Consider the following 46445-nt stretch of genomic DNA (forward strand, 5'->3'; position numbering starts at 1 on the left):
TCGCAGCCTGGCAGCAGCGTCGCGGCGGACAGCGCGGCGGCCAGCGCGGCCGCGCTCACGGCGGTGCGTGGCCTGGCGAACGGCGCAGGCTGGAACATAGTCAAACTCCTGGTGATTGTAGGGTGATGCCGAAAATCAAGCAGCGGGGGCAGTGTACGGCGGCAGTCCAGCGCGTGTAATTGATGTAGATCAAAAATCAATAAACAGACGGCGCCGGGAGCCAGCCGTCGCTCCCGCGAAAGCGGGAGTCCATGCGCCGCATGACTGGATTCCCGCCTGCGCGGGAATGACGAATCTACGGCATTGCGCGCTTGTCTTACGGGTGCTGCTGGCGGTAGCGGTGGGCCAGCATCAGCGCCAGCGCGGCCGAGGCGGTGCGGGCGGCGGCGTCGTCGGCGCGGCTGGTCAGGGCGATCGGCACGGCCGCGCCCAGCACCACGCCGCACACGGCGGCGCCGGCCAGGTATTCGAGCTGCTTGGCCAGCAGGTTGCCGGCCTCCAGGTCGGGCGCGATCAGGATGTCGGCATGGCCGGCCACCTCGGAGACGATGCCCTTGACCCGCGCGGCCATCGGCGAGATGGCGTTGTCGAAGGCCAGCGGGCCGTCCAGCAGCGCGCCGCTGATCTGGCCGCGCTCGGCCATCTTGCACAGGGCCGCCGCGTCCAGCGTGGACGGGATCTTCGGCGTGACCGTCTCCACCGCCGACAGGATGGCGACCCTGGGCTGCGCCGTGCCCAGCGCGTGCGCCAGCTCGACGGCGTTCTGCACGATGTCGACCTTGTCGTCCAGCGTGGGCTGGATGTTGAGCGCGCCGTCCGAGATCAGCAGCACCTTGTCGTACAGCGGCACTTCGATGCGGAACACGTGCGACAGGCGGCGCGCCGTGCGCAGCCCCGGCGCGGCCAGCACGGCGGAGATCATCTCGTCGGTGTGCAGGCTGCCTTTCATCAGCATTTCCACTTCGCCGGCGGCGGCCATGGCGGCGGCGCGCGCGGCTGCCGCGTGGCTGTGCGGCACGTCCACCAGCTCCACGCCTTCCAGCGACAGGCCGGCGCTCTCGGCCAGGGCCCGCAGCCGCGCCGCCGGCGCGATCAGCACCGGCACGATCAATTGCTGAGTGGCGGCGTCAAGCGCGCCGCGCAGCGATGCCTCGTCGCAGGGATGGACCACGCCGCAGCGCACCGGCGTCAGCGGCGCCGCGGCCTCCATCAGGCTGGCATAATTGGCGTGCACCTGGGACAGGCTCAGCGGCGGCAGGTGGACGCGCGGACGGCGCACCTTCTCGCTTGGCGCGATCACCGTGGCGACGCCGTTCAGCACCACCGCGCCGGTCTGGTTCTTGATCTCGCAGTCAAGCAACACATGTTTCTTGGCCGGCTCCATCGACGTCACCGTGGCGGTGATGCGCAGCTCGTCGCCGACGCGCACCGGCTTGAGGAACTGCAGCGTCTGCCCGAGGTAGATCGTGCCGGGGCCGGGCAGCACCGTGCCCAGCAGGCGCGAGATCAGCGCCGCGCCCCACATGCCGTGCGCGATCACGCCATGGAACAGCGTGTGGCCGGCGTATTCGGGATCGACGTGGGCGGGGTTCACATCGCCGGAGACGGCCGCGAAGGCGGCGATGTCTTCCTTGGTCAGCGTGCGGCACAGGCGCGCGGTCTGGCCGACATGCAGTTCGTCGTAGGTGATATTCTCGATAATGTCGTCGGAAGCGTCCATGATTGTGGGAGTTGGTTAACAATGCAGGGCAGTCTAGAGAGCGCCCTCCTGGAAGTATTTGATCCAGATCAAATACTTCGGGGACGCGCCCCAACCATAATCTGTGCATCTTACATCCAGGAGGACAAGTGAAAACCGCACAGCTGAAAGTAGTACCGGCCACGGCGCCGCCGCGCAAGCGGGCCGCCGAGGAGCAAAGCAACGCGCTCGACCTGTACCTGCAAAGCCAGATGGCGCGCCTGACGGGCGGCGTGTCGCCGATCGCCATGTCGCTGGCGTTCCAGGACTGGCTGCAGCACCTGGCCGTGGCGCCGGGCAAGTGCACCGAGCTGGCCGCCAGCTATCTGGGCGGGCTGGCCGGGGCCGGCAAGTCCGATGTCGGCGGCGACAGCCGTTTCGATAGCGACGCCTGGCGCCAATGGCCGTATGCGCAGTATGCACAGAATTTCAAACAGGCGGAGCAGTTCTGGAACCAGGCCACCACCGGCGTGCGCGGCGTGGCGCCGCACCATGCGGAAGTGGTGGCCTTCACCGCCCGCCAGCTGCTGGACATGTACTCGCCGTCGAACTTCCTGTGGACCAATCCCGAAGTGCTGCGGGCGGCCGCCGCCAGCGGCGGGCGCAGCCTGATGGAGGGCGCGCTGAACTGGCGGCGCGACCTGTGCCGCCGCCTGGCGCCGCCGGACATGGCGGTGCCCGAGCCGACCGGTCCGAGCTACGTGCCGGGCCAGGACGTGGCGGTGACGCCGGGCGAGGTCATCTTCAGCAACGAGCTGATCGAGCTGATCCAGTATTCGCCGCAGACCGAGCACGTCTACCGCGAGCCGGTGCTGATCGTGCCGTCGTGGATCATGAAGTACTACATCCTCGACCTGTCGCCGCACAATTCGCTGGTGCGCTACCTGGTGCAGCAGGGCCACACCGTGTTGATGCTGTCCTGGCGCAATCCCGACCAGCACGACCGCGACATGGGCATGGACGACTATCTGCGGCTGGGCGTGTTTGCCGCGCTGGAGCAGGCCGACCGGCTGGGCGGCGGCGTGCCGGTGCACGCGGTCGGCTACTGCCTGGGCGGTACGCTGCTGGCGATCGCCGCGGCCGCCATCGATTCGGGCGAGCACGGCAAGCATGCCAAGCTGGCCTCGGTGACCTTGCTGGCGGCGCAGACCGATTTCAGCGAGCCGGGCGAACTGGGTCTGTTCATCGACGACAGCGAGCTGGCCTTCCTGGATGCGCTGATGTGGGACCAGGGCTACCTGGACGGCGACCAGATGGCGGCGTCGTTCCAGTTGCTGCACGCGCGCGACCTGGTGTGGTCGCGCATGATGCGCGAGTACCTGATGGGCGAGCGCACCGCGCCCAACGACCTGATGACCTGGAACGCCGACAGCACCCGCCTGCCGTTCCGCATGCACAGCGAGTATCTGCACGGGCTGTTCCTGCGCAACGACCTGGCCGAGGGGCGCTATCTGGCGCAGGGCAAGCCGATCGCGCTGTCCGACATCCGCACGCCGATGTTCGTGGTCGGCACCGAGCGCGACCACGTGTCGCCGTGGCGCTCGGTGTACAAGATCCATTTGCTGAGCGGCGCGGTGATCGACTTTGTGCTGGCGTCCGGCGGCCACAACGCGGGCATCGTCTCCGAGCCCGGCCATGCCAACCGCAGCTATCGCTGCCATCCCGACAACGTCGCCGGGGCCAGCTACAACAGCCCGCAGGAATGGCTGGACAGCGCGGACCGCAAAGAGGGTTCATGGTGGCCGCACTGGCAGCAATGGCTGGTGCGCCATGGCGACCGGCATCGCGTGGTTCCGCCGGCGATGGGCCTGGGCCGGGTGTTGGGTCCGGCGCCAGGACGGTTTGTGTTGCAGCACTAAATGAGGGGGCTGGTCTCAGTGCGAGATCAGCACCGGCAGCGTCATCCCGCGCAGCACGCTGCGGGTGGCGCCGCCCAGCAGCGTTTCATGCAGGCGGCGGTGGCCGTAGCCGCCCATCACCAGCAAGTCGCAACCGCGTTCGGCCGCCGCGCCCAGCAGGGCGGCGCCGGTCTCCAGCGTCGTGAACTCGCGCATCACATCCACCCGCGCGCCGTGGCGGGCCAGGAACAGCGCCATGTCGGCGCCCGGCTCGCTGCCGTGGCGGGCCTTGTCGTGGTCGGCGTTCAGCACCAGCAGCGTGATGCGTTCGGCCAGCTTCAGCAAGGGCAGCGCGTCGGTGAAGGCCCGCGCGGCCTGATTGCTGCCGTCCCAGGCCAGCAGCGGATGGCGGAAGGCGCCCGATGCCGGGGCATTGCCGATGTTTGGCGCCAGCAGCAGCGGCCGGCCGCCTTGCAGCAGCAGTTCCGGCGGCAGCGGACGGCTGATGCCGAACTGGATGTCGTCGGGATCGGTCTGGCCCAGCACCAGCAGGTCGGCGTAGCGCGCGTGCTGCAGCAGGCCGCTTTCCGCGTCGTCCTCGTACAGGCTGCTGGACCACTGTGCCACGCCGGCCGCCGCCACGTCGCGTTCGAACGTGGCGAGCGCGGCGCCGGCCTGGTGGCGCAGATGGTCGAGCACGTGCGGCGGCAGCGGCCAGGCGCCCAGGCTGTCGTTCCATTCCGCGTAACGCGAAATGCCGGTGAGCGCGACACCCGTCAGGTGCGCGCCGGCGGCCAGGGCGACCCTGGCGGCCAGCGCGTAACGGGCCGCGGCGTGCTGCGACTGGTCGCAGTGCACGACGATGGTCTTGTAGCTCATCGCCGTTCCTTAGTGCGACATCAGCACCGGCAAGGTCATCGATGCCAGGATGGTGCGCGTGACGCCGCCCAGCACCGTTTCGCGCCAGCGTTGGTGGCCGTAGGCGCCCATCACCAGCAGGTCGTTGCCGAGGTCGGCCGACAGCGACAGCAAGGCCTCGCCGATGTTCATGCCTTCCGGCTTGGGCTGCTGCAGGACTTCGACCTTGACGCCATGGCGCGCCAGGAACAGCGCGATGTCGGCGCCCGGCTCGGCGCCGTGCACGCCGTATTGACGGGTTGGATCGAACACCACCAGCGTCACGCGGGCGCTGCGGCGCAGCAGCGGCAGCGCGTCGGTCACGGCGCGGGTGGCGGCGCGGCTGCCGTCCCAGGCGACCAGCGCGTGGCGGTCGATGTGCGGGTAGGTGCCGGCGTACGGCACGACCAGTACCGGACGGCCGCCGTTCAACGCCTGGTAGGCCGCCAGGCCTGGGCCCATCAGCAGGCCTTCCTCGCCCGGTTCGCACTGGCTGAGCACCACCAGGTCGGCGTAGCGGGCCTGGAACACCAGGCCGTTCTGGGCTTCGTCGTCGCTGATGCGGCGCTCATAGCGCACGTCGGCCTTGCGGGCCTGGTCTTCGAAACGTTCCAGCGAGCTTTCGGCGTTCCGGACCAGGTCGTCGAGCTGGTCCTGCGGCACCACGCCACCATACATCATGGCGCTGTTGCGGTAGAACTCACCCGAGATACCGGTGGTGGCCGCGCCGATCAGGTGTGCGTCCTGATCGCGGGCCACACGCGCCGCCACATCGATACGCCCCGGCGCATGTTCCGAGTTGTCAACGTGGACGAGTATGGTTTTGTAGGACATGGCGTTCTCCAGGTCAATTGAAAAAGTCAGGCTAACAAACGCCTTCGCTAAAATATATGATCTGGATCAAACGCCCCACAAACGGGCGCTACTCGGTGCGCAGGCCGCCGCCCAGCGCCTTGTACAGCGCCACGGCGTTGCCAAACTCGTTGCGGCGCAGTTCCAGCTGGGTTTGCTGGGCGGCGTACAGCAGGCGCTGGGCGTCCAGCAGTTCCAGGCGGCTGTCCTGGCCGGCGTCGTAGCGCAGGCGGGACAGTTCCAGGCGCCGCGCGGCGCTGCTGACCACCCGCGACTGGGCCTCGAGCTGGCGGCCGTAGGTGGCGCGGCCCGCGAGGCCGTCCGCCACCTCGCGGAAAGCGGTCTGCACGGCTTTTTCGTACTCGACCACGGCGGCGGATGTACGTACTTCGGCCAGCCGCAGTTCGGCGCGCAGCCTGCCGTGGTTGAACAGCGGCTGCGTGATCTGCGGCGCGAACGACCAGACGCGGTTGCCGCTGTCGAACATGCCGGACAGCGAGGGGCTGGCGTAGCCAAGGCTGGCCGTCAGCGATATCTGCGGGAAGAACGCCGCCCGCGCCGCGCCGATGTCGGCGTTGGCGGCCACCAGCGCCTGCTCGGCCTGGCGGATGTCGGGACGGCGGGTCAGCAGATCGGAGGGCAGGCCGGCCGGCAATTGCACCAGCACCGGCTGCTGGTCCAGCGCCATGCCGGGCGGCAGGCCATCCGGTCCGTGCACGCCGGTCAGCAGGTCCAGCGCGTTGCCGGCCAGTGCCACGGCGCGCAGGCGCGCTTCGCGGTCGGCTTGAGCGGTGGCGACCTGGCCTTCCGCCTCGGCGACGTCCAGGCCGCTGCGCTGGCGGGCGGATTTCAGCTGCCGGGCCAGTTCCAGCGAACGCTGCCAGTCGGCCAGCGTGCGGTCGGTCAGCTGCAGCTGTTCCTCGGCCAGGCGCTGGGCGAAGTAGGCATCGGCCACCGCGCCGACCAGCGAGATCTGCACCGCGCGGCGGTTTTCATCGCTGGCCAGGTAGCGCGCGAAGGCCGACTCGGACAGCGCGGCCACGCGGCCGAACACGTCGAGCTCGAAGGCGCTGATGCCCAGGCCGGCGGACTTCTGGCTGTCCACCACGCCGGCGGCGCGTTGCTTCACCAGTCCGGCGTTGGCCGTCAGCGTGGGCAGGCGGTTGCTGTCCTGGATGTCGAACTGCGCGCGCACCGACTGTACGTTCAACAGCGCCAGCCGCAGGTCGCGGTTGTTCTTCAGCGCCAGGTCGATCAGCGCGCGCAGGCGCGGGTCGCCGAACATGGCCTGCCAGCCCAGGTCGGCCGCGTTGGCGGCGGGAGAGGCCGGGGCGGCGGCCTCGCCATAGCTGGCCGGCAGCGGCGCCAGCGGCTTCTCCAGCACCGGCGTCAGCGAACAGGCGTCCAGCAGCAGGACCACGGCCAATACAGCGGGGATACGGATATTGCTCATCATGCTTGCTCCACAACGAGGTCCGCGGCCGGCCGGCGCTTGGCGCCGAACCGTTCAACGAGACCCAACACAACCACATAAAACACCGGCACGAAGAAGATCGCCAGCAAGGTGGCGCTGACCATGCCGCCGAACACGCCGGTGCCGATGGCGTGCTGGGTCTCTGAGCTGGCGCCGCCGGCCAGCATCAGCGGCAGCACGCCCAGCGCGAAGGCCAGCGACGTCATCAGGATCGGCCGCAACCGAAGGCGCGCCGCCTCGATGGCCGATTCCACCAGGCCCTTGCCATCCTGGTGCATCTGCTTGGCGAACTCGATGATCAGGATCGCGTTCTTGGACGACAGGCCGATCACGGTGATCATGCCGACCTTGAAGAACACGTCGTTCGGCATGCCGCGTATCATCACGGCGGCCACGCAGCCGATCAGGCCCAGCGGCACCACCAGCATCACCGACAGCGGAATCGCCCAGCTCTCGTACAGCGCCGCCAGCACCAGGAACACTACCAGCATCGACAGCGCCATCAGCATCGGCGCCTGCGCCGACGATTGCTTCTCCTGCAGCGAGATGCCGCTCCACTCGACCGCGAAGCCGGGCGGCAGCTGGCGCGCCAGGCGTTCCATCTCCGCCATGGCCTCGCCGCTGGACGTGCCGGGCGCCGCGCTGCCGCTGATGCGCGCGGCCGGATAGCCCTGGTAGCGCACCATCTGCAGCGGCATGTCGCGCCACACCGGCGTGACCACCGCGCTCAGGCGCACCATGCCGCCGGCGGCGTTGCGCACGTGCAGGCGCAGCACGTCGTCCAGTTGCATGCGGGCGCCGGCGTCGGCCTGGATGATCACCTGCTGCATGCGCCCGCGGTTGGGGAAGTCGTTCACATACTGCGAGCCCATCGCGGCCGATAGCGTCTCGCTGATGCTGGTGAAGGCCACGCCCAGCGCCTCCGCCTTCTGGCGGTCGATATCGAGCTGGATGCTGGTGCCGTCGGGCAGGCCCTCGGGATAGGCGCCCATGATCAGCGGGCTCTTGGCGGCCAGCTCCAGCAGCTTGCCCTGCGCGGCCTTGAGCGCGGCGTCGCCCTGGTTGGCGCGGTCCTGCAGGCGCAGCGAGAAGCCCGACGAGTTGCCGAGATCGTCGATGGCGGGAGGCATCACGCTCATCACCATGCCTTCGGTGGTCTGCGACATGACCGCCTGCGCCAGCGCCACTTCCTGCTGCACGGTAGCGCCGTCGCGTTTGTCCCAGTCCTTCAGCATGGTGAAGGCCATGGCGGCGTTCGGGCCGCTGCCGGTGAAGCTCCAGCCGAGGATGGACTGGTTGTTGGCGATGCCGTTGCGCGTCACCAGGTGGTCCTCGTACTTCTTGACGATGTCGAGCGTGCGCTCGGTGCTGGCGTCGGACGGCAGCTGGATCGAGGTGATGAAGTAGCCCTGGTCCTCCTCCGGCAGGAAGGAAGCCGGCAGCACGCGGAAGGCGAACGCCAGCAGGCCGACCAGCACGGCGAACACCAGCATCACGCGGCCCGAGCGCTTGATGACGCGCGCCACGCCGCTTTCATAGCGCTGGTTGATGCGCTCGAACTGGCGGTTGAACCAGCCGAAGAAGCCGGTCTTCTCGTGATGGCCCGGATCGACCGGCTTGAGCAGGGTGGCGCACAGGGCCGGCGTGAGCGTCAGCGCCAGGAAGGCGGAGAACAGGATGGACACCGCCATCGACAGCGTGAACTGGCGATAGATGGCGCCCACCGAGCCGGTGGCCAGCGCCATCGGGATGAACACCGCCGTCAGCACCAGCGTGATGCCGATGACGGCGCCGGTGATCTCGCGCATCGCCTTCGAGGTGGCGGCCTTGGGCGACAGGCCCTCGGTGGCCATCAGCCGTTCGACGTTCTCGACCACGACGATGGCGTCGTCGACGATGATGCCGATCGCCAGCACCATGCCGAACATGGTCAGCACGTTGACCGAGAAGCCCAGCAACAGCATGATGGCAAAGGTGCCCAGCAGCGCGATCGGCGCGACGATGGCCGGGATCAGCGTGTAGCGTATCTTTTGCAGGAACAGGTACATGACCAGGAACACCAGCACCATCGCTTCCAGCAGCGTGTGCACCACTTTTTCGATGGAGATCTTGACGAAGGGCGCGGTGTCGAACGGCACCGAGTAGGTGATCCCGGCCGGCAGCGTCTTGCTCAGCTCATGCATGCGCTCGCGCACGGCCTGCGCCGTCTTGACCGCGTTGGCGCCCGGCGACAGCTGGACGGCGGCGCCGGTGGCGGCGCGGCCGTTCTCGCGCGTGGCGCTGGCGTAGTTCTGCGCGCCCAGCTCGACGCGGGCGACATCGCCCATGACGACCTTGGAGCCGTCCAGGTTGGCGCGCAGGACGATGGCGGCGAATTCCTCCGGCGTCTGCAACTGGCCCTGCACGGTCAGCGGGATCGACACGCGCTGGCCCGCCAGGGCCGGCGTGTCGCCGACGCGGCCGGGGGCGATCTGCGCGTTCTGCTGCGCCACCGCCGTGCTCAGATCGCTCATGGTCAGCTTGTACGAGACCAGCTTGTTGGGATCGACCCAGATGCGCATGGCCTTCTCGGCGCCGAACAGCTGCACGCGGCCCACGCCCGGAATGCGGCGTAGTTCCTCGACCACGTTGCGGGCCATGTAGTCGGCCAGTTCGATCTCGTCGTACTTGCCGTTGCTGGCGCTCAGGCCGACGATCATCAGGAAGCCGGAACCGGCCGATTCGACCGACAGGCCGTTCTGGCGCACCGCCTGCGGCAGGCGCGGCTCGACCGACTTGAGGCGGTTCTGCACGTCCACCTGCGCCAGCTCGGGATTGGTGCCGGGCTTGAAGGTGGCGGTGATCTGCGCCGAACCGGAGGTGTCGGCCGAGGATTCGAAGTACAGCAGGTTCTTCACGCTGGACAGTTCGCGTTCGATCTGGCTGACCACGGCGTCGTTCATGGTCTGCGGCGTGGCGCCGGGATAGCTGGCGGAGATGCTGACGTTGGGCGGCGCCACGGACGGATAGCGCTCAACCGGCAGTTGCGGGATGGCGATCAGCCCGAACAGCACGATGAAGATGGCGATCACCCAGCCGAACACCGGGCGGTCGATGAAAAATTGTGGCATGACGTAGTCCTTGCAGTATTAGCGGTGCGCCGGCGCGCCGGCCATGGCGGTGGCGGCGTCGCGCTTCCATGGCGTGATGTCCAGCTTGGCGTCGGGCTGGATGCGGTCCAGTCCCTCGACGGCGATGCGTTCGCCGGGCTTCAGGCCCTTGGTGACGAGGTAGTTGTGGCCGACCAGGCCGCCCAGCTTGACCTCGCGCAGCGTGGCCTTGTTGCCGGGATCCAGCACCCACACGCGGGTGGCGCCGGCGTGCAGCACGGCCTGCTGCGGCACCAGGATGCCGTCGGCGTCGGCCATGCGGGCGATGCGGGCGCGCACGAACATGCCGGGCAGCAGCTGGCGGTCCGGGTTGGCGACAAGGATGCGCAGCACCATGTCGCCGGTGCCGGCGTCGACGTTGATGCCGGAGAACAGGATGCGCGCCTCCAGGCCGTAGTCCTTGCCGCTGCTGTCGAGGATATGGGCCGTGGGCGGATGGGCGGCGTCGCCGCGCAGCGTGCGCAGCATCGAGGCCGGCTGGCGCACGTCCACATACACCTGGTCGATCTGCTGGATGCGCGCCATCGGCGTGGCGTCGGTCTGGGCCACCAGCGCGCCCTCGGTCACCAGCTCCTCGCCGATGCGGCCGGAGATCGGCGCCGTCACGGTCGCGTAGCCAAGGTCGAGCCGGCGGCGCGCCAGCGTGGCCTTGGCCTGCGCCACTTCGGCCTGGGCCTGGTCGCGCTGGGAGACGGCGTCGTCATAGGTTTGCTGGCTGACGGCGTCGGCCAGCACCAGCGGGCGGATGCGCTCGGCCTGGATCCTGGCGCGCACCAGCGCGGCCTCGGCGCGTTGCAGCGCGGCGGCTGCCGTGTCGGCCTCGGCCTGGAAGGGCGCCGTGTGGATCTGGAACAGCGGCGCGCCGGCCTTGACCTCGGCGCCTTGCTCGAACAGGCGCCGCTGGATGATGCCGCCCACCTGCGGCCGGATCTCCGCCGTGCGGAAGGCGGTCACGCGGCCGGGCAGGTCCTCGGCCAGTTCGACCGGGCCGGCGTCGACCGTCAGCGCCGACACCTTGGCCGGCGGCGGCGTCTCGTCGGGCGGGGCCTGGTCACAGGCGGCCAGGGTCAGAAGGGTGAGCCCGGACAGCAGCGCCGGCAGGGCCTTGAGGGTGAAGTGCTTGATGTGCATAACTGGTCGTCCAAAGTGTTTTCCCTCCGTGAGGGAATGCAGGACCTGAGACTCTAACCACCCAACGTGGCCTATCTATTGAGGAAATATGGAGATATGATGGAGATCGTTACTTTTTCTCAAGCTATTCATGTCCAGTTCAACCGGAACCCCGCTGGTGCTCATCGCCGAGGACGAATCCGAAATCGCCCAAATCCTGCAAGCCTACCTGGCCCGCGACGGCCTGCGCACCGTCCACGCGGCGGACGGCCGCAGCGCGCTCGACCTGCACCTGTCGCTGAAGCCCGACCTGGTGCTGCTGGACGTGCAGATGCCGCGCGTGGACGGCTGGAAGGTGTTGGCCGAACTGCGCTTGCGCGGCGATACGCCGGTGATCATGCTGACCGCGCACGACCAGGACATCGACAAGCTGATGGGCCTGCGCATTGGCGCCGACGATTACGTGGTCAAGCCTTTCAATCCGGCCGAGGTGGCCGCGCGCGTGGGCGCCGTGTTGCGCCGCGCCGCCGCCCGCAGCATCGGCCCGGCCGCCGGCGTGCTGCGTTGCGGCCAGCTGGAGATCGACCTGGAAACCTACCAGGCCAGCGCTGACGTGAACGGCCAGCGCGCGCCGCTGAACCTGACGCTGACCGAGTTCCGCCTGCTGACCCACATGGCGCGCGCGCCCAAGCGGGTGTTCACGCGCGGCGAATTGCTGGCGGCCTGTCTGCCGGAGGGCAACGCGCTGGAGCGCACGGTGGATAGCCACGTCAGCAAGCTGCGCAAGAAGCTGGAGGACAGCGGCCTGGCCGGCGTGCTGACCAGCCTGCGCGGCGTCGGCTACCGGCTGGAGGACGCGGAATGATGCGCGGTCCCGGCCTGAACCGGCAGATCACGCTGGCCATGCTGGTGGTCTCGCTGGGCATGACGCTGGTCGTGCTGCTGAGTTCCTTCGTGTTCTATGCGCTGGTGATCGAATACCGGCCTGACCTGCTGTCCGGCCCGACCGACATAATCCCCACCAGCACCGAATGGATCTGGATGGCGTCGGTGACGATGGTCGCGCTGGTGTTCGCGATCTGGGCGTCGGCGCGGCTGGCGCGGCGCATCCTGGCGCCGCTGAACTCGGTGGCCGACAGCGTGCGGCGCGTGGCGCATGGCGACCTGGCCGCGCGCGCCGTGGCCGGCGACCGTTCGCTGGGCGAGACCGCCTTGCTGGTCGACGACTTCAACGCGATGGCGGAACGCCTGCAGCGCATGGAGCGCGAGATGGTGACGTGGAACGCCGCCATCGCCCACGAGCTGCGCACGCCGGTGACGATCCTGCGCGGCCGCCTGCAGGGGCTGGCCGAGGGCGTGTTCGAGCCGGACGAAAAACAGTTCCGCGGCCTGCTGCATCAGGTGGAAGGCCTGTCGCGGCTGATCGACGACTTGCGCATGTTGAGCATGTTCGACAGCGGCCACCTGAAGCTGGAACTGGCCGACTGCGACCTGGCCGGCGCCATCCGCGACGTGGCGGACCTGCTGGCGCCGCAGATGGAGGCGGCCGGCTTCATGCTGGCGCTGGACCTGGCGGAAGGGCGTATCTGCTGCGACGGCGCGCGCATGCGGCAAATCCTGCTGGCCTTGCTCGACAACGCGGGACGCTACGCCGATCCCGGCATCATCCACATCCGCACGCGGGTGCTGGGCGCGCAGTACCTGCTGCAGGTGGAGGACGCCGGCCCCGGCATCGATGAGGGTCTGGAAGGCAAGCTGTTCCTGGCGTTCCACCGGGGCGAGCATGCGCGCGCCGGCGCCGTGGGCGGCAGCGGGCTGGGGCTGGCGGTGGTGCGCGCCATCGCCGAGGCGCACGGCGGCGTGGCCTCGTACCGGCGCGGCGACGCCGGCGGCGCGATGTTCGAGATCGCGTGGCCGATGCCGATTCCCGGCCCGGCCGTCAATTGAAGGGCGTCAGGCGGCCTGGCCGTGGAAGGCCTTGTTGGCGATCTTCCAGCCTTCCGCGGTCTTGAGCAGGACGAAGTAATCGACAAAGGTCATCGCGCCGTGCTCCAGTGTGATGCGGGCGCAGGCGGCGTTGCCGTGCACCTCGATCCAGTCGGTTTTGCGCCGGCGCTGCGCCTCGTCGGCGGCCTGCGTGCGCTTGAAGCGTATATCGCCTTCGCTTGCGGCACGGCGGCGGGCGGCCAGGCCCAGCAGGCCTAGCCCCGCCGACAGCATCAGCCATGTCGCCGGCTCGGGCACCGCCGCCGCCAGGTCCAGCCGCAGCGCGCGGCAGACGCCGGCCCTGCAGCCGTTGGCGGCGATCTGCTGCTGGTCGTTGATGTCGTGCGCGTCGCTGATGCGCCAGCCGGTGGCCGGATCGATCAGCGTGTTCAGGTCCAGCATCACGCCGCCGCTGTAGAGAAAGCCGCTGCTGCCGCCGTCGCCCGCGATGTTGGAGACCCCCACCACCTGGTCCGCATTGTTGATGCCGGAGGCGAAGCTGTAGGTGCCGCCCAGCGTGCCGAGATCGTGCATGGCGCCGTTGGCGTACAGGAAGGCATGGTCGGCCGCGTCGCCGGTGACGGCCGCGTAGCCGACCGCGTGGCCGGCGTCGTTCAGGCTCCAGGCGCTGCTGTTGGTGCCGCCGAAGGTGCCCAGGTCCTGCAGCGCCGTTCCGGCGTACAGGAAGGCGTGGACCGCGTGAAAGGCGATGGCGTCGCTGATGGCCGCGTTGCCGGCCACCTGGCCGTGGACGTTGATGTCGAACGCGTTGCTGATTTCGCCACCGAGCGTGCCGAGGTCGCGCATGCCGCCGCCCGAATACAGGAAGGCATGCCAGAGGCTGTCCGCATTGGCGGCGCTGCCGACGATCTGGCCGGCGTCGTTGATGCGCCTGGCCTCGGCCTCGGCGCCGCCTAGCGTGCCAAGGTCGCGCATGGCGCCGTTGGCATAGAGGAAGGCGCGCCGCATTTCGTCCGCGTTGGTGCTGCCGCCAACCAACTGCCCATGGGCATTGAGGCCGTAGGCCGTGCTGCTGGCGCCGCCCAGCGTGCCCAGGCCTGTGATGGTGCCGTCGTGGAACAATGCCGCCTGCGGCACGCCGGACGGGTTGTATTCAGCGCCGGCCACCAGGCCGAGGCTGTTGATGGCGTAGGCGCTGCTGTCGCTGCCGCCCAGGTCGACAACGTTGTAGCGGGGTGCGGCCTGGGCGTTGGCCAAGGCCAGCGTCAGCAGTAGAAGGGGGATCAGGCGTGACATGGCGTAGGCTCCGGTGGATGGATCGGTCCAGCCGTTCAAGACTAGACCATCGATCCGCACCGGCCATGTGGTGCATCAATCGTGCGCGTTCAGGGCTTGCGGAACATCGACGGCGCCACCGGCTGCACGGCGTCGCTGATGTCGTTCAGGCTTTCCGAGCGACCGATGCAAAACAGTCCGCCCGGGCGCAGCAACGATAAAACGCGGGCCACCACCTGGCGCTTGGTTTCCGGGCTGAAGTAAATCATCACGTTGCGCAGGAAGACGGCGTCGAACGTCCCCAGTGACGGCAGGGACTGGTTCAAGTTGACCTGGGCGAAGCGCACCCGTTCGCGCAACGCCGCCGCGACCAGCAGCGTGCCCTGTTGCTCGCCATGGCCCTTGAGGCAGTAGCGGCGCAGGTACTCCGGCGGCGTGTGGCGCGCGCGCTCGTCGGGATAGTGCGCGGCCTGCGCCCGCCGCAGCACCTGCGTGCTGATATCCGTGGCGACAATCTCCCAGGGCCGCCGGCCGAGGGCGTCGTCCAGCACCATCGCCATGCTGTACGCCTCCTCGCCGGACGAACAGGCCGCGCTCCACACCCGGTAGGGCCGGCCCGGCTCGCTTGTCTTGAGCGCGTGCGCGCGCAGCGCGTCGAAGTGCACCGTCTCGCGGAAGAAATAGGTCTCGTTGGTGGTCAGCAGGTCGACCGCGGTCTGCACCTCCTGCGGCGCGCTGCCGCTGGTGAGCAGGCGGAAGTAGGCGCCATAGCTGCCCAGCCCGTGCTGCTGCAGGCGCTTGGCCAGCCGCCCGCTGACCAGCGCCTTCTTGCCGTCGGACATGCTGATGCCGGCCGCCGCAAAAATAAAGCGCTGGAACTGGCCGAACTCCTGGTCGGTGATGTCGATGGCGCTCATCGCTTCGCCTCACGCGGCCAGCGCGGCCGGCGCCGGCCAGCCTTCGCCCAGCGCGTCCAGGTCGGCATTCGACAGCACGCGCTCGACGTCGAGCAGGATCACGAAGCGGCCGTTGACCTTGCCCATGCCGGCGATGAAGTCGGTGCGGATGCGGGCGCCGAAGGCCGGCGCCGGTTCGATCTCGGCGCGGGCGATCTCCAGCACCGCGTTGACGGCGTCGACCACCACGCCGACATCGCGCCGCTCGCCGTCCAGCGCCATCTCGACGATGACGATGCAGGTGCGCTTGCCGACTTCGCTCGACGGCTGGCCGAAGCGCGCCGACAGGTCCATCACCGGCACCACCGCGCCGCGCAGGTTGATGACGCCGCGTATCGCGGCCGGCATCATCGGCACCACGGTCACGCCCTGGTACTCGATGATTTCCTTGATCGCCAGGATGCCGATGGCGAACACCTCGCCGCCAAGCATGAAGGTCAGGTATTGGGTGCGGTCACTGGCCGCCTGGAGGGCGGTCGCCTCGATGCGCGCGTTCATGGCCGCCTCCCTCAGAACTTGCCGAACATGGCTTCGTCGACCTCGCCGGCCGCCGCCAGCGCCAGGTTGCCCGCGCCGAGCCGGCCGCCGGCCTGGCGTGCCGCGCGTGCCGCTGCGGCCTTGCGGATCGGTACCGCCGGCGCGCGCGTGACGGCGTCCAGGCGGAAGAAGGCCATGGTCTGTTGCAGCTGCTCGGCCTGGCTGCTCATTTCCTCGGCCGTGGCCGCCAGTTCCTCCGAGCTGGAGGCGTTTTGCTGGGTGGTCTGGCTCAGCTGGCCGACCGCGGAGTTGATCTGGCTGACGCCGCTCGACTGCTCCGACGAGGCGGCCGTGATTTCCTGCACCAGGTCGGACGTCTTGCGGATGTTGGGGACCATCTCGTCGAGCAGGCTGCCGGCCTGCTCGGCCAGCTTGACGCTGCTGGTGGCCACCTCGCCGATTTCCTGCGCGGCCACCTGGCTGCGCTCGGCCAGCTTGCGCACCTCGGCCGCCACCACCGCGAAGCCCTTGCCGTGTTCGCCGGCGCGGGCCGCCTCGATGGCCGCGTTCAGCGCCAGCAGGTTGGTCTGGTAGGCGATGTCGTCGATGATGCCGATCTTGCTGGCGATCTGGCGCATGGCCAGCACGGTGGACTTGACCGCCTGGCCGCCCTCGGTCGCTTCGCGCGCTGCCTTGCTGGCCATGCCGTCGGTGACGCGGGCGTTCTCGGTGTTCTGCGAGATCGAGGCGGTCATCTGCTCGATCGAGGCGCTGGTCTGCTCGACGCCGGCGGCCTGTTCGCTGGACGCCTGCGACAGCGACTGCGCGGTGGCGCTGACTTCCTCGGACGCGCTGGCCAGCGACTGGGCGCCGTTGTTGACCTCGGCCACCACCTGCGACAGCTTCTCGATCATCTTCTGCATCGATTGCAGCAGGCGGCCCGTTTCATCCTTGGCGGTGCTTTCCAGCTTGATGGTCAGGTCGCCCTGGGCCAGGCGCTCGGCCGCATCGACCGCCTTCGACAGCGGCCTGGTGACGCTGCGGCTGATGACGAAGCCGAGGAAGATGCCCAGCGCCACGCCGAAGCCGATGGCGCCCATCATGATGGTGCGGCTGTTTTCATACATGGCCGTGGTGGCTTCCGACGCCTGCTTGGCGTTCTCCTCCTTGATCTTGGTGAGGTCGGTCATCCAGTCGTCCAGCAACTGGGCCTTCTCGGCGGTGCTGCGCATGGTCAGGTTGAGCTGGTCGCTGCGTTGTCCCAGCGGCTCGTTGGCCACCATTGCCAGCGTGTGCATGGTCTCCTTCTCGTACTCGTCCCAGACGGCGTTGTACTTGGCCAGGATTTCCTTGGCGCGCGGACGGACGAACAGCGGCCGGGCCTTGTCCATGTTTTCCTTGACCATGGCCAGGCTCTTGGTGGTCAGCGTCATGTACTTCTGGCGCTCCTCCGCGGTGGTGGCCAGCAGCGCGTTGCCGCGGGCGCGGCCGACGTAGATCAGGTCGATATTGGCTTCCTTGATGTAGGAAAGCCCCAGCAGTTCGCTGGCGTACATCTTGTCGGCCAGATCGTTGATCTTGCCGGCGTTGGAGATGCCGATCACGCCGACCACGGCGCTGATGGCGGCAACGAGGATGAAGCCGGCGATGAGCCGGATACCGATTTTTACGTTTGAGAACATGATGCTTTCCTCCAGGTGGATGTCAGTGATTGCATGAAAATTGGGGTTGGGCCGGCGGCGCGGCGGCCGTGGCTTGGCGGATCAGGGCGGGCACGTCCAGGATCAGCGCGACTTCGCCGCTGCCCAGGATGGTCGAACCGCTGAGACGGTCGGCCCGCTGGAACATCTTGTCCAGCGGCTTGATCACGGTCTGGAACTCGCCGTGCAGGGCGTCGACCACCAGGCCGGCCTTGACGCCGCCCTGGCGCACCACGACGATGCTCTGGCGGCGCGCGGCCGCGCCGTCCAGCGCGAACACGTCGCGCAGGCGCACAAAGGGCAAGACCTCGCCGCGCAGGTCGGTGTACTGGTGGCCGGGCGCGGCGCTGTATTCGATGCATTCCTCGATCATCTCCAGCGGCACCACGAAGGGCGCCTTGCCGACGCTGACCAGGAAGCCGTCGATCATCGCCAGCGTCAGCGGCAGGCGCACGCTGACGGTGGTGCCCACGCCCTCGGTGCTGCCGAGCGAGACGCTGCCGCGCAGCGCCACGATGTTGCGCTTGACCACATCCATGCCGACCCCGCGCCCGGACAGGTTGGTGACCTGCTCGGCGGTGGAGAAGCCGGGCTCGAACACCAGGTTGTAAATCTCGGCGTCGCTCAGGCTCTGGCCGGGCTCGATCAGGCCGCGCGCCTCGGCCTTGGCCAGGATTTTCTCGCGCCGCAGGCCGCCGCCGTCGTCGCTGACTTCGATCACGATATTGCCGGCGTCGTGGTAGGCGTGCAGCCGTACCGTGCCTTGCGCGGGCTTGCCGCGCTCGAGCCGCAGCGCGGCCGGCTCGATGCCGTGGTCGATGGCGTTGCGCACCAGGTGGGTCAGCGGGTCGCCCAGTTTTTCCACCACGGTCTTGTCGAGCTCGGTGTCCTCGCCGCTGAGCTGGAGCCGGATGTCCTTGCCGATCTCGCGCGCGACGTCGTGCACCACGCGCTGGAAGCGGCCGAACGTGGCGCCGATGCGCACCATGCGCAGTTGCAGCGCGCGGTCGCGCACCTGCTCGACCAGTTCCGAGACGGTGGAGGCGCTTTCCTGCAGCGCGGCGTCGCCGGCGCGGCGGGCCGTGAGGCTGGCGCCGGCGGATGCGATGATCAGTTCGCCGACCAGGTTGATCAGCTGGTCCAGCTTGTCCGCGTCGACCCGCACCGTCTGGGTTTCCTGGCTCTTGCCGCGCAGCTGCTGTTGCTGCGCCAGCGCGGCCTCGACCACGACCGGCGGCACCACGCCCTGCGCCACCATGATGCTGCCGAGCGGTTGCGGGGTGGCGGCCGCCGCCTGGGCGGCCAGCGCCGCGGCCAGTTCCTGCGCCGTCACGCTGCCGCAGCGCACCAGGATCTCGCCCAGGCGCGGGGCCTGCTCGGGCAGCTCGGCGATCAGCCGCAGATAGTCGGCCACGCGGCTGTGCGGCGGCAGGATGCGGATCTGGGCATCCTCGCGCACGAAGTCGAACACGTCTTCGATCGCGGCCTTGTCGGCGGTGCTGTCGAAGGAGACTTCGAAGCCGAGGTAGCACAGGTGCGGGTCCATGGCGTCGGCCGGCGGCAAGGCGTCGGCCAGCGTTTCCAGCCCGACGATGGTGCCGAGCTGGCCGAGATAGCGCAGGAAGGACAGCGGGTCCATGCCATTCTTGAACACGTCGGTGCCGAAGCGCAGCGACAGGTGCCAGTAGTTGCTGGCGCCCGCGCCGGCCGCGATGGCGGTCTCGGTGCGCGCGGCCGGCTCGGCGGTGGCCAGCGCCCCCGGCAGGTGCCGCTGCAGGCGGTCGAGCAGGGCGCTGCCGGTGGCGGCGCTGGCGGCGGTGGCTTCGTACTGGCCGGCGGCTGTCGCGTCGATCAATGCGCGCATGTGGTCGGCGCACGACAGCAGCAGCGTGACCAGCGGCTCGTCCACGGTCACAGTGCCGTCGCGCACGCGGTCGAGCACGCTCTCGACCACGTGGGTGAAGGCGACAATATGGTCCAGGCCGAACAGGCCGGCCGAGCCCTTGATGGTGTGGGCGGCGCGGAACACCGCGTTGACGGTGTCGTCCTGCGGCGTGGCCAGCGCGAACTGCAGCAGCGCGCTTTCCATGGCGTCGAGCAGCTCGCGGCTTTCGGCGATGAAGGTGGGCAGTGCCTGGTCAAGAAACATGGCCAGCCTCCGCGCCGTCGGCTTCCGGGAACACCCGCAGCAGCGCCAGCGTCGCCTGCACCGCCGCGCTGCTGTTCACCAGCCGCAGGGCGTGGCCGCGCACCAGCGCCGCCTGCCGCGCCAGCAGCAGGATCTGCACGCCGGCGGTGTCCAGCTCGCTCACGGCGGACAGGTCCAGCTCAAGGCAGGGCGCTTGCGCCACGGCCGTCAGCACCATCTCCTTGAGCTCGGCGGCCCGATAGATGCTGAACTCGCCATCGATCCGCAGACGAAGCGCGCTCATCGCGGCACCAGCCTGGGCGCCGTGCCGCGCGCTGCGGTCGCGGCCGGCCGCCGCGAGGACGCCGAATGATCGGCGGTCCGAATGGATGTGGTCATGTGACTTGCCCCCAAATAGATTGCATACCGTGACGGCCAGTCAAGGCCTGCGCCGTTGGGCGCATGCGATGACTGACTTCGATAGGCGGGGGGTAGGGCCGGTTTACTTACTGCTTATTTGTTACTGCTTATTCCTTACTGCTTATTCTTCACTGCCTATTTGCTGCTTGCTATCTTCCTTGCATGGCGCCGGATCCGCCGACGGCCAACACTTCCGTCGCGACCGCGTTCACCTTGCGCCGCTGCGCACGCGCCTGGCCGCGCAGGATGTCGAACGCCTGCTCACGCTCCAGCCCATGGCGTTCCATCAGCACGCCGATGGCCAGGTTGGTGTCGCGCGCGTCGGACAGCGCTTGCGACAACACCGCTTGTTTTTCCCGCAGCGCGGCCAGTTCCGCCGACCGGACCAGGCCCACTTCGATGGCGGGAATGATCTGCGCGACGCCGAGCGGCTTGACCAGGTACGCGACGGCGGCATGGGCGCTGGCAGCGCGCACCACGTCCGGCCCATCGTGCGAGGACAGGAACATGAATGGCAGCTCGCCCAGCTCGCGCAGGCGCGCCGCCAGTTCGATGCCGGACATGCCGGGCATCGTGATGTCGATGATCGCGAGGTCGGGCCGCCAGTCGGCCGCGCGCTCCAGCGCAGCCAACGCGCAATCGGCCTCGGTGGTCTGGTAGCCCAGGCGCTGCAGTCCGGCGGCAATGGCCATGCGGGTGACGTCGTCGTCATCGACGACCAGGATGCGTGCCGGTTGACGTTGCGGCGCCACGGCCGCCGCTTGCGCAGGCCGGGCGACAGCGCGCGCCGTCGCGGCGGCGGACGATCGCGGCTGGTGCAATGGCCTGCCGGATCGGTCGGCGCGCCGGGAAATAACGTCGGTCGGATGCATGGTGTTCCTTGTGTTGACTGGGATGCTGCGCGTGTTCGTCCAACGCGGCACGGCGGCCGCACCTCGCCCGGCAACCACGGGTCGCCTCAAGCTGGGATGGACAGGATGACCGCGGAGGGAGGGCGGCCGAAGGTGGAACTCAATCGGCATGGGGCGCGGGCGGAGAATTGGGCCGGCGCGAACCGAGGGCGTGATGCCGGCGGTGTTCTGCCGGAGCCTGGCTCGGTTATGTAATCGTGTTCCCGGCAGCTTGCCGCGCCTCCATCGCTGTTGAGCGTTCGGGAGGCGTCGGCCAGCTGCCTGACAACTATGATTGACGATTGCTTGCCCAAAGTCAATTTAATTTGCTGTGTACCATTGCCTGCATTAATGCAAGCTGCGGCGAAAAAGCGACAGCCGCGCGGCGGCCCTGTGTTGCATCAATCGCAGGCGTCGCCGATGGCAGCCAGACCTGCTCCTTGCCGTCGGTGTCGAAGGTGCTGGCCTTGATTTTGGGCGGCATGTGGCGGCGGAGATATGCGGCGTTGACCGGCGTCCTGGCGCCGCACATCAGCAGCTCGGCCAGGTGCCAGGCGTCGTCGGGGGTGGGAACCTTTTGCAGCTGCGCGCGCAGGGCTGACTTGTTTTTCGTCGAGCAGGCGTTGGCCGGCGCTGTCCGGTCAGGGTCCGCCTGGACCGCGTTCATGGAAAATGCGGCGAGCAGTGCCACGGCAGCGATAGTCGGCTTCATTGTTTTGTGCGGCTTTCTGGTTTAACGGTGGCTTCTTTTTTCAGCACAGATTCGACGGTCAGTTCCTTGCTTCTGGCGTAGAACTTCTGGCCCACCGGCTTGAGCAGGTAGAACGGGCCGTCGGGGTAGGCGGGATCGTTGGTGGTCAGCTTGTACCAGTTGGCCTTGCTGGCTGGAGGCGACATCGGCATGGGCGGCCGGCGCCAATGCCAGTGTGAGGGCGAGTGTGCAATATGCGAGGAGTGTTTTCATTTCAGCCCCTTTGTCAATTCCGAAACGGTTCGCTCAGCCACGGCCGCGCGGCTTCCGGAGCGATGAAGGAGGTGCCCGTGGTTTCCTTCCGCGATGCGAACCACGCGTCGTCGGCAGGCTGCAGCCCGGCGATTGATCACTTTGCCGATATAAGCGGGATGGCGAGTCTATTTTGCCGCATGCTCCAGCAGCGCTTGCAGTTTTGCGAGCCGCTGCGGCTGCAGCTTCGCCAGCGCCAGCCTGTTTCGCAAGAATTCCAGTTGTGCCGGATCGCGCGCGACGTCGGTGGTGATGAACTTTTCAACGTCGGATTCGGCGCGCAGGTTTTCTTGCAGCAGCGCGTACTGGTAACTGAATCGTTGGTTCTTCAGGTCGTTCGCTGCCAATGCGTCTTCGTACTTCTTGCGCACAGCAGGATCCTTGATGCTCGATGGGGCGACGCCTGCCGGCAGTCCGGCTTCCAGCGGCGGCGCCACGGTGAGTTCCGGAAGGTCGTCTGGATTGAAGTCAGGGGCGATCTCGGCATCCATTGCGTCAAAGACGGCGAACCACAGCGCCAGCTTGTCCTTGGCTGGCGGCTGCCCGGCGGGCGGAGCCGGTAGCACGAAGCTTGGCATGGCGTCAGCCAGCGAGATGGCCGTCGATAGCGGCGTGACATCGTGGGTCTTTTTAAATACTGCCAACTGCTGCGTGGCTTGGTCAAACTGCTGCGACATTTTCTTCTCCGCCGGTGTGTGTTGATGTGGTGCCTTGAGCGCCGCGCTTCCATGGGCGGCCGGATGGCCGGCCAAGCCCAGGAGCACTGTGATCAGTACAGCATAGCGCATGATGCTTGCCTTCTTAGTAGGTGGACGTCGGATCTGAGAGCGCGGCTGCGCCTGAGGCGCCGGCCTTGCTGACGGTCATATCCCCGGCGGCATCTATGGTAAAGCGTTGATGGACGGTTGCAAAGACTTTATCAGCTCCGCCGCCGACCCGGAACTTCCAGGGGATCGCCCAGTCGAATGTACCGGCCGAATACGGCGTGCCGAAATTGCAATGGCCGGATTGCGCGGTGTCGTTGGCGACTACCCTCGAACCCTTGCCGGCAATCGTGGGCCCGACCGGCACCCACGTGCCCGCACCGTGCGAGCCATGTCGAATGCCATCCAGCGGCGTGCCGACGAAGTAACCTGTCACCACGCCCGGGCAATCGTCCTCCGAAATCTGGATGAACTGGAACGACACCGTGTCCGGTGTGAGGTAGATAACAGTCCTGATGCCCACCGATGGAATGCCATTGGTGTGCTGTATGCCTTTTCCGGGCTGGCGTTCCATGAGCACGCCGCTCGGTTCGATGACGGTAAACGTCAGGGTACAGGTGCAGCCGCCGCCGGTGGCCTTGATGGTGACGGTCGCCGCCTGGTCAGGCGCCTCGAACGTGACCGTCTGGCCGGTGGTGGAAGTCAGCGTTCCTTTTGATGCGGTCCAGGTGGCGCTGCCGAGGCTGTAGGTCAGCTTGACCTTTTCACCGACACCCACGGTGGTGCGCGTGCGGTCGGTCGGTAGCATTGCAACGGTCTCAACCGTGATCTTGGCGGCGGTGCAGGGGGAGGCCGCCACGGTAGCCGGTGCCCGTGTCTTGACCTCTTTCGGGGTGGTTGTACTGGATGCGATTGTCTTCCAAGTCGTCATCGTTCAGCCCTGTGCAATTTCTAACGACAGCGGCTGTTGCGAAGTCGTCGCGACCACGTGGGTGTGGCCAGTTTCATCGGTGACGCCTTCCTCGTAAGTGCCGTCGGCCAGCTTGATGCGATAGCGCTGGTTGGGAAGCGGCTGGCCCGTGGTCTCGTCTTTCACGATAAATCCTTGGTCAAATAATTTCAGCCGCGAGTCCGGCAACGCCGGCATGGCGGCTGCGGCGCTGGCGCCGCCTTCAAACACATGCTGCCCGCCCTTGACGGTGAAGTTGCCGGGGCAGGCGAAGGTGATGTCGCCGCCTTCCAGTGTGATCGACGACTGGCCGGCCTGCAGCACGATCTTCTGGTTGGCCTTGATCTCGATGCTGTCGTTGACCGAGATGACGGTGATCGACTTGTCGGCCAGGATCTCCAACTGGTCGGTGTGCGCCTGCAGCGATACCGGGCCGTTGCCGGCGAAGGCCTGGATGCCGCCGGCGTGCGTGAAGTAGCTCGCCGCGTTGGCCGCCACCGACGACACGGTGTACGCTGCTGTCATATGCACATCGCCCTGCGTCACCCAATGCAGCTGCTGGCCGGCGAACAGCACGGTCGATGCCGGCGTGGCCCAGTTGATGCTGGCCGGCGCGTCCATCAGCACCAGCGGCGCGCCGAATCTTTCCACCGGCTTGGCCGCGTCCAGATCGCGCGCGCCGTCCTTGGCCTTGACAGCCTGCTGGCCGTTGACCGCGCCGGCATGCTTGCCCTTTTCCTTGGGATCGAGCTGCGAGATGAAATCCTGGTGCGCGTCGGCGGCGGGCTGGCTGGACAAGGCCTGCTGCTGCTTGGCCGCGTCGCTGAGCTGCCGCGCCAGTTCCTTCGACGATTTCAATGCGCCGAGCGCCTCGTCCGCGTCCATCTGCGTGGAGGTGACGCCGCTGCCTTGCGCGGCGCGCGCGCTGGTGGTCAGCAGCACGCCTTGCGCGCCGCGCACGGCGGCCCAGGCGTCGGTGCGCAGTTCGAAACCGCTGCCGCGATAGCTGCCGCGCCGCGCGGAGGAAGGATCCTGATGGATCAGATATCCCAGGTTCAGTTGCGTGGCGGCGCTGCTGGTGGCGAGGCGCGTGCGCAGCTGGCCCGGCGTGTCGTCCAGCTGCCACTGGTTGTAGCCGCCGCCGGCGAAGTTGTGGCTGTGGATGCCGGACAGCGTGCCCGCATGATTGGCAGCCGAATCCACGCCGGCCGAAAACGGCGGCAGGTCGGCGCCGGTGTACAGCTGCGCCACCACTAGCGGCCGGTCCATGTCGCCTTCGATGAAGTCGACCAGCACTTCGGTGCCGATGCGCGGCGTGAATTGCGACCCCCAGTTCGGGCCGGCCAGCGCCTCCGCCACCCGCACCCAGGTGCCGGAGGTTTCGTCGCCTGGAGCGTTGCCCTTGCTGTCGGTGTTGTGGCCCAAGCCGCCGGCGTTGGCGCCTTGCCCGCGCTGCCAGGCGAACTGGATCTTGACCCGGTGGTCGCGGTCGGTGGTGGCGACCGCGTTGGCCAGGCCGACGATGAGCGCGGTCTGCGGCCCCAGTGCGGTGCTGGCGTTCGGCGCGGCGGTGGCGCGCGGCACCACGGCCACGCTGTCGCGCACGCAGCCAAAGCTGTTGCGGTAGGTGCCGTGCTCGATCCCGCCTCCGGTCAGCTTCGCCGCCGTCTTGATCTGCGCCTGGAAGTTGTTGCGCGCTTCGTGGCGCACCCACAGCACCAGGAAGCGGTTGTCGCCATCGGCGTATCGCTCGTGCTGCGTGAGCTGGAAGCCGTGGCCCGCGGCCAGCCGGCGCACCGCGCCCGCGCCTTCGAATAGTTTGTTGTCCAGTTCCAGCGCCTGCAGCATCAACTGGCTGTGCGGATCGGCGGCGGCACCATTATCGGTGCCGCTGGCGATGCGCTCACCGCTGCCGTCGTACACGGCCAGTACCGGCAGTTCGCCGGCATCGAGACTGGACGCCTGCTCGGCCGACGGCGCCAGCAACTGCGCCGGATCCCAACTGCTGATGCTGACGGCATTGGCCTGCACCCGGCGGCGGGCGGCGAAGTGGTCGATGGCGTCGTCGCTGTCGGTGGCGCGCACGCCGTGGAAGCGGATCTCGGCGTCGCCCGGCGTGTCCGGCGCGCGAGCCTTGCTGTCGAAGATCACAAGCTTGTGCTTGGCTTGGCCGTCCTTGCTGTCGTCGTCTGCCTGGTCGTGTTCAAAGCGCCAGCTCAGGCCTTCGGAGGCCAGCAGGCGGGTGAAGAATTCCAGGTCGCTTTCGCGGTACTGCGTGCAGATGGCGCGCGGTTCCAGCGTTTGCGTGACGTCGAATTCGCAGCGCAGCTGCGGGTAGTCGCCCAGCAGCTCGGTGACGATGTCCTGCGCGTTCTTGTCCTGGAAGATGTAGCTGTCGCGCCGCAGCCGCAGCATCGCCAACGCCGGTTCCAGGATCAGGCGGTAGCGCGCCACGCCGCCGTCGGCGCCCAGCCACGCGGCTTCGGTGCAGATGCCGTGCCATGCACGGCGGCCGCCGTCCGGCTGCAGCAGCGTGACGGTCAGTTCCTCGCCGATGAAGATCGCCAGATCCAGGTCGGTCGATGGGCTCAATGCGTCGACTTCGAACGCATACAGTTCGTTGACGCCTTCGCGGCCGCTGAAGCGTTCCGCCATCAGCGATTCGGGCAGGTCCGATTCCTGCGCGCTGGCCAGTGTGATCAGGCGCGCGTGCTGGCTCAGGCCCGTGCCGAACAGGCCGAGCGCCGAGGTGATTTTCGACGGCAGGTCCATCAGGGCAGGGTGATTGTCAGGTTGGCGGCACGTGGTGCCATTTTGACGACGTCGTTATACGCGTTCATGCGGTTCTCGGCGTTGTGGTTGAGCGAGGTGCGCAGGCCGATGTAGCCCAGCACGCAGATCAGGCCAAACACGGAGCACAGCACCCACAACGGCAGATCGCTGCGCAGCTTGTGCTTGATCTGGTCGGGGCGTTCGGCGTGCGGCGCGAAGCCGCCGCGCTTGCCCTTCATGTGGGCGATTTCGTCGCCCAGGCGCGAGGTGAGGTAGTTCAGTTTTTCCGAACCCTCGAGGATGTACTTGCCCTGGAAGCCCAGCAGCAGGCACATATGGAACACTTCCAGCGCCTGCAGGTGCGCGCTGCCGCGCGCGCGCAGGTTCTCCAGGCGGTTGTAGAAGTTCTCGCCGGCCAGCTGCTCGCCGAACAGCACCAGCTGCAGCGGGCGGCGCTCCCACGCGTCGCGGATGCTGAAGTTGGAGCGCAGGATGATCTCGTCGACCGCCGCGCAGAACGCGTACTTGGCGTTGTCCACGTCGTCGGGCGAGGCGTTCTGCTTCTTGGCGCCGCGGCCGAAGTCGTCCAGGAAGGCCGACATCTTGCGGGCGAACTCGCCGTCGTCCTGCGGGCCATTGCCGTTCTTGAGCATGAACAGCGCGTAGAAGCCGTCGTACATCAGGTCGAGCAGGGTTTGCGGCGCGCTGGCCGCGCTGGGCGGAGCGCTCGCGCCGATCAGGGAAGGTGCGGTAACGGTATTCATGTTTGATCCTCGGTTCAGGAAGTGACGGCCACCAGGTCCAGCTTCAGGTCATGCATGCCGCCGGGGACGTAGATGGAAATGGATTGCGCTTGCAGCATGCGCTCGTACATCTGGCCCTTGGCCTCGAGCGCGAAGTAGCAGGCGTCCGGGCGCACCGGCACGGCGGCCGGCACCTGCGGCGCATGCGACAGGCGCACGCCGGGCATTGCCGACAGCACGAATTTCTCGACGTCGTCCGGCGCGCCGATCTTGAAGCGCAGCGGCACGATGTCGACCATCTCGCTGGCCGGCAGGTCGGCCGAGACGGCGATGTAGAAGGTGGTCTTGTCGTCGATCTTCTGCGAGTCCAGCATGCCGTGGTGGTACGAGGGCTTGACTTCCTTGAGCGCGATGGCGAAGTACTTCGACGAGATCACCGTGTCGAGCAGCTCGCGGATGATCTGGTGCAGCGTGGCGAAGCCGGGGCCTGGGTCGGCGTGCTGGTAGGGCGGCAGGTCGGCCAGGGTCCAGCTTTTCGAGAAGGTCATCAGGGCGCCGGCCAGCTGCAGCAGCTGTTCGTACAGGCGTTCCGGGTGCAGCGCCGGATGGTGGAAGTAGTGCGACAGCGAGGCGAACGCCGAACTGGCCGTGTGCAGCAGCCAGAAGGACGACATGTCGCCGGAGCGGAATTCGATCACGTGTTTGCTCGGCTCGCGGTGGTGGCCGTACAGCGCGCTGACCTTGGCCTGCAGCGCGTCGATCAGGCGGCGCAGCTGCAGGAAGAGCTGCGGCGAGCTGCGGATCGACAGGCTGGGCGCGACGAACGACGCATCCAGTTCGAAGCCGCCGGTGGTGGCGCGGCGCAGGCGCAGCAGCGGGAAGTGGGTGTAGGAATCGCGCGGCTCGAATTCCGACACCAGCCGCACGGTCTTCTTCAGGTAGCTCAGCTGCGCCGACGCGGCCTGCGTGTACAGGTCCGGCGTTTCGCGGTTCGATTGCAGGAAGCGCACGGCGTTGCCGCCGTTGGCGCCGTCGGCGAAATTGCCGCCGAACGGCTTGAACGCGGGCAGGGCGGCGTAGAAGGTCACGCTCTGCTGCGACTGCGCCAGTTGGCTCAGGTCCACGGTGTCCGGCAGCTCGTCCTCGCCGGGCGCGCTGTACAGCTCACCGTCCTGGAAGCGCAGCGACAGCTCGAGCACGCGCAGGGTGTTGTTGGTCAATGCGTCGCGGTCGATCTGGAGCTGGTTCACGCCCCACGCATACGGGTGTAGCGCCTGCAGGCTGTGATGCAGGCGCTGCTCGTGGTACTGGTCCTGCTGCTGGAAGTGCTGCGGGCGCAGGAATAAGCCTTCGCCCCATAAAATTTTGCTGCTCATGCGTGCGTCCTTGAGTGTGTGGCGCATTGATGCCATTTGTTAAGTAGCAGAACAATAACATTTCTTGACCAACAGCCGCGTTCGTTTGATTTCTATCGTGCGCAGCCTAAAAAATAGGCAGCCTGACCTCTGCGGCACTAAAAAGTTCCGCGCTTCAACCAAAAATTCAATTGAACGCCGTCAACAATAAATTTCTGATAACGTGCGGCCTGTTGGAAATAATTAGTGGTTAGGCATTCTTTTTTGATATTTAGTTTGAGGACAGCATGAAGACCGTAATCTCCCTTGGCCGCATCGGCCGTTTCATTGGCGCCGCTGTCTGCGCCGCATCGCTCACCGCTTGCATGACCGCCCCTGTGGTCCAGAAGCCCGCACTGCCAAGCATGGAAGACATGCTGGCCAAAGCCAGCCAGGCCAGCGGCGCCGGCCAGAAGGAGCAGGCAGTCACGTTATGGAAGGAAGCCGCGGAGGCCTACCCGGCCGACAAGACGCCGTGGACCAATATCGCGCAGACCCGCTATGAGGCCGGCCAGTATGGCGACGCCATCGTCAGCGCGCAGGAAGTGCTGGTGCGCGATCCGAACGACCGCCTGGCCAACAGCATCATCGCCATCAGCGGCCTGCGCCTGTCGACGCGCGCGCTGTCGGACCTGAGCCGCCAAAATAATTTGTCCGGATCGCTGCGCACCGAGTCGCAGGACCTGGCCAAGCTGCTGCGCGAAAGCCTGGGCGAGACCGTGCTGGTGCCGCCGCCGCCCGCGCCGCCGGCCGCTCCTGCGCGTAACAACTCCACGGCCAAGGGCAAGAAGGGCAAGCACAAGGCCGCTGAAGATTCAAGCGCCGATCCGTTCAACGCGTTGAAGTAATTAACCTAAACGATAGGGGAATCCCATGTCTAAAAATACCAGTGTCCAGAAAAAACTGCAGAAAATCCGTCCGCCACGGGTCCAGATGACCTACGACGTGGAAATCGGCGACGCCATCGAGAACAAGGAACTGCCCTTTGTTATGGGCGTGGTGGGCGATTTCGGCGGCAATTCGGAAGTCGAGCAAAAGCGCTTGAAGGACCGCAGCTTCGTCGGCATCGACCGCGACAACTTCGATGAAGTGCTCAAGGGTGTCGAGCCGCGCGCGGCCTACCGCGTGTCGAATGAGCTGAGCGGCGAAGGCGGCCAGTTCGCCGTCGACCTGAAATTCAAGTCGATGGAAGACTTCCGTCCGGAAGCCGTGGTGCAGCAGGTCGAACCGCTGCGCAAGCTGCTCGAAGCGCGCACCAAGCTGGCCGACCTGCGTAACAAACTGGCCGGCAACGACAAGCTGGAAGACATCCTCAACGACGTCTTGAACAGCACCGAGAAATTGGCCGAACTGGGCCAGCAAACCACGAAGGCTTGATCATGTCCGCTCAACTGACTCCAGGCGGCGCGGCCGCCGCCACCACCGAATTCGCTTTGCTCGACCAGATTGTCGAAGAGAGCAAGGTCGCCAAATCCAGCGCCGAGCATGCGCGCGCCAAGGACCTGATTTCCGAACTGGTGAACCAGGTCATGGACGGCACCGTGGTCGTGTCCAACAACCTGGCCGCCACCATCGACGCCCGCGTGGCTGAACTGGACCGCATGATTTCGGCGCAGCTGTCGGCCGTGATGCACGCGCCGGAATTCCAGAAGCTGGAAAGCAGCTGGACCGGCCTGCACTACCTGGTGCGCAATTCCGCCACGGGCCAGAACCTGAAGATCAAGATGCTCAACGCGACCAAGAAGGAATTGGTCAAGGACTTCCAGTCCGCGCTGGAATTCGACCAGAGCACGATGTTCAAGAAGGTCTACGAAGAGGAATTCGGCACCTTCGGCGGCGCGCCGTTCGGCGCGCTGCTGGGCGACTACGAGATCACCCGCCAGCCGGAAGACATGTACTTCATCGAGCAGATGTCGCACGTGGCGGCCGCCGCGCACGCGCCGTTCATCTCGGCCGCGTCGCCTGAGCTGTTCGGCCTGGAGAGCTACAGCGACCTGGGCAAGCCGCGCGACCTGTCGAAGGTGTTCGACACCATCGAGTACGCGAAGTGGAAGTCGTTCCGTGAATCGGAAGACTCGCGCTACGTCGGCCTGACGCTGCCGCGCTTCCTCGGCCGCCTGCCGTTCAATCCGGCCGATGGCGCCGTCACCGAGGGCTTCAACTTCGTCGAGGATGTCGACGGCACCGATCACCAGAAATACCTGTGGTGTAACGCGGCCTACGCCTTCGGCACCAAGCTGACCGCGGCCTTCGAGGACTACGGCTGGTGCGCGGCGATCCGCGGCGTGGAGGGCGGCGGCCTGGTGGAAGACCTGCCGACCCACACCTTCAAGACCGACGAAGGCGAAGTCGCGCTCAAGTGCCCGACCGAGATCGCCATCACCGACCGCCGCGAGAAGGAACTGAGCGACCTCGGTTTCATCTCGCTGGTCCACTGCAAGAACACCGACTATGCCGCCTTCTTTGGCGCGCAATCGGCGCAGAAGGCCCGCAAGTACAACAGCGACGCCGCCAACGCCAACGCCGTGCTGTCGGCGCAGCTGCAGTACATCTTCGCCGTCTCGCGCATCGCCCACTACATGAAGGCGATGATGCGCGACAAGATCGGCAGCTTCGCCGCCGCCTCGAACGTGGAAGACTTCCTGAACCGCTGGCTGACCCAGTACGTGCTGCTGGACGATAACGCCAGCCAGGAACAGAAAGCCCAGTTCCCGCTGCGCGAAGCGTCCGTCCAGGTATCCGAAGTGCCGGGCCGTCCGGGCGTGTATCGCGCGGTGTCGTTCCTGCGCCCGCACTTCCAGCTCGACGAGCTGTCCGTTTCACTCCGTTTGGTCGCGGAGCTGCCTGCATCGACCAAAAACTAAGCAACCGTAGTACTTTTACTTTAACAACCGAAAGGAAGCAACATGGCAATCGACGTATATCTGCAAATCGATGGTATTAAAGGCGAATCCGCCGATTCTACCCACAAGGACTGGATCGAGGTCTCGACCGTGCAATGGGAAGTGCTGCAGCCAAAATCGGCTACCGCATCGACCGGCGGCGGCCACACCGCCGAGCGCACCGAGCACAAAGACATCGTGGTCTCGAAGCTGGCCGACCTGGCTACTCCTCTGCTGCTGCAAACCTGCTCGTCGGGTAAAACCATCCCTAAGGCAAAGCTGGAATTCCTGCGCGCCGACGGTAATGGCGAGCGTATCAAGTACTTCGAAATCGAACTGGAAAATGTGCTGATCAGCAGCGTCGCTCCAACCGTCAAGCCAGGCAACATCCTGACGGAAGACGTGTCGATCAAGTATTCGAAAGTGAAATGGAAGTACACCCAACAGAAAGTCGGCGGCGGTTCGGGCGGTAACACCTCGGGTGGCTGGGATCTGTCGGCCAACAAGACCGCGTAATCGACTGACTGTTTAATGGGATACCGATGAAGGGTTTTACGCCGGGACTGTTCGACCGGCTGATGGATATGCCAGTCAACGGCGCCTCCAACGGCACGGTATCGCGCTTGTCGATCGAGGACTTGAAGGACTCGGTCGCGCGCGATCTGGAAGCGCTCCTTAACACGCGCACCGTGATCCCGGAGGAGCTGCTGAAGCGGTATCCCGAATGCGGGCGCTCGATCGTGACATACGGCTTGAATGACTTTGCCGGCTTGTCGCTGTCGAGCACCGATGATCGTGCCTTCATTTGCCGATGCCTTGAAAAAGCCATCGCGCGCCATGAGCCGCGCCTGCGCAATGTGCAGGCCTCGCTCGAACTGCGCGCGGATTCGATCAACCGCCTGAACTTCGCCATCACGGCGTTGCTGGTGGTGAGTTCGGCCCATGAACCGGTCAATTTTGACGCTGTATTGCAGCCGTCCAGCCTGCACTACACCATAAGCAAGGCGCGCCGCGTGGCGCAATCGGGAGCCTGAGTTGGACCAATTATTACCGTATTACGAGAGGGAGCTGGGATTCCTGCGTCGCTATTCGCGCGAATTCTCCGAACGCTACCCCAAGATCGCCGGCCGGCTGCTGATCGGCGGCGAGGTGTGCGAAGACCCGCACATCGAACGCATGATCGAGTCGTTCGCGCTGCTCAATTCGCGCATCGCCAAGCGGCTCGACGACGACTATCCGGAATTTACCGAAGCACTGTTCGAAGTGCTGTATCCGCATTACCTGCGGCCGTTCCCATCGTGCTCGATCGCGCGCATGGACTTCAGCGGCGCCGCCGCGCAGCTGACCACCGCCAGCGAGATCGCGCGCGGGACCCAGCTGACCACGCGCCCGGTGCGCGGCGCCGTATGCACCTTCCGCACCGCGTATCCGGTGACGATCGCGCCGCTGGCGCTGACGCATGCGGCCTTCGCCGCCATCATCGACGCGCCGGAGGCGACCCGCACGCCGCCCAACGCCACCTCCAGCATCAGCCTGACCATCTCCAGCACCTCGGCCCAGGTCGCGGTGCCGCAGCTCGGGTTGTCCAGGCTGCGCGTGTTCATCGACGGCGAGCCGTCCTTCTGCGCCGCGCTGCGCGATGCGCTGTTCATGCGCGGCGTGTGCGCCTATGCGGAAGCGGACGGCAATGGCCGCTGGATCCCGCTGCACAAGATCCCGGTGAGCCCGGCCGGCTTCGAGGAAGAGGAATCGCTGATCGATTTCTCGGCCCGGTCGCACGCCGCCTACCGGCTGCTGACCGAATATTTCTGCTTCCCGGAGAAGTTCAACTTCTTCGACATCGACCTGCATGCGCTGGCCGGCGTGCTGCCGGCCGGCTGCAAGTCGGTCACGCTGCACCTGGCCCTGTCGGGCATGCGCACCGATTCCAACACCGCCCGCATGCTCGGCACGCTGAACATCAACAATGTGCTGCTGGGCTGCACCCCGGTGGTCAACCTGTTCCACCAGCGCGGGGAGCCGATCCGGCTGACGCACACCAGCGCCAGTTATCCGGTGCTGGCCGACGCGCGCCGCGCCTTCGCGCACGAGGTGCAGTCGATCGACTCGGTGAAGCTGGTGCGGCAAACGCCGCAGGGCGAATCGGTGCTGGAGTTCCGCCCGTTCTATTCGCTGCGCCACGGCCAGACACCGGAGAAGAACGGCCATTACTGGGTGATGCGGCGCGACGATATCCTCGCCGAGAAAAGCCCCGGCTACGAAACGCAGATTTCCATCGTCGATATCGATTTCGATCCGGCCGAGGTGGAGACCGACACCCTGAGCCTGGAACTGAGCTGCACCAACCGCGACCTGCCAGCCTCGCTGAGCTACGGCCAGCGCGGCGGCGACCTGTTCCTGGAGGGCGGCTCCAGCGTGCGCGCGATCAGCTTCCTGCGCAAGCCGACGTCCTCGCACCGTTTCGAGCGCGGTCGCGGCGCGCACTGGCGGCTGATTTCCCACCTGTCGCTGAACCACCTGTCGCTGGCCGATGGCGGCCTGGATGCCTTCCGCGAGATGCTGACGCTGTACGACCTGCCGCGTTCACCGGCGTCGCAGCGGCAGATCGGCGGCATCCTGGCGGTGTCGCACAAGGCGGCCAATACCTGGCTGCCGGGGAATCCGTTCGCCTGCCTGGTGCGCGGCATCGAGGTGCGGCTGACCATCGACGAGGAAGCCTTCGTCGGTAGCGGCATCCATGCCTTCGCCCACATCGTCGAGCGCTTCCTCGGCCTGTATGTGCACGCGAACAGCTTCACCCAGCTGGTGATCGTATCGAATAAAACCGGAGAGGAGCTGTTGCGATGCACGCCACGAAGCGGCGATTTGAGCCTGCTGTAATCGAGCGGCTGTTCGCGCAGCCGTACCGGTTCGAGTACTTCCAGGCGGTTCGCATGCTGGAGCTGTGGCTCAAGCGCCACGGCGCGCCGGCCGAGGGCGCGGTGGCCAACTACCTGCGCTTCCAGAATTCGACGTCGCTGAACTTCCCCGCCAGCCAGCTGGAGGCGATGCAGCCGGAGCCGCGCGAGGTGCCGACCGATCCGCGCGCGCTGGCGCATGCGCTGCAATCGGCGCAGCTGAAGTACATCCGCATCACGCCGGCCTTCATGGGCTTCCTGGGCAGCAGCGGCACGCTGCCGGCGCACTACACGGAACGCATCGCGGCGCACGCGCTGTACGAAAAGGACGAGGGCCCGCGCGCCTTCCTCGACACCTTTTCCAACCGCGCGCTGGCCCTGTTCTACGAGGCCTGGCGCAAGTACCGGCTGGAGCTGAAGTACCAGATCGACGGCAAGGACACCTTCCTGCCGCTGCTGCTGTCGCTGGCCGGCATGGGCAACGAGTCGCTGCGCCGGCGCCTGGCCGATGACGGCGACGGTGTGCTCGATGAATCGCTCGGCTACTTCGCCACCGCCATGCGCCAGCGTCCGGCGTCGGCGGTGCAGATCGCGAAGGTGCTGTCGGAGTATTTCGACCAGCCGATCAGGGCCGAGCAGTTCATCGGCTGCTGGTACGACGTGCCGCTGGAGCAGCAGACGGTGCTCGGCCTGGGTAACGCCGTGTTGGGCGCCGGTGCGATGGCCGGCTCGCGCGTATGGCAGCGCGACCTGCGATTGCGGCTGGTGGTGGGCCCGCTGGACCTGGAAGGCTACGAATCCTTCCTGCCCGGCGGTAAGGCGGCAAAGGCGCTGAAAAGCATGTTGACCATGTTTACCGGCCTGTCGCTGGAATATGAGGTGCAGCTGGTGCTGCGCGCGGCCGACGTGCAAGGGGCGCGGCTGGAGGACGATCGCGTGGGCGGGCGCCTGGGTTGGGACAGTTTCCTGGTCACCGACGCGCAGACGCAGGACCGCGCCGACGTGCGCTATGAGATTCATACAGTATAAATAATAAGGACCATCATGAGCATCAACCTGAAAACACTGATCGGAAAACTGAACGACACCAGCCGCACGGCTGCCACCCGCGCGGCCAGCCTGTGCGTCTCGCTGGGACAGTACGAGGTGGATATCGAGCACCTGTTCCTGGCGCTGCTGGAGCAGCCCAAGAGCGATTTCGTCCTCATCGCGCGCCAGAGCGGCATCAGCGTGAGCATGCTGGAGGCGGACCTGCAGGCCGAGGTGGCGCGCCTGAAGACGGGCAATTCGCGCACGCCGGTGTTCTCGGAGCGCTTGCCCAAGCTGTTCGAACACGCGTGGCTGATCGCGTCGCTGGATTTGCAGGCGGGCCAGCAGGCGCAGATACGCAGCGGCCATCTGCTGCAGGCGCTGCTGACGGAGCCGGAGCTGGCGCAGCTGGCCTACCGTGGCTCGAAACTGTTCGCCAAGTTCGAGATCGACCAGATCAAGCATAACCTGGACAAGCTGACCGTCGGTTCGGACGAGGCGGTGACGGCCGCGCCGGCCGCCGAGCATGAGGAGCTGGCCGGCGATCCGGTTGGCGACCTGTCGGCCAAGGCCGCGTCCAAGACGCCGGCGCTGGACCAGTTCACCACCAACCTGACGCAGCGCGCCCGCGACGGCAAGGTCGATCCGGTGATCGGCCGCGACATGGAAATCCGCCAGGCCATCGATATTTTGATGCGCCGCCGCCAGAACAATCCCATCCTGACCGGCGAGGCCGGCGTCGGCAAGACCGCCGTGGTGGAGGGCCTGGCGCTGCGCATCGCGCTCAACGACGTGCCGGATGTGCTGAAGGGCGTCGAGATCCACACGCTGGACATGGGCCTGTTGCAGGCCGGCGCCAGCGTCAAGGGCGAATTCGAGAACCGCCTGAAGAACGTCATCGACGAGGTGAAGAAAAGCCCGCACGCCATCATCCTGTTCATCGACGAGGCGCACACGATGATCGGCGCCGGCGGCCAGGCCGGCCAGAACGACGCGGCCAACCTGCTCAAGCCCGCGCTGGCGCGCGGCGAGCTGCGCACCATCGCCGCCACCACCTGGGGCGAGTACAAGAAGTATTTTGAAAAGGACGCCGCGCTGGCGCGCCGCTTCCAGGTCGTCAAGGTCGAGGAGCCGAGCGAAGAACTGGCCTGCGCCATGTTGCGCGGCATGGCGCCGCTGATGGAGAAGCATTTCGGCGTGCGCGTGTACGACGAGGCGATCACCGAGGCGGTGCGCCTGTCGCACCGCTACATCATGGGCCGCCAGCTGCCAGACAAGGCGATCAGCGTGCTCGATACCGCCTGCGCGAAAGTCGCGCTGGGCCAGAACGCCACGCCGGCGTTGATCGAGAACCTGGCGCGCACGCTGGAACGCATCGCCGCGGAATCGACGTCGCTGCAGCGCGAGCAGAGCACCGGCGGCAGCGCCCACGTTGCGCGCCTGGCGGAGCTGGAGGCTGCCCGCGTGGCGGCCGCGGCGCAGCATGCCGAGTTGTCGGAGCGCTGGGAGAAGGAGAAGGCGCTGACGGAGCAGATCAAGGCCGGCCGCGCGACGCTGGAAGCCGGCGGCGACGCCAGCCAGGGCAAGGACTTGCAGGCGCTGCAGGCGGAGCTGAAGTCGCTGCAGGGCGAGGCGCCGATGGTGCCGGTGCAGGTGGACGGCCATGTGGTGGCGGAGATCGTCGCCGGCTGGACCGGCATCCCGCTCGGTAAAATGGTCAAGGACGAGATCAAGACGGTGCTGAACCTGAAGGCCAACCTGGAGCAGCGCGTGCTGGGGCAGCCGCACGCGATCGAGGCGGTGGCGCAGCGCGTGCGCACCTCGCGCGCGAACCTGGACGATCCGAACAAGCCGAAGGGCGTGTTCCTGTTCGTCGGCCCGTCCGGCATCGGCAAGACCGAGACCGCGCTGGCGCTGGCCGATGTGCTGTACGGCGGCGAGCGCAAACTCATCACCATCAACATGAGCGAATACCAGGAGGCGCACAGCGTCTCCGGCCTGAAAGGCTCGCCGCCGGGCTATGTGGGCTATGGCGAGGGCGGCGTGCTGACCGAGGCCGTGCGCCGCAATCCGTACAGCGTGGTGCTGCTGGATGAGGTGGAGAAGGCGCATCCGGACGTGATGGAGCTGTTCTTCCAGGTGTTCGACAAGGGCGTGATGGACGACGCGGAGGGCCGCGAGATCGACTTCAAGAACACCATCATCATCCTGACCTCGAACGTGGCGTCGGCCGCGATGATGCAGGCTTGCCTGAACAAGGGCAGCGAGGAGCTGCCCGATCCGGCCGCGCTGGAAGAGCTGATCCGTCCGCACCTGATGAAGCAGTTCAAGCCCGCCTTCCTGGGCCGCCTGAAGGTGATTCCGTACTATCCGATCCCCGACGATGTGCTGGTGGAGATCATCAAGCTCAAACTGGGCAGGATCCAGAAGCGCATCAGCGCCAACCACAAGGCGGAGTTTAGCTACGACGAGGCGCTGGTCGAAGCGGTACTGGCCCGCTGCACGGAAGTCGATTCCGGCGCGCGCAATGTCGACAACATCCTCAATGGCACGCTGCTGCCGGAAGTGGCCGAATCCGTGCTGACCAGGATGGCGGAAGGCGCCGCGATCAGCAAGATCAAGGTCAGCGCCAACAAGCAGGGCCAGTTCAAATACACCGTCAAATAAGGAGAATGACCATGAAGCGACATACCACCATAGCGATTCTGATATCCACGCTGGCCCTGGCCGCGTGCCACAAGAAGGACAAGGCGGCGGACGCGCCGACCGTTGAGGCCCCGGCGGCTGCGACGGCGCCCGCTCCGGCGGCTCCGGCACCGGCCGTCGCGCAGACCGAGGCGCAGGAGGAGATGGCCAGGAAGCAGGCCTTGCTCGACTATGGCACGATGGAGGACAAGTACCTGAACGATCCGAAGGGACAGTGGGCGGCAACCGCCAAGGCCAGTAGCACCTTCGGCGACGACGGCGGCAAGGAGCCTTCGGAGTCCAGTGTGGCCAGGAACGTCGTCGGCCCCTCGGATGACCGCAGCTGGACCAACAACAACCAGGACAAGGGCTTCGACTGGCTGGAGGTCGGCTACGCCAAGCCGGTCAACGCGACCGAGCTGCGGGTGATCTTCCCCAGCGGCGAGGGTGTGGAGGCGGTGAGCAAGGTGGAGCTGCAGGACACGGATGGCAAGTGGAACACCATCTGGTCCGGCATCAGCGACGTAAAGCAGGACAGGCGCGGCAACCGCACCTGGTTCGTGCGCACCTTCGACAAGACTGCATATAAAGTCAAAGGCGCCAAGATCACCATCGCCAACAACGTCCAGCATGGCTACAAGAACGTCGAGGCCGTGCAGCTGGTTGGCGAGTAAGGCGGTATAAGGCTTAGTTGGGAGGCCGCACTCCCAACATCTCTTCGATGTGGGAGAGCGAGCCTTCATCCTTGATGACGGAGCGCAGCCAGGTGTGCAGGTCCTGTTCGCCGGCGTTGGCTGCCTTCTCGGCGAAATAGGACACCGGGCTGTGTGGCTCCGTCTCGCGGAAGAACCGCGCCACGGCCCGCAGCTGGGCGATGGCCTGCGTGCGATTGCGGATCGGGCCGGAGGCGGCTTCGCGTTGTTGCGGAGCCGCCGTGCCGTTCGGCGCCTGCGATGTCTGCTCGTCGAAGGCGGCGTCGGCCTGCGCCTCGGCGCCGGCGGACTTGCTTGCCGCAGGCATCGCATGCAGCATCGATTGCACGGCATCGCGCGCGGCGGAGAAGCCCGGGCTGTCCTGGCCCAGCTTCGCGTCCGATACTTTTTCCAATTGCAGCAGGGCGTCCATGCAGTATTGCGCGTCGGCGGTGAAGCCGGCGCAGAACTGCGCGGAATTGGAGCGCTTGGCCGCTTCCATGTCGGCCAGCTTGGGTGAGCCGGATTGGTCGTCGCCGCCACTGGCGCGCTTGCGGGCCGACTCGAAGTCGATGGTGGAGTAGGCCGTGTTGCGGCCTTCCGTCAGCGGCATCTCGCGGATCAGCGTTTTGGTGCGCGCCAGGATCCAGCTCAGATTGCCGATGCGTTGTTCGTTGTCGCCGCCGTCCGCTTCGGGATACAGGCCCATGTCCCAATACTGTTCGCACAGGCCTGCCAGCAGGCGGTAGCCTTCCGCCAGGCCGCGCAGGTGGTGCTGCTTGGCGGCCGCTTCGGTCAGCCAGACCGCCAGCCGCAGGTCCTTGCTTTTCTCCGTCAATAGCGCGGCGCAGCGCTTGACGACGAATTCCCAATCCGCTTCCTTCAATTCCGTCACCCATTCGCCCTGGTCCAGCGACGGGTCGTCGAACTTGCGTGCCTGGGCGATGGCGTCCAGGTCGGACGAGAAGGACAGGTCCTCGCCCGATGGGCGGCTGTCGCTGATGGGGATTAATAACTGCTCTGCTGAAAACATGATGTCCTCTGATTGATTATTGGGCCATGCGGAACTCGATGCGGCGATTGCGCGCGCGTCCGTCCGCACTGTCATTGCTGGCGATCGGCCGGTCGGGGCCCTGGCCGCTCGCGGTCAGCAGGTCGCCATTCAGGCCGTGGCTGGAGAAGTAGGCCTTGACGGTTTCCGCGCGCGCCTGGCTCAGGCCAAGGTTGGTGGCGCGCAGGCCGGCGCTGTCGGTGTGGCCGATGATCTCGACCTTGCGGCCTTTGAGCTTGAGCAGCGCCGCCAGCATCTCGTCCAGGATGGCCTTGCCGGCCGGCGTCAGCTCGGCCTTGCCGCTTTCGAATTCCACGGTGCGGTTGGCCAGCGTGCTATCGAGGATGCTCTGGTCGGCGGCCGATACGCGCAGCCCGTTGTTGACGGTGTAGGTCGGATTGAGGCTGGTGGCGACATTGCTGGCAATACGCTGGCGCTGCGCTTCGTTGGCGACCTCGCCGCGCAGGCTGACGTTGCTGCCGTCGATCTTGAGCTGGCCGCGGCTGATCTGCTTCAGCTCCGGGGTAATCAGCTTTTGCACGTAGCCGTTCCAGTTGGCCGGCATGGCGACGGGCCCGATGGCGATCTGGTCGACCACCTTGTCGGCGCCATAGACTTCGCGCAGCTTGGCCAGCACGGCGGCCTTGCTGCCTTCGTCCGGCACGGTGCCGCTGGCCAGCACCTGGCCAGGTTCCGGCGCGGCGGGCGCCAGGCCGGGGTTCTGGGCACCGGCGCTGGCGGCGCCGAGCGCGCACAGGGCGGTCAGCAGGGCGTTGGCTATCAATTTGTTAGAGCGCATGATCAGGTTCCGATAAACGCCGCGCCGACGGAATCCAGCGCGGACTTGAGTGACAGGTTGGCTTGCGCCAGGTAGGTGGACAGTTTCTTGATGCCGTAGTCGGAATCGATCTGCTCTTCCACCCAATCCAATTGTTCGAAGTCGATGTGATGATCGAAGCCGGCTTGCGGATCGACGATGGCGCGCAGCGTTTGGGCCGATGCGCCACTGAAACCGACGATCATTGCCGGCCGCTGGTCGATGCGGGTGACGAACAGCGCCAGTTCGAAATCGGCGCGCGCCAGGAACGGCGTAATCAGGTGCATCCAGAACGCCGCCACCAGGTTGCGGTACATCGGATCGGTCGGCAGCGGCAGCAGCAGGCTCTTTTCCAGGCGGCTGGAGCTGCTGGCCATGACCGGTTGCAGCAGCATGCCCAGCGCCAGCAGGATCTGCCGCGCCGTGCCTTTGAAGCCGGTCTGCGCCAGCATCGCATCGAGCGCACCCACGGTTTGCAGTTCGAGGAAGTCCTCGAAAGCCGCATCGTAGGCGGCCGCGCGCAGATCAAGTTCGATCATGTGGTTGGCGGCGCTTTGCAGCGGCAGTGTCGGGTCGCTGGCCTCGCGCACGCCGGCGGTCAGCGCTTCGAGGCGGTTCCACATGCGCGTCAGCACCAGCGGCGCGTTCTCCACGAACGCCGTGGGTTCGCTGACCTCCATCGATCCCATCATCAGGAAGGGATAGCGGCGGCTGGACTGGTCGCTGCTGGCGACGATGTGGCCGGCGATGGCGTGTCGCCGGCGCGGGCCGACGAAGGCGAAATGCAGCGGCGCGGCGGCGTCGTAGTTCAGCTTCCAGCGGGCGTCTGTGCTCAGCAGGTCCATCGCGTGCGACAGCCAGTCGTCCAGCACCTTGATCAGGGCCGGGCTGTCGCTGCCCTTGACGAAATCGCCCCGGGTTGGAATCTTGCCGAAGTAGCCGACGCTGATCGGAGTAACGCCCCGGCTCATTGAGTGGCTCCCATGGTGGCCGCTGCCGCGGTGCGTGTCGGCCGCACAAGCTTCAAGCGCCGGCGCCGCGGCGATGATCGATTCCGGCAGGCGCAGGCGCTTGAAGCCTTGTGCGGCCTGCACGGGCTGCGGTGCGGGCGCCTGTTCGGTGGCGACGATTTTCAGGTTGGCGGTGACGACCACGCCGGCGTTGTCCCAGCTCAGTTCAAACGCGCCGTTGTCCTTGCGTTTGCGGTTGGCGGCGTCGATCATTTTCTTCAGGCCGAAATGGCCAGGCTCGTTGAGCAGCACAACGTTGCGGCCTTCCGGCGTGATGGCGGTGATCTTCGAGCCGGGCACGCCCTGCGGATTCGGCCAGGCCATGTGTACCCAAGGCTGCGGTTGGCCGCGCCAGCGCAGCGACTGGCCGTCGATTTCGATGGTGAATTCGGTGGCCCCGGTGGCGCTCAGCGCCTGCAGGTCGAACTTGGTCTGTGCCTCGCCGCCGCTGGACGCGGCGGTGTTGGCGACGCCGGCCGCCGACAGCGGCGCGATCCAGTTCGGGAAGGCCGCCACCACTGGCGGCGCCAGGTTGATGCCCATGTCGGCCCAGGTCTTGGCGCTCAGGGAGTCGCCACGGCGCACGACCAGCGGGCCGATGGTGGTGTTGAAGAATTTGGCGATGGCGCCGTCCGGGCCGAAGATCTCGCCGATTTCGGCGTTGCTGGCTTCCGCCCGCGATTCGGTCGCGAATGGATACTTCAGCGCCAGGTTCTTGCTGAACGGTTGCAGTACCTGCGCGACCCAGACCTTGTTGATTTCGGCTTCAGTCGGCTTGACGATGACGGCGAAGGTTTGCATCAGCGGACGCACGAGGATAGGGCGGATCGCCATTTTCTGCGCGTCGGTCATCCCGATCAGCATCTGTTCGTCGACGTATTTGAGGGCGTCGGCCAGTTCGGAGCCGGTGCCGTCCAGCGTCTGCTGCATCAGCTGCTTGGCGCCAGGGCCCGGGTCGCCCTGGTTCTTGATCTGGTTGAAGCGGGTGCGCAGCTTGGACATCTGATCGACGTAGCCACGCATCAGCGACGCGTCCCTGTCCTTGGCGACGACCAGGCGTGCCACGCCGGAGAACTCGCGTCCGACGGGGCCCAGCGGCAGCGGTGCGTTCGGCGTGCTGCTGGTGCTGGCGACGTTGATGTTGATCTGCGACGGCTTCTGGCGCAGGATGGTTTCGCGGAACCAGCCGGTGACGCCGCGTTGCGCGCGTTGCAGGCCGGCGTCCAGCAGCGATGGGTTGTCCCACGAGGTCTGCTCGTAGACGGTCGTCACCAGCTTGTTCAGCGGCGAGGTTTGCGGGTCGCCCAGGCGGTTCATCGCGGCGGCGGCGTTCTCGAAGGTCTGCAGGTCGCGGATGGTCACGCCCTGCACGAACTTCTCCCATTCCTTGGCGTAGTCGTTCTTGTACAGCTCAACCAGCGACTTCTGGATCTGTTCCGGGCTGCCTTCCAGCGTCAGGTCGTCCTTGGACGAGGTCTTCAGCACCCAGTCGGCGCTTTGCATCTCGCGGTTGGCCGCGTCGCGGAAGGCTTCCTGCACAAAGCCTTCCCACGCCTGGCGCGTGAAGCTGCCGGGAATGGCGTAGCTGCCCAGTACCAGTTCCTTGTCCTGCTCGCCGACGATCCGGGCGACCGTCATCGACGGGAAGCGGGTTGCTGCACGGGCCTTGACGTCGGCGTAGACGCGTTCACGCGCGGGCATCCCACGCACCACGCGGCGCAGGTTGTCGCGGGTCTGGTCGACCAGCGCCAGTTTGCCGTCGATTTGCGGCCAGGAGGTGTCGTTGATCTGCGAAAGGTAGAAGGAGATCATGCGCTCGGCGCTGCGTATCATCTGCTCGCGCGGCATGGCGCCACGGTTCCCGTCCAGCCAGACGCGCCAGAAGCGGGTCAGCTGGTCGTTCAGGTGGCCGGCTTCGGCGCGCGACTTGTCGCTCAACATCAGGTAGGTCTTCAGCGCGTTGTAGGCGTCTTCCGCGTTGGCGGGCGACGAGTCCTTGAACTGCGTGGCGCCGTTGTTGACCGGCGCGGCGGCCGTGGCGTCGGTGGCTGGCGCACCGGTTGCCGCAGCCGTCACCGGCTTGGACATCGGCTGCAGCTGCGCCGCGCCGCTGTTGACTTCCCCAAGGAAGGCTTCCAGCGACTGGCCTACCGGCTTGAGCATCACCTCGCGCACGCCGGCGAAGTATTCCTCGCGCAGCTTGCGGTCGAGCAGGTCGCCCTGGTACAGGCCCAGGCCCAGCGACAGCGGCCGGTGTTCGCGATAGCTGTCCAGCTGTTCGATGCGGTCCTGCAGGATCTCCAGCGCCTGGAAGCGCGACTGCAGGTCCATGCGGTTCTGCTGCACCTTGATGGCCTGGTCCAGGTCCGCCTGCACGTTGGCGACCAGCTGGCGGTTGTTCATGTACGACCAGCTCCAGCCGGCCAGCGCCAGGCCGACGAAGGCGGTGGCGGCGAAGAAGGCTGCGTAGCGTACGCGCGTCTTGGCCGGGCTGGCGTATTGCGCGACCAGGTCCTTGTCGGCGAAGATCACTTTGCGGAACAGGTTAAGCAGGAAGTAGCCTTGCTGCTGATGGGATTCCTCGTGTTCCCGCGGTTGCAGTTTCAGGTCGAAGCGCTGCGCCACACGGTGCGACGAGGCGGAGACCGATTCGCCTTCCTGCAAGGCGCTGGTGAAGTAGAAGCCGCGGAACACGGGCTTGAACTGGAATGGGTTTTCCTCGAACAGCGTGGCGATGAAGGCGCGCAGCGATGGTTTGATCGAGCTGAATTCCAGCGGGAAGGTGAACACGCCGGACGGCATGCGCTCGCGCCATTGCAGCGCCATGTTGGCCTGGCTCAGGTCTTTCAGGCCGTCGTACAGTTCATCGAAGCGGGCGTCGAACTGGTCGAGTATCTGCTCGCTGGTGGTGGACTGGCTGTAGGGCAGGGTGGCGCCCCAGATCTTGTCGCGCTCACCGCGTTCGGCGTCCTGGAAGAATTCGTTGAAGCCGGTGATCAGGTCGGCCTTGGTGAAGACCACGTACACCGGCGCGTGGACCTCGAGGCGCTCGGTCAGTTCCTGCACGCGCTGGCGCAGGTTCTTGGCCAGGTTGATGGCGAATTCGGGCCGGTTGCGCGTCAGTTCGGCGACGCTGACGGCGATGATGACGCCATTGATCGGCGCCTTCTTGCGGTACTTCTTGAGCAGGTCGAGGAAGCCGAACCACTCGCCACGGTCCTCGTCGACGACCGAGTAGCGGCCCGCCGTATCGAGCAGGATGCCGTCGGTGGTGAAGAACCAGTCGCAGTTGCGGGTGCCGCCTACGCCTTGCACGATCTTGGTGTCGGCGAACGGGAACTGCAGGCCGGAGCTGGCGATCGCCGTGCTCTTGCCGGCGGCCGGATTGCCGATGACCATGTACCACGGCAGTTCGTACAGAGCGGCGTTGCCGGAGAACTGGCCGATTTTCGAGCCCTTGATGGTGGCGATGGCGTCCAGCAGGCGTTTGCGGATCACGTCCGTTTCCTGGCGCTGGGCCGGGTCGGTCTTGGCGGGGGCTTTGTTGACCTGCTGTTCCAGCATGTCGCCCAGTTGGGCGGCGGCGCGCTGCTTGCGCCGGCGGCGCCATAGCCAGACGATGGCGCCGAACAGCAGCGCGATCGCCAGCACGGTCCAGGCGACGCTGGCCGGCCATTCGAAGATGGCGGACGCGATCAGCAAGCAGGCGGCGAAGGCCACCCAGCCGATCACGATCAGGCTGTTGCGGGTCGTCAGGAATTGCCAGGTTTTTTGCATCATGATTGGGGCTCTAGAAAAAATCGGGAAAATCAAACAGGTACGGCTACGGCAGGACCGATGACGGCGACATCGCGCCGGAACGGGTCCAGGTTACTGATGCACAGGACGGCGGCTTTGCGGCTTTCCGCTTCCTGCCGCGCCACGGCCAGCGCGGTCAGCCAGGTGACGGCGCCGCAATTGCCGCAGCTGGCGCCAACGCTGAAGATGTCGACGCCGGGATCGAGTTGCGGGACCGCTTCCGACGCGACGCCCATCAGCTCCATGACGCGGCTGGTGCGGTGGTCGGTGTCGGCGCTGATCAAGGCGACGGCCGAAGCTTCGCGGCCGGCGCCTTGCAGCGCCGTGGCGCTCAGCTGCTGCAAAAGTTCGGCGCTGGCGCGCTTGGATTGGTCGGCGGAATGCGGCAGGCGTGCGCTGCTCACGGCCAGCAATTGCGGCTGCTCGCCGCCGTTCCCCAGCAGCGTTGCCTGGAGGGCGTCGGTCAGCAGCAGCCCGGCCGCGCCTTCGCCCGGGATCTGGCCTTGCGGCTGGTTGGCGTTGAATAGCGCGCTGACGTTCTCCAACTGTTCGACGCTGCCGCTGCCGAGGTGCGAACCGCAGGTGACAAGCATGGCCAGCGCCGGCGGTTCGTTCGACAGCAGCCGTGCCAGCGCGGCGCCGGCTTCGGTGTCCAGGGCGCCGCGGTCGGGGGCGACGGTGATGCGGTCTTCGGGCCAGCCGGATTGAATCACCAGGTGGCGGAACCAGAGCGCGGCGGCCTGGCGGTGCTCCGGCTTCCAGTCCGCCTGCCATACCGGCTGCAGTTGCAGCATCGGCAGCGACAGGGGCTCGCGGCGGGCGACTTGTCCGGCGTGGAGCTCCAGCAGCGGATGGGCGCCAAGATTGGCGCTCAATTCGGCCACCACTTCGCCGCCGGCGCTGAGCGCGCGCCATTGTTCGTCGCTGAAGTGGGGTGCCAGGTGGTTCGCCGCCAGCCAGTCCGACATCTCGGCGCGGGTGGCGTCGGCATCGATGCCGGCGATGCGGGCGCTCATGATGGGATAGCCGTAGGCGTCGTTGAGCTCCGGGTCCAGCGCTGGACGGGCTTTGTTTTCGGCCAGCGTGGCGCTCAGTTCAGCGGGCGAGGCCCCGTGCGGCGCGCGCACGGCGGCGGCCACCAGCGACAGCGACGGGCCGCGCGGCGGGG

At 66.6% G+C, this 46445-nt stretch carries 35 protein-coding genes and 2 pseudogenes; 12 read left to right on the forward strand and 25 right to left on the reverse strand.

The genetic code is table 11. The features are described 5' to 3' along the window. Positions 1–316: 316 nt before the first annotated feature. Positions 317–1720: a bifunctional enoyl-CoA hydratase/phosphate acetyltransferase gene (locus GTP90_RS22670; RefSeq protein ID WP_161085668.1), complete on the reverse strand. Its 1404-nt coding sequence runs from the start codon at positions 1718–1720 to the stop codon at positions 317–319. 128 nt (positions 1721–1848) lie between these two features. Here GTP90_RS22670 and GTP90_RS22675 point away from each other — a divergent pair, with 128 nt between their 5' ends. Further along, entirely contained in the window at positions 1849–3597 is a 1749-nt protein-coding gene (locus GTP90_RS22675) for a PHA/PHB synthase family protein (protein WP_371875112.1), read from the forward strand. A 15-nt stretch (positions 3598–3612) separates the two neighbouring features. Here GTP90_RS22675 and GTP90_RS22680 read toward each other — a convergent pair whose 3' ends face one another. The 5 genes from GTP90_RS22680 to GTP90_RS22700 form a co-directional block, all read right to left on the reverse strand. Continuing rightward, positions 3613–4455: a universal stress protein gene (locus tag GTP90_RS22680; protein ID WP_161085669.1), complete on the reverse strand. Its 843-nt coding sequence runs from the start codon at positions 4453–4455 to the stop codon at positions 3613–3615. Between the two features lie 9 nt (positions 4456–4464). Beyond that, positions 4465–5307: a universal stress protein gene (locus tag GTP90_RS22685; RefSeq protein ID WP_161085670.1), complete on the reverse strand. Its 843-nt coding sequence runs from the start codon at positions 5305–5307 to the stop codon at positions 4465–4467. Between the two features lie 88 nt (positions 5308–5395). Continuing rightward, positions 5396–6778: an efflux transporter outer membrane subunit gene (locus GTP90_RS22690; protein ID WP_175048186.1), complete on the reverse strand. Its 1383-nt coding sequence runs from the start codon at positions 6776–6778 to the stop codon at positions 5396–5398. Continuing rightward, positions 6778–9909 carry a multidrug efflux RND transporter permease subunit gene (locus tag GTP90_RS22695; protein ID WP_161085671.1) on the reverse strand — a complete coding sequence of 1044 codons (3132 nt, stop codon included), beginning with the start codon at positions 9907–9909 and terminating at the stop codon, positions 6778–6780. Before GTP90_RS22695 ends, GTP90_RS22690 begins: the two co-directional genes overlap by 1 nt. 18 nt (positions 9910–9927) lie before the next feature. Further along, entirely contained in the window at positions 9928–11079 is a 1152-nt protein-coding gene (locus GTP90_RS22700; RefSeq protein ID WP_161085672.1) for an efflux RND transporter periplasmic adaptor subunit, read from the reverse strand. 130 nt (positions 11080–11209) lie between these two features. Between GTP90_RS22700 and GTP90_RS22705 the strand changes: the two genes are divergently transcribed. Continuing rightward, entirely contained in the window at positions 11210–11923 is a 714-nt protein-coding gene (locus GTP90_RS22705; protein WP_161085673.1) for a response regulator, read from the forward strand. Then, a complete protein-coding gene (locus GTP90_RS22710; RefSeq protein WP_175048187.1) occupies positions 11923–13005 on the forward strand; it encodes an ATP-binding protein in 1083 nt (360 codons plus the stop codon). Before GTP90_RS22705 ends, GTP90_RS22710 begins: the two co-directional genes overlap by 1 nt. Before the next feature lie 6 nt (positions 13006–13011). Here the strand turns inward: GTP90_RS22710 and GTP90_RS37450 are convergent. The 15 genes and pseudogenes from GTP90_RS37450 to tssK form a co-directional block, all read right to left on the reverse strand. Beyond that, positions 13012–13209, reverse strand: a pseudogene (locus tag GTP90_RS37450) (nuclear transport factor 2 family protein); the annotation flags it as partial. Between the two features lie 27 nt (positions 13210–13236). Further along, a pseudogene (locus tag GTP90_RS37075) lies at positions 13237–14301 on the reverse strand (PEP-CTERM sorting domain-containing protein); the annotation flags it as partial. Between the two features lie 89 nt (positions 14302–14390). Continuing rightward, complete coding sequence (locus GTP90_RS22720) at positions 14391–15197, reverse strand: CheR family methyltransferase (protein ID WP_161085676.1); 807 nt, start codon at positions 15195–15197, stop codon at positions 14391–14393. Positions 15198–15206: 9 nt separating this feature from the next. Beyond that, positions 15207–15734 carry a chemotaxis protein CheW gene (locus GTP90_RS22725; RefSeq protein ID WP_161085677.1) on the reverse strand — a complete coding sequence of 176 codons (528 nt, stop codon included), beginning with the start codon at positions 15732–15734 and terminating at the stop codon, positions 15207–15209. 11 nt (positions 15735–15745) lie between these two features. Further along, complete coding sequence (locus GTP90_RS22730; RefSeq protein WP_161085678.1) at positions 15746–17395, reverse strand: methyl-accepting chemotaxis protein; 1650 nt, start codon at positions 17393–17395, stop codon at positions 15746–15748. Positions 17396–17417: 22 nt separating this feature from the next. Further along, positions 17418–19562, reverse strand: coding sequence for a chemotaxis protein CheA (locus GTP90_RS22735; protein ID WP_161085679.1), 2145 nt, complete (start codon positions 19560–19562; stop codon positions 17418–17420). Next, complete coding sequence (locus GTP90_RS22740) at positions 19552–19845, reverse strand: STAS domain-containing protein (protein WP_161085680.1); 294 nt, start codon at positions 19843–19845, stop codon at positions 19552–19554. Before GTP90_RS22740 ends, GTP90_RS22735 begins: the two co-directional genes overlap by 11 nt. A gap of 265 nt (positions 19846–20110) precedes the next feature. Further along, on the reverse strand, positions 20111–20782 hold the full coding sequence (locus GTP90_RS22745) for an ANTAR domain-containing response regulator (RefSeq protein ID WP_161085681.1): 672 nt from the start codon (positions 20780–20782) through the stop codon (positions 20111–20113). A 385-nt stretch (positions 20783–21167) separates the two neighbouring features. After that, positions 21168–21563, reverse strand: a complete 396-nt coding sequence (locus GTP90_RS22750; protein WP_161085682.1) for a hypothetical protein — start codon at positions 21561–21563, stop codon at positions 21168–21170. Next, entirely contained in the window at positions 21560–21754 is a 195-nt protein-coding gene (locus GTP90_RS22755; protein WP_161085683.1) for a hypothetical protein, read from the reverse strand. The genes GTP90_RS22750 and GTP90_RS22755 overlap by 4 nt, the downstream gene beginning before the upstream one ends. Positions 21755–21982: 228 nt before the next feature. After that, entirely contained in the window at positions 21983–22642 is a 660-nt protein-coding gene (locus tag GTP90_RS22760; RefSeq protein WP_161085684.1) for a hypothetical protein, read from the reverse strand. A gap of 13 nt (positions 22643–22655) precedes the next feature. Then, positions 22656–23489, reverse strand: a complete 834-nt coding sequence (locus tag GTP90_RS22765) for a hypothetical protein (protein ID WP_161085685.1) — start codon at positions 23487–23489, stop codon at positions 22656–22658. 3 nt (positions 23490–23492) lie between these two features. Beyond that, positions 23493–26279 carry a type VI secretion system Vgr family protein gene (locus tag GTP90_RS22770; protein WP_161085686.1) on the reverse strand — a complete coding sequence of 929 codons (2787 nt, stop codon included), beginning with the start codon at positions 26277–26279 and terminating at the stop codon, positions 23493–23495. Continuing rightward, positions 26279–27043, reverse strand: coding sequence for a type IVB secretion system protein IcmH/DotU (gene icmH, locus GTP90_RS22775; protein WP_161085687.1), 765 nt, complete (start codon positions 27041–27043; stop codon positions 26279–26281). Before icmH ends, GTP90_RS22770 begins: the two co-directional genes overlap by 1 nt. A 14-nt stretch (positions 27044–27057) precedes the next feature. Further along, positions 27058–28398, reverse strand: coding sequence for a type VI secretion system baseplate subunit TssK (tssK, locus tag GTP90_RS22780; RefSeq protein ID WP_161085688.1), 1341 nt, complete (start codon positions 28396–28398; stop codon positions 27058–27060). 266 nt (positions 28399–28664) lie between these two features. On the opposite strand from tssK, the gene GTP90_RS22785 reads away from it, so the two are divergent. From GTP90_RS22785 to GTP90_RS22825, 9 genes are read left to right on the forward strand one after another with little or no spacing between them, the layout of a single operon-like run. Next, positions 28665–29264, forward strand: coding sequence for a tetratricopeptide repeat protein (locus tag GTP90_RS22785; protein WP_254452001.1), 600 nt, complete (start codon positions 28665–28667; stop codon positions 29262–29264). Between the two features lie 25 nt (positions 29265–29289). Next, positions 29290–29793: a type VI secretion system contractile sheath small subunit gene (tssB, locus tag GTP90_RS22790; protein WP_161085689.1), complete on the forward strand. Its 504-nt coding sequence runs from the start codon at positions 29290–29292 to the stop codon at positions 29791–29793. A gap of 2 nt (positions 29794–29795) precedes the next feature. Continuing rightward, positions 29796–31280: a type VI secretion system contractile sheath large subunit gene (tssC, locus tag GTP90_RS22795; RefSeq protein WP_161085690.1), complete on the forward strand. Its 1485-nt coding sequence runs from the start codon at positions 29796–29798 to the stop codon at positions 31278–31280. A 42-nt stretch (positions 31281–31322) separates the two neighbouring features. Beyond that, positions 31323–31814 carry an Hcp family type VI secretion system effector gene (locus tag GTP90_RS22800; RefSeq protein ID WP_117010942.1) on the forward strand — a complete coding sequence of 164 codons (492 nt, stop codon included), beginning with the start codon at positions 31323–31325 and terminating at the stop codon, positions 31812–31814. A gap of 26 nt (positions 31815–31840) precedes the next feature. Then, on the forward strand, positions 31841–32332 hold the full coding sequence (tssE, locus tag GTP90_RS22805) for a type VI secretion system baseplate subunit TssE (protein WP_161085691.1): 492 nt from the start codon (positions 31841–31843) through the stop codon (positions 32330–32332). A gap of 1 nt (position 32333) precedes the next feature. Beyond that, a complete protein-coding gene (tssF, locus tag GTP90_RS22810; protein WP_161085692.1) occupies positions 32334–34178 on the forward strand; it encodes a type VI secretion system baseplate subunit TssF in 1845 nt (614 codons plus the stop codon). After that, a complete protein-coding gene (gene tssG, locus GTP90_RS22815) occupies positions 34142–35224 on the forward strand; it encodes a type VI secretion system baseplate subunit TssG (RefSeq protein ID WP_161085693.1) in 1083 nt (360 codons plus the stop codon). Before tssF ends, tssG begins: the two co-directional genes overlap by 37 nt. Positions 35225–35239: 15 nt before the next feature. Continuing rightward, complete coding sequence (gene tssH, locus GTP90_RS22820) at positions 35240–37891, forward strand: type VI secretion system ATPase TssH (protein ID WP_161085694.1); 2652 nt, start codon at positions 35240–35242, stop codon at positions 37889–37891. 11 nt (positions 37892–37902) lie between these two features. Beyond that, complete coding sequence (locus GTP90_RS22825; protein ID WP_254452002.1) at positions 37903–38583, forward strand: hypothetical protein; 681 nt, start codon at positions 37903–37905, stop codon at positions 38581–38583. Positions 38584–38596: 13 nt separating this feature from the next. Here GTP90_RS22825 and tssA read toward each other — a convergent pair whose 3' ends face one another. The 4 genes from tssA to GTP90_RS22845 all read right to left on the reverse strand — a co-directional run. Next, positions 38597–39634 (reverse strand): type VI secretion system protein TssA, encoded by a 1038-nt coding sequence (gene tssA / locus GTP90_RS22830; protein ID WP_161085696.1) that lies wholly within the window; start codon positions 39632–39634, stop codon positions 38597–38599. 16 nt (positions 39635–39650) lie between these two features. Further along, complete coding sequence (locus tag GTP90_RS22835; protein WP_161085697.1) at positions 39651–40451, reverse strand: OmpA family protein; 801 nt, start codon at positions 40449–40451, stop codon at positions 39651–39653. A 2-nt stretch (positions 40452–40453) separates the two neighbouring features. After that, positions 40454–45256 carry a type VI secretion system membrane subunit TssM gene (tssM, locus tag GTP90_RS22840; protein WP_371875113.1) on the reverse strand — a complete coding sequence of 1601 codons (4803 nt, stop codon included), beginning with the start codon at positions 45254–45256 and terminating at the stop codon, positions 40454–40456. Between the two features lie 32 nt (positions 45257–45288). Further along, a partial coding sequence (locus tag GTP90_RS22845) for a hypothetical protein (RefSeq protein ID WP_161085699.1) occupies positions 45289–46445 on the reverse strand: 1157 nt, incomplete at its 5' end.

It is taken from the genome of Duganella vulcania, from assembly GCF_009857655.1.
GTDB classification, from domain to species: domain Bacteria; phylum Pseudomonadota; class Gammaproteobacteria; order Burkholderiales; family Burkholderiaceae_D; genus Rugamonas; species Rugamonas vulcania.

Excerpts from the sequence above, each read along its gene's own strand:
- GTP90_RS22670 (WP_161085668.1), bottom strand. The coding sequence starts at position 1,720 with ATGGACGCTTCCGACGACATTATCGAGAATATCACCTACGACGAACTG.
- GTP90_RS22680 (WP_161085669.1), bottom strand. The coding sequence starts at position 4,455 with ATGAGCTACAAGACCATCGTCGTGCACTGCGACCAGTCGCAGCACGCC.
- GTP90_RS22685 (WP_161085670.1), bottom strand. The coding sequence starts at position 5,307 with ATGTCCTACAAAACCATACTCGTCCACGTTGACAACTCGGAACATGCG.
- GTP90_RS22690 (WP_175048186.1), bottom strand. The coding sequence starts at position 6,778 with ATGAGCAATATCCGTATCCCCGCTGTATTGGCCGTGGTCCTGCTGCTG.
- GTP90_RS22695 (WP_161085671.1), bottom strand. The coding sequence starts at position 9,909 with ATGCCACAATTTTTCATCGACCGCCCGGTGTTCGGCTGGGTGATCGCC.
- GTP90_RS22700 (WP_161085672.1), bottom strand. The coding sequence starts at position 11,079 with ATGCACATCAAGCACTTCACCCTCAAGGCCCTGCCGGCGCTGCTGTCC.
- GTP90_RS22705 (WP_161085673.1), top strand. The coding sequence starts at position 11,210 with ATGTCCAGTTCAACCGGAACCCCGCTGGTGCTCATCGCCGAGGACGAA.
- GTP90_RS22710 (WP_175048187.1), top strand. The coding sequence starts at position 11,923 with ATGCGCGGTCCCGGCCTGAACCGGCAGATCACGCTGGCCATGCTGGTG.
- GTP90_RS22720 (WP_161085676.1), bottom strand. The coding sequence starts at position 15,197 with ATGAGCGCCATCGACATCACCGACCAGGAGTTCGGCCAGTTCCAGCGC.
- GTP90_RS22725 (WP_161085677.1), bottom strand. The coding sequence starts at position 15,734 with ATGAACGCGCGCATCGAGGCGACCGCCCTCCAGGCGGCCAGTGACCGC.
- GTP90_RS22730 (WP_161085678.1), bottom strand. The coding sequence starts at position 17,395 with ATGTTCTCAAACGTAAAAATCGGTATCCGGCTCATCGCCGGCTTCATC.
- GTP90_RS22735 (WP_161085679.1), bottom strand. The coding sequence starts at position 19,562 with ATGTTTCTTGACCAGGCACTGCCCACCTTCATCGCCGAAAGCCGCGAG.
- GTP90_RS22740 (WP_161085680.1), bottom strand. The coding sequence starts at position 19,845 with ATGAGCGCGCTTCGTCTGCGGATCGATGGCGAGTTCAGCATCTATCGG.
- GTP90_RS22750 (WP_161085682.1), bottom strand. The coding sequence starts at position 21,563 with ATGAAGCCGACTATCGCTGCCGTGGCACTGCTCGCCGCATTTTCCATG.
- GTP90_RS22755 (WP_161085683.1), bottom strand. The coding sequence starts at position 21,754 with ATGCCGATGTCGCCTCCAGCCAGCAAGGCCAACTGGTACAAGCTGACC.
- GTP90_RS22760 (WP_161085684.1), bottom strand. The coding sequence starts at position 22,642 with ATGCGCTATGCTGTACTGATCACAGTGCTCCTGGGCTTGGCCGGCCAT.
- GTP90_RS22765 (WP_161085685.1), bottom strand. The coding sequence starts at position 23,489 with ATGACGACTTGGAAGACAATCGCATCCAGTACAACCACCCCGAAAGAG.
- GTP90_RS22770 (WP_161085686.1), bottom strand. The coding sequence starts at position 26,279 with ATGGACCTGCCGTCGAAAATCACCTCGGCGCTCGGCCTGTTCGGCACG.
- icmH (WP_161085687.1), bottom strand. The coding sequence starts at position 27,043 with ATGAATACCGTTACCGCACCTTCCCTGATCGGCGCGAGCGCTCCGCCC.
- tssK (WP_161085688.1), bottom strand. The coding sequence starts at position 28,398 with ATGAGCAGCAAAATTTTATGGGGCGAAGGCTTATTCCTGCGCCCGCAG.
- GTP90_RS22785 (WP_254452001.1), top strand. The coding sequence starts at position 28,665 with ATGAAGACCGTAATCTCCCTTGGCCGCATCGGCCGTTTCATTGGCGCC.
- tssB (WP_161085689.1), top strand. The coding sequence starts at position 29,290 with ATGTCTAAAAATACCAGTGTCCAGAAAAAACTGCAGAAAATCCGTCCG.
- tssC (WP_161085690.1), top strand. The coding sequence starts at position 29,796 with ATGTCCGCTCAACTGACTCCAGGCGGCGCGGCCGCCGCCACCACCGAA.
- GTP90_RS22800 (WP_117010942.1), top strand. The coding sequence starts at position 31,323 with ATGGCAATCGACGTATATCTGCAAATCGATGGTATTAAAGGCGAATCC.
- tssE (WP_161085691.1), top strand. The coding sequence starts at position 31,841 with ATGAAGGGTTTTACGCCGGGACTGTTCGACCGGCTGATGGATATGCCA.
- tssG (WP_161085693.1), top strand. The coding sequence starts at position 34,142 with ATGCACGCCACGAAGCGGCGATTTGAGCCTGCTGTAATCGAGCGGCTG.
- tssH (WP_161085694.1), top strand. The coding sequence starts at position 35,240 with ATGAGCATCAACCTGAAAACACTGATCGGAAAACTGAACGACACCAGC.
- GTP90_RS22825 (WP_254452002.1), top strand. The coding sequence starts at position 37,903 with ATGAAGCGACATACCACCATAGCGATTCTGATATCCACGCTGGCCCTG.
- tssA (WP_161085696.1), bottom strand. The coding sequence starts at position 39,634 with ATGTTTTCAGCAGAGCAGTTATTAATCCCCATCAGCGACAGCCGCCCA.
- GTP90_RS22835 (WP_161085697.1), bottom strand. The coding sequence starts at position 40,451 with ATGCGCTCTAACAAATTGATAGCCAACGCCCTGCTGACCGCCCTGTGC.
- tssM (WP_371875113.1), bottom strand. The coding sequence starts at position 45,256 with ATGCAAAAAACCTGGCAATTCCTGACGACCCGCAACAGCCTGATCGTG.